The organism is Micromonospora sp. NPDC050417, assembly GCF_044458865.1.
Taxonomy (GTDB): domain Bacteria; phylum Actinomycetota; class Actinomycetes; order Mycobacteriales; family Micromonosporaceae; genus Micromonospora_G.
Map to the genome: position 1 here is coordinate 110,182 of NZ_JBITIH010000018.1, position 56,706 is coordinate 166,887.

54 protein-coding genes and 2 pseudogenes (2 of these 56 cut by a window edge) are annotated in these 56,706 nt (G+C 70.8%); 25 read left to right on the forward strand and 31 right to left on the reverse strand.

What is annotated here, in order from left to right; translation table 11 throughout:
* The 3 genes in view from pucL to uraD are tightly spaced (at most 3 nt apart) and all read right to left on the reverse strand, a layout consistent with a single transcriptional unit that may run on beyond the window.
* Positions 1-659, reverse strand: partial view of a factor-independent urate hydroxylase gene (gene pucL / locus ACIBF5_RS23010; RefSeq protein ID WP_396814814.1) — the 5' portion only. The gene continues 223 nt to the left of window position 1, outside the view; 659 of the gene's 882 nt are visible here — the first part of the coding sequence; it begins with the start codon at positions 657-659; its stop codon lies beyond the left edge, outside the window.
* A 3-nt stretch (positions 660-662) separates the two neighbouring features.
* Positions 663-1,004 (reverse strand): hydroxyisourate hydrolase, encoded by a 342-nt coding sequence (uraH, locus tag ACIBF5_RS23015; protein WP_396814816.1) that lies wholly within the window; start codon positions 1,002-1,004, stop codon positions 663-665.
* Positions 997-1,626: a 2-oxo-4-hydroxy-4-carboxy-5-ureidoimidazoline decarboxylase gene (gene uraD, locus ACIBF5_RS23020; RefSeq protein ID WP_396814818.1), complete on the reverse strand. Its 630-nt coding sequence runs from the start codon at positions 1,624-1,626 to the stop codon at positions 997-999. Before uraD ends, uraH begins: the two co-directional genes overlap by 8 nt.
* A gap of 147 nt (positions 1,627-1,773) precedes the next feature.
* On the opposite strand from uraD, the gene ACIBF5_RS23025 reads away from it, so the two are divergent.
* Positions 1,774-3,336 carry a PucR family transcriptional regulator gene (locus ACIBF5_RS23025; protein ID WP_396814820.1) on the forward strand — a complete coding sequence of 521 codons (1,563 nt, stop codon included), beginning with the start codon at positions 1,774-1,776 and terminating at the stop codon, positions 3,334-3,336.
* A gap of 113 nt (positions 3,337-3,449) precedes the next feature.
* On the opposite strand, the gene ACIBF5_RS23030 is transcribed toward ACIBF5_RS23025, so the two are convergent.
* Together ACIBF5_RS23030 and ACIBF5_RS23035 are read right to left on the reverse strand one after the other, a co-directional pair.
* Positions 3,450-4,580, reverse strand: coding sequence for an XdhC family protein (locus ACIBF5_RS23030; protein WP_396814822.1), 1,131 nt, complete (start codon positions 4,578-4,580; stop codon positions 3,450-3,452).
* Positions 4,581-4,597: 17 nt separating this feature from the next.
* Complete coding sequence (locus ACIBF5_RS23035; RefSeq protein WP_396814824.1) at positions 4,598-5,308, reverse strand: NTP transferase domain-containing protein; 711 nt, start codon at positions 5,306-5,308, stop codon at positions 4,598-4,600.
* Between the two features lie 242 nt (positions 5,309-5,550).
* Between ACIBF5_RS23035 and ACIBF5_RS23040 the strand changes: the two genes are divergently transcribed.
* A complete protein-coding gene (locus ACIBF5_RS23040; protein WP_396814826.1) occupies positions 5,551-6,384 on the forward strand; it encodes a SigB/SigF/SigG family RNA polymerase sigma factor in 834 nt (277 codons plus the stop codon).
* A gap of 112 nt (positions 6,385-6,496) precedes the next feature.
* Here ACIBF5_RS23040 and ACIBF5_RS23045 read toward each other — a convergent pair whose 3' ends face one another.
* The 3 genes from ACIBF5_RS23045 to ACIBF5_RS23055 form a co-directional block, all read right to left on the reverse strand.
* Positions 6,497-7,087 carry a GNAT family N-acetyltransferase gene (locus ACIBF5_RS23045; RefSeq protein WP_396814828.1) on the reverse strand — a complete coding sequence of 197 codons (591 nt, stop codon included), beginning with the start codon at positions 7,085-7,087 and terminating at the stop codon, positions 6,497-6,499.
* Positions 7,084-8,613, reverse strand: coding sequence for an APC family permease (locus tag ACIBF5_RS23050; RefSeq protein ID WP_396814830.1), 1,530 nt, complete (start codon positions 8,611-8,613; stop codon positions 7,084-7,086). The genes ACIBF5_RS23045 and ACIBF5_RS23050 overlap by 4 nt, the downstream gene beginning before the upstream one ends.
* 139 nt (positions 8,614-8,752) lie before the next feature.
* Entirely contained in the window at positions 8,753-9,379 is a 627-nt protein-coding gene (locus ACIBF5_RS23055) for a GPP34 family phosphoprotein (protein ID WP_396814832.1), read from the reverse strand.
* A 170-nt stretch (positions 9,380-9,549) separates the two neighbouring features.
* Between ACIBF5_RS23055 and ACIBF5_RS23060 the strand changes: the two genes are divergently transcribed.
* The 3 genes from ACIBF5_RS23060 (at position 9,550) to hrpB (ending at position 13,263) form a co-directional block, all read left to right on the forward strand.
* Positions 9,550-10,392: a helix-turn-helix domain-containing protein gene (locus ACIBF5_RS23060; RefSeq protein WP_396814834.1), complete on the forward strand. Its 843-nt coding sequence runs from the start codon at positions 9,550-9,552 to the stop codon at positions 10,390-10,392.
* Positions 10,393-10,432: 40 nt separating this feature from the next.
* The gene (locus ACIBF5_RS23065; protein ID WP_396814836.1) at positions 10,433-10,642 is read left to right on the forward strand and encodes a DUF397 domain-containing protein; all 210 of its coding nucleotides are present in this window, start codon (positions 10,433-10,435) and stop codon (positions 10,640-10,642) included.
* 77 nt (positions 10,643-10,719) lie between these two features.
* The gene (gene hrpB / locus ACIBF5_RS23070) at positions 10,720-13,263 is read left to right on the forward strand and encodes an ATP-dependent helicase HrpB (protein WP_396814838.1); all 2,544 of its coding nucleotides are present in this window, start codon (positions 10,720-10,722) and stop codon (positions 13,261-13,263) included.
* 23 nt (positions 13,264-13,286) lie between these two features.
* Here hrpB and ACIBF5_RS23075 read toward each other — a convergent pair whose 3' ends face one another.
* From ACIBF5_RS23075 to ACIBF5_RS23085, 3 genes are all read right to left on the reverse strand, one after another.
* The gene (locus tag ACIBF5_RS23075; protein ID WP_396814840.1) at positions 13,287-14,024 is read right to left on the reverse strand and encodes a PP2C family protein-serine/threonine phosphatase; all 738 of its coding nucleotides are present in this window, start codon (positions 14,022-14,024) and stop codon (positions 13,287-13,289) included.
* Between the two features lie 87 nt (positions 14,025-14,111).
* Positions 14,112-15,143: a hypothetical protein gene (locus ACIBF5_RS23080; RefSeq protein WP_396814842.1), complete on the reverse strand. Its 1,032-nt coding sequence runs from the start codon at positions 15,141-15,143 to the stop codon at positions 14,112-14,114.
* Positions 15,144-15,211: 68 nt separating this feature from the next.
* Positions 15,212-16,219, reverse strand: coding sequence for a transporter substrate-binding domain-containing protein (locus ACIBF5_RS23085; protein ID WP_396814844.1), 1,008 nt, complete (start codon positions 16,217-16,219; stop codon positions 15,212-15,214).
* A 300-nt stretch (positions 16,220-16,519) separates the two neighbouring features.
* On the opposite strand from ACIBF5_RS23085, the gene ACIBF5_RS23090 reads away from it, so the two are divergent.
* From ACIBF5_RS23090 to ACIBF5_RS23100, 3 genes are all read left to right on the forward strand, one after another.
* Entirely contained in the window at positions 16,520-19,582 is a 3,063-nt protein-coding gene (locus tag ACIBF5_RS23090; RefSeq protein WP_396814846.1) for a glycoside hydrolase family 9 protein, read from the forward strand.
* A gap of 258 nt (positions 19,583-19,840) precedes the next feature.
* On the forward strand, positions 19,841-20,779 hold the full coding sequence (locus ACIBF5_RS23095) for a zinc metalloprotease (RefSeq protein ID WP_396814848.1): 939 nt from the start codon (positions 19,841-19,843) through the stop codon (positions 20,777-20,779).
* Positions 20,776-21,111 (forward strand): hypothetical protein, encoded by a 336-nt coding sequence (locus ACIBF5_RS23100; RefSeq protein WP_396814850.1) that lies wholly within the window; start codon positions 20,776-20,778, stop codon positions 21,109-21,111. The genes ACIBF5_RS23095 and ACIBF5_RS23100 overlap by 4 nt, the downstream gene beginning before the upstream one ends.
* 4 nt (positions 21,112-21,115) lie before the next feature.
* On the opposite strand, the gene ACIBF5_RS23105 is transcribed toward ACIBF5_RS23100, so the two are convergent.
* The 4 genes from ACIBF5_RS23105 to ACIBF5_RS23120 all read right to left on the reverse strand — a co-directional run bounded on the left by ACIBF5_RS23105 (position 21,116) and on the right by ACIBF5_RS23120 (position 24,715).
* Complete coding sequence (locus tag ACIBF5_RS23105) at positions 21,116-21,373, reverse strand: UBP-type zinc finger domain-containing protein (RefSeq protein WP_396814852.1); 258 nt, start codon at positions 21,371-21,373, stop codon at positions 21,116-21,118.
* On the reverse strand, positions 21,370-22,941 hold the full coding sequence (locus tag ACIBF5_RS23110; RefSeq protein ID WP_396814854.1) for a Na+/H+ antiporter: 1,572 nt from the start codon (positions 22,939-22,941) through the stop codon (positions 21,370-21,372). Before ACIBF5_RS23110 ends, ACIBF5_RS23105 begins: the two co-directional genes overlap by 4 nt.
* A gap of 77 nt (positions 22,942-23,018) precedes the next feature.
* On the reverse strand, positions 23,019-24,431 hold the full coding sequence (locus ACIBF5_RS23115; RefSeq protein WP_396814856.1) for an NADP-dependent succinic semialdehyde dehydrogenase: 1,413 nt from the start codon (positions 24,429-24,431) through the stop codon (positions 23,019-23,021).
* Positions 24,432-24,445: 14 nt separating this feature from the next.
* A complete protein-coding gene (locus ACIBF5_RS23120) occupies positions 24,446-24,715 on the reverse strand; it encodes a DUF6343 family protein (protein WP_396814858.1) in 270 nt (89 codons plus the stop codon).
* Positions 24,716-24,817: 102 nt separating this feature from the next.
* On the opposite strand from ACIBF5_RS23120, the gene ACIBF5_RS23125 reads away from it, so the two are divergent.
* Positions 24,818-25,243 carry a PPOX class F420-dependent oxidoreductase gene (locus tag ACIBF5_RS23125; protein ID WP_396814860.1) on the forward strand — a complete coding sequence of 142 codons (426 nt, stop codon included), beginning with the start codon at positions 24,818-24,820 and terminating at the stop codon, positions 25,241-25,243.
* 76 nt (positions 25,244-25,319) lie between these two features.
* Positions 25,320-26,192, forward strand: a complete 873-nt coding sequence (locus ACIBF5_RS23130) for a GDSL-type esterase/lipase family protein (protein ID WP_396814862.1) — start codon at positions 25,320-25,322, stop codon at positions 26,190-26,192.
* 8 nt (positions 26,193-26,200) lie between these two features.
* Here ACIBF5_RS23130 and ACIBF5_RS23135 read toward each other — a convergent pair whose 3' ends face one another.
* Together ACIBF5_RS23135 and ACIBF5_RS23140 are read right to left on the reverse strand one after the other, a co-directional pair.
* A complete protein-coding gene (locus ACIBF5_RS23135; protein WP_396814931.1) occupies positions 26,201-26,914 on the reverse strand; it encodes an EcsC family protein in 714 nt (237 codons plus the stop codon).
* A gap of 170 nt (positions 26,915-27,084) precedes the next feature.
* Complete coding sequence (locus ACIBF5_RS23140) at positions 27,085-27,234, reverse strand: hypothetical protein (protein ID WP_170208723.1); 150 nt, start codon at positions 27,232-27,234, stop codon at positions 27,085-27,087.
* A gap of 203 nt (positions 27,235-27,437) precedes the next feature.
* Between ACIBF5_RS23140 and ACIBF5_RS23145 the strand changes: the two genes are divergently transcribed.
* A complete protein-coding gene (locus ACIBF5_RS23145) occupies positions 27,438-28,394 on the forward strand; it encodes a hypothetical protein (protein WP_396814864.1) in 957 nt (318 codons plus the stop codon).
* Here ACIBF5_RS23145 and ACIBF5_RS23150 read toward each other — a convergent pair.
* On the reverse strand, positions 28,375-29,280 hold the full coding sequence (locus ACIBF5_RS23150) for a peptidase M23 (protein WP_396814866.1): 906 nt from the start codon (positions 29,278-29,280) through the stop codon (positions 28,375-28,377). The two genes, ACIBF5_RS23145 and ACIBF5_RS23150, sit on opposite strands and share 20 nt — an antisense overlap.
* Positions 29,281-29,786: 506 nt before the next feature.
* Here ACIBF5_RS23150 and ACIBF5_RS23155 point away from each other — a divergent pair.
* The 4 genes and pseudogenes from ACIBF5_RS23155 to ACIBF5_RS23170 all read left to right on the forward strand — a co-directional run.
* A complete protein-coding gene (locus ACIBF5_RS23155; RefSeq protein ID WP_396814868.1) occupies positions 29,787-30,710 on the forward strand; it encodes a proteasome assembly chaperone family protein in 924 nt (307 codons plus the stop codon).
* Between the two features lie 80 nt (positions 30,711-30,790).
* The gene (locus ACIBF5_RS23160; RefSeq protein ID WP_396814870.1) at positions 30,791-31,603 is read left to right on the forward strand and encodes an exodeoxyribonuclease III; all 813 of its coding nucleotides are present in this window, start codon (positions 30,791-30,793) and stop codon (positions 31,601-31,603) included.
* Between the two features lie 95 nt (positions 31,604-31,698).
* Entirely contained in the window at positions 31,699-33,624 is a 1,926-nt protein-coding gene (locus ACIBF5_RS23165) for a S9 family peptidase (RefSeq protein ID WP_396814872.1), read from the forward strand.
* Positions 33,625-33,654: 30 nt separating this feature from the next.
* Positions 33,655-33,825, forward strand: a pseudogene (locus ACIBF5_RS23170) (NAD(P)-dependent oxidoreductase); the annotation flags it as partial.
* Positions 33,826-33,874: 49 nt separating this feature from the next.
* On the opposite strand, the pseudogene ACIBF5_RS23175 reads toward ACIBF5_RS23170, so the two are convergent.
* Positions 33,875-34,261: pseudogene (locus tag ACIBF5_RS23175) on the reverse strand (hypothetical protein); the annotation flags it as partial.
* Positions 34,262-34,356: 95 nt separating this feature from the next.
* Entirely contained in the window at positions 34,357-34,617 is a 261-nt protein-coding gene (locus ACIBF5_RS23180) for a maleylpyruvate isomerase N-terminal domain-containing protein (protein WP_396814874.1), read from the reverse strand.
* Between the two features lie 165 nt (positions 34,618-34,782).
* Here ACIBF5_RS23180 and ACIBF5_RS23185 point away from each other — a divergent pair, with 165 nt between their 5' ends.
* A complete protein-coding gene (locus ACIBF5_RS23185; protein WP_396814876.1) occupies positions 34,783-35,778 on the forward strand; it encodes a DUF1152 domain-containing protein in 996 nt (331 codons plus the stop codon).
* A gap of 113 nt (positions 35,779-35,891) precedes the next feature.
* Here ACIBF5_RS23185 and ACIBF5_RS23190 read toward each other — a convergent pair whose 3' ends face one another.
* Entirely contained in the window at positions 35,892-36,293 is a 402-nt protein-coding gene (locus tag ACIBF5_RS23190; protein ID WP_396814878.1) for a hypothetical protein, read from the reverse strand.
* Between the two features lie 152 nt (positions 36,294-36,445).
* Here ACIBF5_RS23190 and ACIBF5_RS23195 point away from each other — a divergent pair, with 152 nt between their 5' ends.
* Positions 36,446-36,778 carry an antibiotic biosynthesis monooxygenase family protein gene (locus tag ACIBF5_RS23195; RefSeq protein ID WP_396814880.1) on the forward strand — a complete coding sequence of 111 codons (333 nt, stop codon included), beginning with the start codon at positions 36,446-36,448 and terminating at the stop codon, positions 36,776-36,778.
* Positions 36,779-36,886: 108 nt separating this feature from the next.
* Here ACIBF5_RS23195 and ACIBF5_RS23200 read toward each other — a convergent pair whose 3' ends face one another.
* Together ACIBF5_RS23200 and ACIBF5_RS23205 are read right to left on the reverse strand one after the other, a co-directional pair.
* The gene (locus ACIBF5_RS23200) at positions 36,887-37,489 is read right to left on the reverse strand and encodes a class F sortase (protein ID WP_396814933.1); all 603 of its coding nucleotides are present in this window, start codon (positions 37,487-37,489) and stop codon (positions 36,887-36,889) included.
* A 362-nt stretch (positions 37,490-37,851) separates the two neighbouring features.
* Complete coding sequence (locus ACIBF5_RS23205) at positions 37,852-38,373, reverse strand: hypothetical protein (RefSeq protein ID WP_396814882.1); 522 nt, start codon at positions 38,371-38,373, stop codon at positions 37,852-37,854.
* A 162-nt stretch (positions 38,374-38,535) separates the two neighbouring features.
* Between ACIBF5_RS23205 and trmB the strand changes: the two genes are divergently transcribed.
* Positions 38,536-39,255 (forward strand): tRNA (guanosine(46)-N7)-methyltransferase TrmB, encoded by a 720-nt coding sequence (gene trmB, locus ACIBF5_RS23210; RefSeq protein WP_396814884.1) that lies wholly within the window; start codon positions 38,536-38,538, stop codon positions 39,253-39,255.
* Between the two features lie 115 nt (positions 39,256-39,370).
* A complete protein-coding gene (locus ACIBF5_RS23215; protein ID WP_396814886.1) occupies positions 39,371-41,875 on the forward strand; it encodes a DEAD/DEAH box helicase in 2,505 nt (834 codons plus the stop codon).
* 67 nt (positions 41,876-41,942) lie between these two features.
* Here ACIBF5_RS23215 and ACIBF5_RS23220 read toward each other — a convergent pair whose 3' ends face one another.
* Both ACIBF5_RS23220 and ACIBF5_RS23225 read right to left on the reverse strand, forming a co-directional pair.
* Positions 41,943-42,647 carry a class I SAM-dependent methyltransferase gene (locus ACIBF5_RS23220; RefSeq protein ID WP_396814888.1) on the reverse strand — a complete coding sequence of 235 codons (705 nt, stop codon included), beginning with the start codon at positions 42,645-42,647 and terminating at the stop codon, positions 41,943-41,945.
* Positions 42,648-42,662: 15 nt separating this feature from the next.
* A complete protein-coding gene (locus tag ACIBF5_RS23225) occupies positions 42,663-43,406 on the reverse strand; it encodes an SDR family NAD(P)-dependent oxidoreductase (protein WP_396814890.1) in 744 nt (247 codons plus the stop codon).
* Between the two features lie 755 nt (positions 43,407-44,161).
* On the opposite strand from ACIBF5_RS23225, the gene ACIBF5_RS23230 reads away from it, so the two are divergent.
* The gene (locus tag ACIBF5_RS23230; RefSeq protein WP_396814935.1) at positions 44,162-44,782 is read left to right on the forward strand and encodes a hypothetical protein; all 621 of its coding nucleotides are present in this window, start codon (positions 44,162-44,164) and stop codon (positions 44,780-44,782) included.
* A 146-nt stretch (positions 44,783-44,928) separates the two neighbouring features.
* Positions 44,929-45,555, forward strand: coding sequence for a LysE family translocator (locus ACIBF5_RS23235; RefSeq protein ID WP_396814892.1), 627 nt, complete (start codon positions 44,929-44,931; stop codon positions 45,553-45,555).
* 155 nt (positions 45,556-45,710) lie between these two features.
* Here ACIBF5_RS23235 and ACIBF5_RS23240 read toward each other — a convergent pair whose 3' ends face one another.
* From ACIBF5_RS23240 to ACIBF5_RS23255, 4 genes are all read right to left on the reverse strand, one after another.
* Entirely contained in the window at positions 45,711-46,655 is a 945-nt protein-coding gene (locus tag ACIBF5_RS23240) for an ABC transporter substrate-binding protein (protein WP_396814894.1), read from the reverse strand.
* Positions 46,656-46,747: 92 nt separating this feature from the next.
* The gene (locus ACIBF5_RS23245; RefSeq protein ID WP_396814896.1) at positions 46,748-47,575 is read right to left on the reverse strand and encodes an ABC transporter ATP-binding protein; all 828 of its coding nucleotides are present in this window, start codon (positions 47,573-47,575) and stop codon (positions 46,748-46,750) included.
* The gene (locus ACIBF5_RS23250) at positions 47,575-48,735 is read right to left on the reverse strand and encodes a FecCD family ABC transporter permease (protein WP_396814898.1); all 1,161 of its coding nucleotides are present in this window, start codon (positions 48,733-48,735) and stop codon (positions 47,575-47,577) included. The genes ACIBF5_RS23245 and ACIBF5_RS23250 overlap by 1 nt, the downstream gene beginning before the upstream one ends.
* On the reverse strand, positions 48,732-49,775 hold the full coding sequence (locus ACIBF5_RS23255; RefSeq protein WP_396814900.1) for a FecCD family ABC transporter permease: 1,044 nt from the start codon (positions 49,773-49,775) through the stop codon (positions 48,732-48,734). Before ACIBF5_RS23255 ends, ACIBF5_RS23250 begins: the two co-directional genes overlap by 4 nt.
* Positions 49,776-49,889: 114 nt before the next feature.
* Between ACIBF5_RS23255 and ACIBF5_RS23260 the strand changes: the two genes are divergently transcribed.
* The 4 genes from ACIBF5_RS23260 to ACIBF5_RS23275 all read left to right on the forward strand — a co-directional run bounded on the left by ACIBF5_RS23260 (position 49,890) and on the right by ACIBF5_RS23275 (position 56,066).
* Positions 49,890-50,246: a YciI family protein gene (locus ACIBF5_RS23260; RefSeq protein WP_396814902.1), complete on the forward strand. Its 357-nt coding sequence runs from the start codon at positions 49,890-49,892 to the stop codon at positions 50,244-50,246.
* A 206-nt stretch (positions 50,247-50,452) separates the two neighbouring features.
* Positions 50,453-51,013, forward strand: a complete 561-nt coding sequence (locus tag ACIBF5_RS23265) for a histidine phosphatase family protein (protein WP_396814903.1) — start codon at positions 50,453-50,455, stop codon at positions 51,011-51,013.
* A gap of 121 nt (positions 51,014-51,134) precedes the next feature.
* Positions 51,135-55,367, forward strand: a complete 4,233-nt coding sequence (gene hrpA, locus ACIBF5_RS23270; RefSeq protein WP_396814905.1) for an ATP-dependent RNA helicase HrpA — start codon at positions 51,135-51,137, stop codon at positions 55,365-55,367.
* A gap of 81 nt (positions 55,368-55,448) precedes the next feature.
* Complete coding sequence (locus tag ACIBF5_RS23275) at positions 55,449-56,066, forward strand: hypothetical protein (protein WP_396814907.1); 618 nt, start codon at positions 55,449-55,451, stop codon at positions 56,064-56,066.
* Positions 56,067-56,093: 27 nt separating this feature from the next.
* Here the strand turns inward: ACIBF5_RS23275 and ACIBF5_RS23280 are convergent, their stop codons facing one another.
* Entirely contained in the window at positions 56,094-56,384 is a 291-nt protein-coding gene (locus tag ACIBF5_RS23280) for a DUF1540 domain-containing protein (protein ID WP_396814909.1), read from the reverse strand.
* Between the two features lie 136 nt (positions 56,385-56,520).
* Positions 56,521-56,706 carry part of the coding region annotated (locus ACIBF5_RS23285; protein ID WP_396814911.1) for a LacI family DNA-binding transcriptional regulator on the reverse strand (this coding region is incomplete at its 5' end). 271 nt of the annotated region lie beyond the right edge of the window, so 186 of the 457 annotated nt are shown.

The following is a 56,706-nucleotide window of genomic DNA, read 5'->3' on the forward strand; positions in this document are numbered from 1 at the left end:
TACGTCCCGACGAACGCGTCGACCAGCGCGGACCGCACCCCCGCGTACGAGCCGGCCCAGTCGACACCGGTGTCCCGGTAACGCCACCGCGCGTCGACAGCGGTGGCGAGGATCCGATCGGTGGTCTCCGGCAACGTCGTGTACGGGTCCTTGACGTAGCCGGTGAACTCCGAGTCGGTGGAGTTGAGCAGCACCAGCCCGGTCAACCCGGCCTCCACCTCGACCAGCCCGGCACCGGAGGCGGAGGCGGCGGCGGACTCGGAATCGGGGGCGACGCAGGTGGCGGTGGCGGTGCGGACCTCGCCACCGGATCGCTGGAACGAGTGCGGCCCGAGCCGGTCCCAGCCGTACTCCTCGATATGGACCCTGGCCCGGGTGATCGCCGGCTGGGCGGCGACGAAGTGCCGGGCCAGCAGCAGGGCGAAATCCTCGATCTGGTCGACGCCGTGCGAGCGGGCGAAGGCGTAGACGGTGTTCTTCTGCGAGTCGGTCGGCAGCACCTGGGCGTTGTCACCGGTCAGGTGGGTCGCGGCGAGGTCACCGGCGAGGGTCACGGTCACGTTGAGATCGCACAGATCGTGCCGGCCGCCGTGCCGGAGCACCCGGACCAGGCGTACCTCGGCCTTGCCGTACTGGTTGGCCCCGAGCACGATCGACATCGCTCAGCTCCCTCGGTAGGTGGTGTAGGCGTGCCGGCCGATCAGCAGTGGTACGTGGTACCGCTGGTCCGGGTCGGCCAACTGGAAAGCCACGGTGATCTCCGGGAAGAAGGTGTCGCCGTCGAAGTACGCCTCGACGAAGAAGACGAGCCGGTAGCCGCCGGCCTGGCAGTCGTGCAGCGGAACCCAGTCACACAGCCGTCCGTCGGCGTCGGTACGCCCCTGCGCCACCAGTGACCAGCCGCCGGAGTCGTGGCGTTCGAGGCGCACGTGTACACCGGCCGCCGGCACTCCCCGCCCGGTGTCCAGCACATGGGTGGAGACCCGCGCGAACCGTTCAGTCATGGCCCGGTCCTCCCGCCGCCCGACGCCCACCCGGGTCGACCGCACCCCACGACGGCGGCTCGGCCGGATCGACGCCGCCCGGCGACGGCGGCTCGGCCCGGTCGTCGGTGAGGAGTCGTTCCAGGCGGAGCCGGGCGATCCGCCGCAACTCCCGGTGCACCACCCGCCGTTCGGTCTCGTCGTCGTTGCGCAGCCGTTGCCGGGCGACGGCGAGCAGTTCGGTCTCGGTCCGACCACTGGCGAAGACGAGGAAGAGGTGACCGAAGCGCCGCTCGTACTCCCGGTTCGCGACCGCCAGTTCGGCCCTGGTCCGGGCGTCGGCGTCGGCCACCCCGGCCTGCTCCCGACGGGACCAGGCCGACTCCCGGTCCGCGCCGGCCGGCCGCTCCCCGATGCGCGGATGCGCGGCGAGCGCCAACGCCACGTCGTCCCAGCTCAGCGCCGCCAACGCGGCGTCCGCGACGGCGAGCAGCACACCCAGATCCGGGTACGGACGACGCTCGACCAGAGCCGACGCCCACGCCGGTACGGCGCAGCAGGCGAGCAGGTCCCGTCGCGCCCGATCGGGCGCAACGGTGTTGAAACTGTCCAAGGTGTGGCCGGAAGCGCTGATGGTCGCCACCTCCCAAGGGTTGGGAGAAGTACAACAGCCGGTCAGCGCCGGTTGAACCGGCAACGACACCCAATTCGAAACCAGTGACCCGTATCGTTTCCGTAGCTTCCTCCAAACCCGAGCCATCTCCCCGTGGCGCGACCGGAAGGAACCGCGATGCTGCTACGCGAGGCGCTGCACCGGCCACGGCTGCGGCTCACCCTGTTGACCGGGGCGGAGGCGCTGGAACGACCCGTCAGCCGGGTCTACGTGACCGACCTGCCCGACCCCCGGCGCTACCTCTCCGGCGGCGAGATCGTGCTCACCGGTCTGGTCTGGCGGCGCGACGCCAGCGACTCAGAAACCTTCGTCGCCGCCTGCGCCGAAGCGTCGGTGACCGCGATCGGCGCCGGTGACGCCGTCTTCGGCTCGGTTCCGGACGACCTGGTCGACGCGTGCCGACGGCACCGGATGCCCCTGTTCGAGGTGCCGATCGAGGTGTCGTTCCGGGACATCGTCGACGAGGTGAACCCGTCACTCTGGGCGCAGCGGGCCAGCGGGCTCGCCACCGTACTCGGACGGCACCGGGGTCTGGTGGCCGCGATGGCCGCCGGGGCCCGACTGGTCGACCTGCTCCCGCCGGCCGCCGCCGAACTGGGCGTCGACTGCTGGGTGCTGACACCGACCGGCCGCCTGGTCGCCGGCACCACCGCGCTCGGCCCCACCGACCGGGCCACCCTCGCACACGCCTTCCTCGGCGCCGGACGGCTACCGGCACACGCCACAGTGGACGAGCGTCGGGTGGTCGTCTCCGGCGTACCCGGCCGCCCCGAGCACCGGCTCGCCTCCTGGCTGCTCGCCTGCGCCGCCCCTGGGCGCGACCCGTCCGCACCCCAGGACGGCGGGCTGGCCGACGCGACCGCCGAACTGACGAGTCTGGTGGCGCTGGAACGGTCCCAGGTCGACGAGGCGCTACGGATCGAACGACGGCTCGCCGACCAGCTCGGCGCCGCCCTCACCGGGACCGAACAGGTCGACCTGCGGGGCCGGCTGCTCTCCTGCGGGCTGCCACCGGACGCGACCTTCCTGGTGCTCGCCGTCAACCTGACCGGCCTGCGTACGCCCCCGGAACTGGCCGTCGCCATCTGCGCCGAACTGGTCGAACCAGCCACCGAACGGGTCGCGGTGACCGACGCGGGACTACCCGACACCGTCCTCGCCATCCTCGCCGTCACGCCAGCGCAGGCCCCGTACGCGGTGGAGACGATCCGCGCCGGGGTGGCCGCGTACGCACCCGGGCTGGGCGGTGGACGACTCGCCGTCGGGGTGAGCGGCCCGGCGGCCGGACCAGGTGCCCTCGGCGGCGCGGTCGAGGAGGCCCGGCACGCCCTGCGTACGGCGGTCGCACGGGGTGAACGGACCAGCGTGGTCGGCGCCGACGAACTCGCCTCGCACCTGCTCCTGCTGGCCGGGGTGCCGGCCGACACCCGGCGGGCGTTCCAGCGTCGGCTGCTCGCACCGCTGCTCGCGTACGACCGGACGCACAACGCGAACCTGCTCCGTACGCTCGACTCCTTTCTCGCCTGCGGCGGATCCTGGACGCGCTGCGCCGCCCTGCTGCACCTGCACGTCAACACCTTGCGCTACCGGATCGGCCGAATCGAACAGCTCACCGGGCGGGACCTGTCCCGCTTCGAGGACCGGGTCGACTTCTTCCTCGCCCTCCGCCTCCCCCGGTAAGGAAGGGCCCCTTGTTATCGCTTTTTGTATAACAAGGGGCCCTTCCTAACCGGGGGGCGTGGCAACCGGCGAGGGCGCGGCAACTGGCGGGCGTGGCAACTGGCGAGGCCGCGTCAACCGGTGAGCGGGCGGTGGGGGGTGTGGATGCGACCGGCGGTGTGGGAGAGCGGGGCACCGTTGCCACCCCAGCGGGTGGCGACGATCTCGGCGGCGATGCTGACGGCGGTCTCCTCCGGCGTACGCGCGCCGAGGTCCAGCCCGATCGGGGAGGCGAGCCGGCGCAGTGCCGCCTCCGGCACACCTTCCTCTCGGAGCCGGGCCAGCCGGTCGTCATGGGTACGGCGGGAACCCATCGCGCCGACGTACGCCAGCGGAAGGTCCAGTGCGACCCGGAGCACCGGCACGTCGAACTTCGGATCGTGGGTCAGTACGCAGACCACCGTCCGTTCGTCCAGGTGCCCGGCGCGTGCCTCGGCGGCCAGGTAGCGGTGCGGCCAGTCGACGACCACCTCGTCCGCGTCCGGGAACCGGCGGGCGGTGGCGAAGACGGGGCGGGCGTCGCAGACGGTCACCCGGTAGCCGAGGAACGCACCGACCCGGGCCACCGCCGCGGCGAAGTCGATCGCCCCGAAAACGATCATCCGGGCCGGCGGGGCGTACGCGTTGAGCAGCAGTGTCAGCCCGCTGCCCCGGCGTTCGCCGTCCGTACCGTAGTGCAGCAGGCCGGTACGCCCGGCGGCGAGCAGTCCGCGCCCGTCGTCGCTCGCCGCGTCGTCGAGCCGCCCGGAGCCGAGTGAGCCACTGCGCCGGTCGGGCCAGAGCACCATCCGCCGGCCCACCCGTTCGGGCGGGCCCGCCACGCAGGTGAGCACCGCGACCGGGGTACGCCGGCCGATCGCCTCGGCCACCTCGGCGAGGTCGGGGAAGGTGTCCCGGTCCACCCGTTCGACGAAGACCTCGATGCTGCCGCCGCAGGTCAGGCCGACGGCGTACGCGTCGTCGTCGTGCACCCCGTAGCGCTGCGCCCGGGGCACACCGGCGGCCACCACCTCCTGGCACAGGTCGTAGACGGCGGCCTCGACGCAGCCGCCGGAAACGCTGCCGACCGCGGTGCCGTCCGGGCCGACGAGCATGGTCGCGCCGGGTTGTCGGGGGGCACTGCGCCAGGTGGCGGTGACGGTGGCCATCCCGACCGGGGCGTCCGCGTGCCACCAGCGCATCAGGTCGTCCATCACCTCACGCATGGCACCAGTGTGGCCGCTCAGTCACCGTACGCCGATCTGCTCGTCCGGTCCGCGGACGACCACGGCCGCGCGCCGCCGCCGGCCGTGGCACCGGGCTCCAGCGGCGGGCGTACGCGTGGTGCCCCCGGGAAGCGGGTCAGGTCGGTGGGGGTGTCGAGGTCGGCGTCGTCGGCGATGTCGGCGCAGTCCACCACCTGTAACTGCTGGGCGTGTTCCCGCAGGTAGGCACGGGCACCCACCTCGCCGACCGCGCCATCGGCGACCCCGGCCCAGTGGGTCCGGCCGAGCAGGACGGGGTGGCCGCGCCGGTCCTGGTAACCGGCGACGGCGAGGCTCTCCGGGGTAGCCAGGTCGACCAGGCGGTGGACCGCCTCGGCGGTGATGCCGGGCATGTCGACCAGGAGGACGAGGGCGGCCACCGCCGTGCTGTCGTGCAGGGCGGCGAGGCCGGCGCGGAGCGAGGAGCCGAGTCCGGTGGCCCAGTCGGGGTTGTCGACCGGCACCGCACCGGTGAGGTCCGCCGCGGCTCGCACGGTGGCGGCTCCGGCACCGAGCACGGCGAGTACGGGGGCACAACCGCCGTCGCGCGCGGTCGTGACGGCGCGTTCGACGAGCAGCCGCCCGTCGAGGGGGATCAGTGCCTTGGGGCCGCCGTAGCGCCGCCCGGCGCCGGCGGCGAGGACCAACGCGGCGACCGGCCCCGATGCGTGTGCCCGCTCACATCCCACGCTCAGAAGACTAGCCAGACCCTTTCAGACCTGCCCGATATTACCGTTAAGCATAATATGAGAACTATATACATCATACTTTCGGCTAGCTATTGGCTAGCTAAACAGGTTATGGTGGCTGCACTGAACGGCTCTTAGCGAAACCGAAAGAGCCGAGACCGCACGACCCACAGCAACCGCACGACCGACAGCGAAACGCTGGTACTTGTCTTGTCCGCGGACGAGGTGCAGGGAGGACCACCATGACCGCGCCAACCACCACTGAGCCGGACACCGTCACAGCCGCCGCCGTCAAGACGGCACCGAAGCTCGACCCGAACGCGCTGACCGACTCGGCCACCGACCTGCTGCTGGCGATGGCCGCGCTGCCGGCCCAGCACCCGTCGCGACCGGCGCTGCGTGACCGGGCGATCGAGGCGTGGCTACCGTTGGCCAACCACCTCGCCCACCGCTACGGCGGCCGGGGCGAACCCACCGACGACCTGGCCCAGACCGCCGCCGTCGGACTGATCAAGGCAGTCGACAAGTACGACCCGAGCCGGGGCGTGGACTTCGCCGGCTACGCCATCCCGACCATCATCGGGGAACTCAAGCGCCACTTCCGAGACCGCACCTGGGACGTACGGGTACCCCGACGACTCCAGGAACTGCGGCTCAGCATCTCCGAGGCGAACAGCAGCCTGCTCCAGACCCTCGGCCGCTCCCCGACCGTCGCCGACATCGCGGCACACCTCAAGGTCACCGAGGAAGAGGTCCTCGAAGGGCTGGAGGGCGCGCGGGCGTACAACGCCGTCTCCCTCTCCACCCCGACCGGCGACGGCGAACGCGCCACCGAACTCGGTGACATGCTCGGCGGTGACGACGCCGAGTTTGAACTCGCCGAACTCCGGGTCGCCCTCGGACCGGCGCTCGCCACCCTCGACGAGCGCGAGCAGAAGATCCTCACCCTACGGTTCTACGGCAACCTGACCCAGTCCCAGATCGCCGACCAGATCGGCGTATCCCAGATGCACGTCTCCCGACTGCTCGCCCGTGCGCTGACGAAGCTGCGCGGACAGCTCAGCGAAACCTACTGATACTTGGGGGAGGTTCCGGCGTACGTCGCCGGACGTGAGGGGCCGGGCCACCAGTGGCCCGGCCCCTCACGCTGTCACCGATCGGTCATCCGCCGGCTGCCCGATCGGTGACTCACCCGCCCGCCGGACGCCACATGGGCCAGAACGGGGTGCCGTCCGGCAGCCGGAACGGCTCCGAGGCCCGGTAACCGTGGCGGGCGTAGAGATCCCGGCTGTCGGCGCTGCTCGCGTCCAGGTACGCCGGCAGCCCCTGTTCGTCCAGAAAAGCATGCCGGTGGCGCAGCAACGCCGAACCGACGCCGTTGCCCTGACGTTCCGGACCGACAGCGAGGAAGGCGAGGTGGTGATGGGCCTCCTGCGGATGGTTCGCCTCGAACAGGTCGTCCAGCAGCCGGAACCGCTCCGTCCACTCGCCACACGCGGCGACCAGGCGCTTGTCGTAGTCGGACGGCGGCGGCAGCGGATCGCCGACCGCGGGCAGCCAGACCGCGACCGCCCGACGGTCGGCGGTGGTCTCCACCAGTCCCCACTCAAGTGCGTGCTCGACCAGGATGTGGAAGTCGTCGGAGAGAATCTGGAGCCGGCCCACCGGGTCCGGCACCAGCCACCGGCAGGCGGCGAGCGACTGGAACGCCTCCGCGATCAGCTCACCGAGCACCCGCGCGTCCGCCGTCTCGGCCCGTTCGATCACCGGGGCGGTCACCGCCGTACCTCCGAGGCGACCGGCTGGCGGACGGCGGCGCCCGGCGCGGTCAGCCCGGCCGTCACGCTCTCCGGGCCGAGCCCGATGGTCTCGTAGACCTCCGGTCTGCGGGACCGGAGCAGCAGCGCCCAGAGGACGCCGAGCACCGCGGCGACCGGATAGACCGTGGGCAGCGCCCAACGGAGTACGGAGTCGGGGGCGACGCCGAGCAGGATGGCGAAATTGTCCAGGGCGAAGAAGAGGATGGTCGCCAGAATGACCGTGGCGAGCCCCGGGGCGACCACCCGATGCCAGGCGCTCTCCCCCGCCGGGTTGCGGGCGAAGAAGGCGATCACCGCGACCGACGTGGCGGTGATCAGGAGCAGGACACCGAACCCGCCAGCGGTACCGCCCCAGTAGAAGAGCTGCACCAGGGGGTCCCAGCCGGCGATCGCGTAGACCGCGATGACGACCAGACCGAAGACGCTCTGCGCGATGGACGCCGCCCGTGGCGCTCCGGTACGGGGCGCGGTCCGGCCGAAGATCGCGGGCAGGACCCGCTCCCGGCCGAGCGCGAAGGTGTACCGCGCGGTGGTGTTGTGGAACGAGATCATCGCGGCCAGTACCGAGGTCAGGAAGAGCACCTGCCCGATGCTGACGAAACTGCCACCGAGGTTGCCGTCGGCGAGCACGAAGATGAGCCCGACCTGCTCCGTCCGGGACGCCTCGACGATCTTGTCCGGGCCGGTGGCGACCGTCATCGCCCAGGCGCTGATCGCGTAGAGCCCGGCGATGATCGCCACCGAGAGATAGGTGGCGACCGGTACGGTCCGCTTCGGGTCCTTGCTCTCCTCGCTGAACACCACCGACGACTCGAACCCGGTGAAACCCGTCGCCGCCAGCACCAGGATCGCCCCGACCCCGGGCACGAACAGGTTCCCCGGGGCGAGCGTCTCGAAGCTCATCCGCCCGCCGGCCGGGCTGAGCAGGTCGGCCAGGTCGAAGGCGACGATGATGGCGATCTCGGCGAGCAACAGCACGGCGAGCACCATGCCGTTGATGTCCACCCGCAGCACCCCGAGCCCGGCGACCACCGCCCAGGCGACCAGGGCGATCACCCACCAGCTCGGGTCGTGCAGGCCGAAGAACTGTTCGAGTACGGGGGCCGCCGCCGCGCCGACCGCACCGTAGAGCCCGACCTGGAGCGCGTTGTACGCGATCAGCGCCACCCAGGCGGCGCCGACCCCGGCCGGCCGGCCGATCCCGCGGGTCACGTACGCGTAGAACGCTCCCGCGTTGGCGGTGTGTCGGGCCATCGCGACGTAGCCGACCGAGAAGAGTGCCAGCACGGCACCGATGAGCAGGAAGGCCAGCGGGATCCCGGTCACTCCGGTCACCGCGAACCCGGTGGTGACCACGCCGGCCACCACGGTCAAGGGCGCCGCGGCCGACAGTACGAAGAAGACCACAGAAGGAATGCCGAGCCGGCCACTGGCCAGCGCGGAGGAGACGTTGCTCGGTCTGGGAGGTGCGGAGGGTGGGGCCATCAGTCTGCTCCAGGGGTGAGGAGAACCACGGTGGCCGGACCCCGCCGGCCGGACCGCGCTGGCCGGTCGGATCCGGTTAGGAAGGGCCCCTTCCTATACAGAATGCGATAACAAGGGGCCCTTCCTTACATGCGGCTGGTTAGGGGCGGCCAGCGAGGATGGCGGCGCCCACGGCCGCCTCGGTATGCCGGGCCAGCTCGCTCAGTGGCGGAGGCAGCCCGTCTATCAGTTGGTGGAGCCGTTGCTGCACCCCGGGATCGGTGCCCCAGAGAACCTCGCGCAGCAGGTTCGTCGCGGCGAGCAGGGCGAGCAGCAGCACGTCCTCCGTCGGCAGTGGCTCGGCCCGGCCGAGTGACGCCCGCAACCGGGTGACCGGCCAGGCCGCCGTGTTCATGTCCACCGGCCGGTAGATGACCGTGGTACGCAGCATGCGTCGGGTCTCCTCCCGGCGTACGGTGCCGGCTCGGGCGAGCCGTTCGCCGACCGAGTCGACCGCGCTGTTACCGAGGAACATCAGCCAGGTACGGATCGACCGGTGCCCCGGCTCGCCCACCAACTGGTCCAACACGGTGTGCGCCAGGGCGTCGTCCGGTGGTCGCCGGTCCACCACGGTCACCGTGCCCCCGCCGATCACGATCCGGCGGGCCAGCAACAGTTCGCCAAGGAGCCCGGCGGCGAGCCCCAGTCCGGTCGCGGACGCGTGCAGCCGGGGTCTGCCTTTGGCATCGTCGTGCGCAATCAGGAAGAACTCGTCCGCGAGTAGCACGAATCTCCCCTTTGTCCGGCGCGTGTGGACAGTCCACACGGGAAGGAAGTGTTATTGATCGACGCCCGGGAAAGGATGCACCGCCGCACGGATGCAATGCAACTCCCGGATTCAATCGGTTTCACGACCAGGCACCCGGCCTGCTACTCCGGCCGTGCAAGACTCGCCCGGTGACCGCCAGCCCAACCGTTCGCCGTCGCCGTATCGCCCGGGAACTCCGTCAACTGCGCGAGCGCGGCGGGATGACCCTCGACCAGGCCGCACGCCAACTGGACATGTCCAAGAGCAACCTTTCCAGGATCGAAAACGCACAGATCGGCATCAAGCCACGAGACGTCCGCGCCGCACTGGCGCTCTACCAGGTGACCGGTGAGGCTGCCGAAGCGTTGATCGAAATCGCCCGGGGCGCGCAGCAGCGCGGTTGGTGGCAGAGCTACAGCGACGTACTGCCGGACTGGTTCGAGTTCTACGTCGGGCTGGAGGCCGAGGCCGCCTCGCTGCGGACGTACGAGGCCGAGTCCGTACCGGGACTGCTCCAGACCGAGGAGTACGCCCGGGCCATCTACCTGCTCACCGCCGGCGATGCCGGAGTGGACCGCAAGGTCGACGCACGACTGAAACGCCAGGAGGTGCTGCACCGCGACCCGCCGGTCGGGCTGTCGGTGGTTCTCAACGAGGCGGTACTCCTCCGACCGGTCGGCGGCGCGATGGTGATGGGGCGCCAACTGGCCCACATGGTCAACCTCAGCGAGTTACTTAACGTAACCATCCAGGTACTTCCCTTCTCCGCTGGCGGGCACCCGGCGATGACCACCCCGTACGTCATCCTCGGCTTCGCCGAAGCCGCCGACGCGTCCGTGGTTTACCTGGAAAACCTCACGATGGGGCTGGCTCTGGAGGAAGCCGACCATGTGCTCGGGTATACCCTGCTGCACGAGAAGCTGTGCCGGATGGCGCTCACTCCGGCGGAGTCGAAGACCCGAATCCGGGAGGCTTCTCGTAACTATCTGTGATCGATCCGGTGGCTCATCGGGGGAGAGACGAGGGGTGCCAATGACGGGACTCGACCTGACTCAGGCCACGTGGCGTACGAGCCGCCGCAGCAGCGGCAACGGCAACTGCGTCGAGGTCGCCATCCTCGACGACGCGGTGGCGGTACGGGACACCAAGGACCGCCCGGGTCCGGTGCTGGTGTTCGGCACCGCCGGGTGGAACGCATTCGTCAGCCGAGCCGGGGAAGGCTCGTTCACCCCGTCCGACTGAGCGCCCCGGGCGGCCCGGTCCGCCCCGATCGACCAGCCGCACCGGCTCCAGCCGGGCGCCGGTGCGACACTGGCCCGGTGCTACCCGAGGCCACCACCTTCGACCTACCCGTCCGCCACGTGCTGCCGGCGCTGCTCGCCGCGCTCCACGACGACGGCGCGGCGGTGCTGGTCGCGCCACCGGGTACGGGTAAGACCACCCTGGTGCCGTTGGCCCTGGCCGAGACCCTCGATGGTCGGATCGTGGTCGCCCAGCCGCGCCGGATCGCCGCCCGCGCGGCGGCACGCCGGATGGCCTCACTCCTCGGCGAACAGGTCGGTGCGACGGTCGGCTACGCCGTACGCGGCGAGCGGCGGGTCGGCCCCCGGACCCGGATCGAGGTGGTCACCACCGGGCTGCTGGTGCAGCGACTCCAGCGTGACCCGGAACTGGCCGGGGTATCCGCGGTGCTGCTCGACGAGGCGCACGAGCGTCACCTCGACTCCGATCTCGCGCTCGCCTTCGCGGTCGAGGTACGCGCCACCCTCCGCCCCGAACTGTGGCTGCTGGCGATGTCGGCGACCGCCGAGGCGGAACGGTTGTCCGCCGTACTCGGCACCGCCGGGAGCCGCCCGGCACCGGTGATCGAGGCATCGTCGGCGCTGCACCCGGTCGAGGTGATCTGGGCGCCGCCGACCCGGCCGGTGGATCCGCCGCACGGGCTGCGGGTCGACCCGCGTCTGCTGGACCACGTGGCGGCGACCGTTCGCCGGGCGCTGCACGAGGCCGACGGCGACGTGCTGGTCTTCCTGCCCGGCGCGGGAGAGATCGCCGGAGTCACCAGCCGACTCTCCGGATCACGGGGCCAGGTCGACGTGCTGCCGTTGCACGGCCGCCAGTCGGGCGCGGACCAGGACGCGGCGTTGCGTCCGGGGCCCCGGCGCCGGGTGGTGCTCGCCACCACCGTCGCGGAGACCAGCCTGACCGTGCCCGGCGTACGGGTGGTGGTCGACGCCGGGCTCAGCCGGGTCGCCCGTACCGACCTGGCCCGGGGACTCGGTGCCCTGGTCACCGTCCCGGTCTCGCGGGCGGCGGCGACCCAGCGGGCCGGCCGGGCCGGGCGCGAGGCGCCTGGGCGGGTCTACCGCTGCTGGCTGGAGGCGACCCACGAGCGGTTGCCGGCGCAACCGGAACCGGAGATAGCCACCGCCGATCTGACCGCGTTCGCCCTGCAACTGGCGTGCTGGGGGCAGCCGGACGGGGCCGGGCTCACCCTGCCCGACCCACCACCGGCCGCCGCCATGCAGGTCGCCCGGGCCACCCTCACCGCGCTCGGCGCGGTGGACGAGGACGGACGGGTCACCGGGCGGGGACGGGTGATCGCCTCGGTGGGCGCCCATCCGCGCCTGGCCCGCGCACTGCTGGACGGGACCGACCTGCTCGGCGCGCAGCGGGCGGCCGAGGTGGTGGCGCTCCTCTCCGAGGATTCCGTGGTGGGGCGCGACGACGACCTGGCCGCGGTCTGGCGGCGGCTGCGCGGCGGTACGGACCCGGCCGTCACCGCCCGGTGGCGGGCCGAGGTGAAGCGGCTCCGAGACGCCGCGACCACGGGCGAGAACGGCACCACCAGCAGTGGCTCGGGTGGTGACGGGGCACGGCTCACCGACGACCTCGCCGCCGGGCTGCTGGTCGGACTCGCCTACCCGGAACGGCTGGCCCGGGTACGGCAACGCGGCGGCACCACGTACCTGATGGCGGGCGGGACCGCGGCGGACCTGGCGGCCGGCTCGCCCCTGACCGGCTCGCGCTGGCTCGCGGTCGCGGTCGCGGACCGCGCCCCCGGCCGACGTGGCGCGCAGATCCGCCTCGCCGCGGTGATCGACGAGGCGACCGCCCGGGAGGCGGGTGCGCCGACGCTGCGGCACGACCGGGAGGTGGTCTGGTCCGGTGACGACGTGCTCGCCCGGGACGTGGAGCGGCTCGGCGCGCTGGTCCTGACCGAACGTCCGTTGCTGCGACCGGATCAGGAGCAGCTCACCGCCGCCCTGCTCGACGGTTTGCGCAAGGTCGGGCTCGACCTGCTCAACTGGACCGCCGAGGCGGAGTCGACCCGGCTGCGACTGGCCTTCTGCCGGCACGCGTTCGGCGACGAGTGGCCGCTGGTGGACGACGCGGCGCTGCTCGCCGCCGCGCCACAGTGGCTCGCGCCGGAGTTGGCCGGTGCCCGTCGCCGGGCCGACCTGCATCGGGTCAACGTGGCGTCGGCGCTGCGCCGGCTGGTTCCGTGGGCGCAGGCGGCACGGTTGGACGAGTTGGCGCCCGAACGGTTGACCGTGCCGAGCGGTTCACGGATCCGGGTGGACTACACGGATCCGGCCGCACCCGTACTGGCGGTGAAGTTGCAGGAGACCTTCGGCTGGCCGGACGTGCCCCGACTGGCTGACGGTCGGGTGCCGGTGCGGTTGCACCTGCTTTCCCCGGCGGGCCGGCCGGTGGCGGTGACCAGTGACCTGACGTCGTTCTGGCAGACCGGTTATCCCCGGGTACGCAGCGAGCTGCGCGGTCGGTACCCGCGCCACCCCTGGCCGGACGATCCGCGTACGGCGAAGCCGAGCGGGCGGGTCAAGCCGCCCCGGTCCTGAACGTCCCGAACCCACGCACCCGGTCAGCGGTCCTCTTCTTCGTCGACGACGTCGGCCACCACGACGGTGATGTTGTCCGGCCCGCCGGCCCGCAGTGCCAGGTCGACCAGTCGTTTCGCGCAGGCGTCGCGGTCCGGGTAGGAGTGGAGCGCCTCGGCCAGCGAGTCGGAGCGGACGACGTTGGAGAGTCCGTCGGAGCAGAGCAGCCACCGGTCACCGGCCGCCGGGGCGCCGGTGGCGTACGCGGGATTCGCCGGTTCGCCCTGGAGCGCCTGGGTGACCACTGCCCGCCGTGGGTGGCTGCGTGCCTGCTCCGCGTCGATCACGCCCTGGTCGACCAGTAGCTGCACGAAGGTGTCGTCCCGGGTGACCTGGGTGAACGTCCCGTCGCGGAGCAGGTAGGCCCGGGAGTCGCCGATGTGGGCCAGGGCGAGACCGGTGCCGGCTGCGGAGAAGAGCAGGGCGGTGAGGGTGGTGCCCATGCCCTGCCGGGTCGGTTCGGCCTCGACCGCCGCGCGGATCCGGGCGCTTGCCTCGTCGAGCGCTCCGTGCAGCACAGCCACCAGGTCCTCGTCCCGGGTCGGCTGGTCGAGCGGGGCGATCGTCTCGATCGCGATGCGGCTGGCCAGGTCCCCGGCGGCCATGCCGCCCATGCCGTCGGCGACGGCGACGAGCCAGGAGCCGGTGTGCACGGAATCTTGGTTTCCGCTCCGGATCAGGCCACGATCGGTCACCGCCGCGGCACGCAGCTTGAGGGTCATGGCAGGCAGCCTGCCAGGCGAGGGGGCACCGTGTCTCTAGTAGATCTCCGGGAGAGAACCACAACACCGCAAATTAACCTTGCGTAGTTATCGAGTAACGGATTGGTGGGGTTTGGTCGTGGTTTCGGCCAACCGGCCCGCACACCGCGGATCGGCATCGACGGGCGTACGACGCGGGATCGCCCACTCCAACGCGGTCTCCTCCACGTGCCAGCCCCGCACCCGTACGACGCTGTACGGCACCTGCTCAAGCTCGGGGCAGAGGGTCTGCGACCACACCTGGTCGTTACGGACGAAGCGCACCAGACCCCGCCTGTCCAGCAGGGTGGTGTTGCGGTCGTCCACGGCGATCACCCGACCGATGAGGACCGTGTCCGGCCGGTCTCCCTCGGCCGCCCCGACCGGCAGGAGTTCCACCGCCACGGTTGGCAGGATCGGCGCCCGCAGGAAGATCGCCCCGAGCACGAACGGCGCGGTGAGCGCCGCCGCGATCAGCACCCAACGGGTGAGCGGCGGGGCGACCCGACGTGGGATCGGACCGGTCAGGAAAACGGCGAGCAGCAGCGGTACGCCGAGCAGCGCCACCGTGACCAGCTCATCGGCCCGCGCCGCGTCGACCACCGCCGGCATCAGCCAGAACGCCGCCAGCAACGCCGCGGAGATCGGCAGTACGACGCAGACCAGACGCACCCGGAGCCGGTCATCGGCGTACCGGCGTCGGGTGTGCAACCCCAGGATGGACAGGGTCAACATCAGCAGACTGGGGAGGAACCGGAGCTGCCAGGTGAGCAGGGCCAGGAGTACCGCCGCCATGACGACCCAGTCGGGTATCCGCACGGTGGTGCGGGCCAGCAGGGAACGTTCCGGGTCGAACCGGTCCGGGGCGCTGACCCAGAGCAGGTTGCCGAGTGCGGCCACCACCAGGACGGCGAGCGGCAGCACCCAGACCAGCGTGATGAGCAACGCGCTGAGCAGGCCGAGCGGGCTGACGTACTGGACCAGGAGCAGCATCGTGGCGAGGTCCTGCCGGCTCAGGTGCCAGAGCCGTAACACCAGCAGGAGCAACGGAAACGCCGGAACGACGGTGAGCAGCCAGTGCTGGGCCTGGCGGGCGCTCACCGGACGGTCGTCGACACCACCCGTGGCCGGGCCGCCGGCATGGCTCGTGGCCGGATCGCCGGCATCGCCTACGGCCGGGCCGCCGGCACCGTCCGCGCTCCGATCGCCGCCGTCTCCCAGGGCCACCGCCGTACCTCCACCTTCTCCACCGTCGGCTGCCGGTCGACCGCGACCTGTTGGGGCAGGTTGACCGGTTGCTCCGGACGCAGGTGCTTGTCGTACGCGTCCTCCCACCGGTGATCCTGCGGATCGTTGCGCGAGTCGAACAGCGAGAGGTTCACCAGGTCCCGCAGGGCCTCGTTGTCGCCGGTGTTGACGCCGTACTTCTCGGACGGGTCCAGTCCGATGTCGTGGTGCGCGAGCTGCTCCGGATGCTGGGCGACAAAGCCGGCCAGGATGGCCGCGTCGGTGGTGACCGCCTCCACGTCCCCCTTGAGCAGCGCGTCGACGCACTCGCTGATCCGTTTCTTGCTGACCAGCTCGACCCCGGCGCGGGCGGCGGGCGACTCGGAGGTGGCCGTGGAGAGGCTGCACACCCGCTTGCCCCGGAGATCGACCAGGGTGTCGACCGGCCCGGCGTAGTCCCGGCGGGTGATGACCGACTGCTCGGTGGTCAGGTACGGCGCGGAGAAACTGACGCCGGTGAGTTGTTCCCGTTCCTCGGTGATGCTGTACGTGGCGATGACCAGGTCGACCGTGACGAACTGTCCCTCGTCCGTACGCGCCTGCATCTTGGCCCGGTCCTCGCTCTCGATGGCGAGGAAACGTACGTCGTCGCGGCGGAAGCCGAGGTCGGCGGCGATCATCAAGGCGATGTCGATGTCGAACCCGGAGAAGGTGCCGGTGTCCCGGTCGAGCAGGGCGATGCCGGGCTGGTCGTCCTTGACGCCGATCAGCAGTTGTCGCTTGCCGATCACACCCGCGTCGCGGAGCAGGTCCTGCTCCGACGGCGGACCGGTGAGCACCACGGTGACGAGGATCGCCGCCACGGCCACCACGATGCTCAGGAGCACGGCCACCAGCCGTACGCCACGGGCCACCGACGCACGCCGGGCACCCGCATCCGCCTCGGTCACCCTGTCCCCCGATCATCATGGCCGGAACCATCCATTTTGGCCCATCGGCCGGCGCCCGGACAGCCGTCGCGCCTCGCGTCCGCTGTCGGCTAGCCGATCGTGCCACCGATGACGGCAGGGCGCGTCAACCGAAGGGGCAGCCCGATACATTCAGGACCACTGATTGACAGCCCGGAAACGGCCTGGCAACATCGCTGCTGTACTGGGAGCGCTCCCAGTCATGCTTCTCGATGCTCTTGCCGCGGGACCGGCCGAGTCGGCGTCACCGCGGGCACGCACCCCCCACCGGAAGGAAGCCCCGTGACCCGACCCCGACGCCACCGGCGGGCCGTCGCACTCCTCGCCGTGGCCGCCGTCGCCGTCAGCCTCACCGGACTGACCCCGAGCCCGGCACAGGCCGCGCCCACCGAACACATCGTCAACGGCACCTTCGACAGCGGCACCGCCCCCTGGTGGGCAACCGACAACCTCAGCCTCGCGGTGGTCGACGGCCGGCTCTGCGCCCAGGTCCCCGGCGGGCTGGCCAACCCCTGGGACGCCAGCCTCGGACACAACGGCATCCCGCTGATCGACGGCGCCGGCTACACGCTCACGCTGCGCGCCTCGACCAGCGCCGAGGTCACCGTGAAAGCCAACGTGCAGCTCAACGAGGCGCCGTACACCACAGTGCTGGCCCGGGACCTGTCGCTGCACCCCGCCAGCCAGAACCTCTCCTACGAGTTCACCGGCACCCTCGACGCCACCGACGGCACCCTCACCTTCCAACTCGGCGGCAGCGCCCAGCCGTACACCTTCTGCCTCGACGACGTCTCGTTGACCAGCGACGGCTCCACCGACCCACCGGACGACCCGGCCGGACCGGAACAGCTCGCCAACGGAGACTTCGCCAACGGCGCCGACGGCTGGTACTCGTACGGCACCACCAGCACCGGCGTACAGGACGGGCGGCTCTGCTCGGTCGTTCCCGGCGGGCTCACCAACCCCTGGGACGCCGGGGTGGGGCAGAACGACGTGCCACTGATCGCCGGGTCCACGTACACCCTCGCCTTCGACGCCTCGGCCACGCCCGGCGCCACGGTCCGCGCGGCGGTGCAGCTCGGCGCGGAACCGTACACCTCGTTCTTCGCGGCGGACCTGCCACTCGGCGCGGACCCGCAGCGCATCACCCGAACCTTCACCGCCACCGCCGACACCGAACTGGCCCAGGTCGCCTTCCAGGTCGGTGGCAACAGCACCGGTTACACCCTCTGCCTGGACAACGTCTCCCTGCGCGGCGGCGAGGAGGAACCGCCGTACGTCCCGGAGACCGGCCCCCGGGTACGGGTGAACCAGATCGGCTACCTGCCGGGCGGCCCGAAGAACGCCACCATCGTCAGCCCGGCGACCGACCCGCTGCCCTGGCAGCTCAGATCCGCCACCGGCGCGGTGGTCGCCCAGGGGCTCGCCACCCCGCGCGGAACCGACGCCGCCTCCGGGCAACGGGTCCAGAGTGTCGACTTCTCCGCCTACCGGACCGTCGGCACCGGCTACACCCTGGTCTCCGACGGCGAAACCAGCCACCCGTTCGACATCTCCGGTGACATCTACCAGCGGCTCCGCTCCGACTCGCTCCAGTTCTTCTACATCCAGCGCAGCGGCATCGCCATCGACGGCGGCCTGGTCGGCGCGGAGTACGCCCGCCCCGCCGGTCACCTCGGCGTGGCCCCGAACCGGGGCGACACCGACGTGCCCTGCCAGCCCGGCGTCTGCGACTACCGACTCGACGCCCGGGGCGGCTGGTACGACGCGGGCGACCACGGCAAGTACGTGGTCAACGGCGGCATCGCCACCTACCAGCTCCTGAACGCCTTCGAACGGACCAAGACCGCACCCACCGCCGGACTCGGCGCCGGACTCGGCGACAACACCCTGCGGGTGCCCGAGCGCGGCAACGGGGTGCCCGACATCCTCGACGAGGCCCGCTGGGAGCTGGAGTTCCTGCTCCGGATGCAGGTGCCGGCGGGCAAGCCGAAGGCCGGCATGGCCCACCACAAGCTGCACGACCAGAACTGGACCGGGCTGCCGCTCGCCCCCGAGGACGACCCGCAGTTGCGGGAACTCCACCCGCCGTCGACCGCCGCGACGCTCAACCTGGCCGCGACCGCCGCCCAGTGCGCCCGGCTCTACGCCCCGTACGACCCGGCGTTCGCCACCCGGTGCGGCACCGCCGCCCGGACCGCGTACGCGGCGGCGAAGGCCAACCCCGCCGTCTACGCCAGTCCGACGGACGGCAACGGCGGTGGGGCGTACAGCGACGGTGACGTCAGCGACGAGTTCTACTGGGCCGCCGCCGAGTTGTACCTGAGCACCGGTGAGTCGGCCTACCTGGCCGACCTGACCGCCTCACCGCACCACACCGGCAACGTCTTCGACCCGAACGGTTTCGGTTGGGGCAGCACCGCCGCCCTCGGCCGGCTCGACCTGGCGACCGTGCCGAGCGGTCTGGCGCCGCAGGAGCGGGACCGGATCCGGGCCTCGGTGGTCGGCGCCGCCGACGGTTATCTCACCACCCTCGCCGGCCAGGCGTACGGGCTGCCGATGCCGGGCGGGCCGGGCAGCTACTTCTGGGGCGCCAACAGCAACATCATCAACAACGCGGTGGTGCTCGCCACGGCGTACGACCTGACCCGGAACGCCCGTTACCGCGACGGCGCGGTGCAGGGGATGGATTACATCTTCGGCCGCAACGCGCTGAACCAGTCGTACGTGACCGGCTGGGGCGAGCAGGCGTCCCGCAACCAGCACAGCCGGCTCTTCGGCAACCAGTACGACCCGTCCTCGCCGAACCCGCCGGCCGGCTCGATCGCCGGTGGCGCCAACGCCGGCCTGGACGACCCGTTCGCGGCGAACCTGCTGGCCGGCTGCGCCCCGATGTTCTGCTACGTCGACGACATCGCCTCGTACGCGACCAACGAGGTGGCGATCAACTGGAACTCGGCGCTCGCCTGGATCGCCTCGTGGCTCGCCGACCAGGGTGCCGCCACCGCACCCCCGGCATCGAACTGCCGGGTCGGTTACGTCAACTACGGCGCCTGGCACGGTGGCGGTGGTTTCACCGCGCAGGTCACCATCACCAACACCGGCACCACGGCGATCAACGGCTGGACGGCCAGTTTCGCCTTCACCGGAGACCAGCGGCTGCGTGAGGCGTGGATGGCCCGGGTCAGCCAGTCCGGGGCGACCGTCACGGCACGGAACGAGACCTACAACGGTCGGATCGCTCCCGGCGGTACGGCCACCTTCGGCCTGAACGCCACCACCCCGACCGGTGGCGCCAACCCGGCTCCCGGCCTGTTCACGGTCAACGGGGTGGCCTGCACCTGAGCGGCGGGGCCTTCGGCGTAGGGCCCGGCCCCACCGTGGCCGACCGCCATCATCGGCGAGATGGCGGTCGGCCACCACCAAAGCAGCGAGCGGCGATCCCACCTCGCCACATCCAGCCGAGACGACGCTGAGCCGGACGACATCCAGCCGAGACGACGCTGAGCCGGACGACATCCAGCCGGAACGACATCCAGCCGGGACGGCGGAAACGGACGGGAATCGGTACCCGGAAACCGGTAACGGGTCCACACTCGGGACATGACGGTGACGAGGGACGGGGCGGTGCTGCGGAACTGGTGCGGGACCATGCCGGTACACCGCCGGCTGCTGGACACCCGGGAGGAGTACGCCAGCACCGCCGCCGAGATCGAGAACTTCACCTTCCACCAGTGCCGGCGCGGGCGTTCCCGACTCGACCAGGTGGTACGGATCCCGGTGGTGGCGCACGTGCTCTGGCGCGACGAGACACAGAACGTCGACGACGAGCAGATCCACAGTCAGATTGCCGTACTCAACGCCGACTTCCGCCGGCTCAACGAGGACATCTCCGCCGTACCCGAGGTGTGGCGGGCGGTGGCTGCCGACGCCCGGGTGGAGTTCTTTCTCGCCGAAACCGACCCGGCCGGCGCACCGACCAGCGGCATCACCCGTACCCGGACCGAGGTGGCCGCGTTCTCCTCGGAGGACGACGCGGTCAAGGCGGTCGCGACCGGCGGCGCCGACCCGTGGCCGGCCGACCGGTACCTGAACATGTGGGTCTGCCAACTGGCCGGCGGGGTGCTCGGCTACGCCCAGTTCCCCGGCGGTCCGGCGGCGACCGACGGGATCGTACTGCTGCACTCCGCGTTCGGCACCAACGGCACCGCCGTCGCGCCCTTCGACGGCGGCCGGACCTGCACCCACGAGGTCGGCCACTGGCTCAACCTGCGGCACATCTGGGGCGACGACGGGGACGGTTGCGGGGGCGACGACTTCGTCGCCGACACCCCGAACCAGGCCGGGCCGAACTACGGCCGGCCCACTTTTCCGACCGTGAGCTGCGAAAACGGGCCCGATGGGGACATGTTCATGAACTTTATGGATTACACCGACGACGATGCCATGGTGATGTTCACCGCCGGACAGGCCGCGCGCATGGCCGCCGCCCTGGCCGGTCCACGGGCCGCCCTGGCCGCCGGCGCCACCCTGACCCGATGAGCGGACCAGGGCCCGAGCAGCCGCCGGAGGCGCTCTTCCGCCGCTGGGTGCACGTACGCGAAGAGGACGACGCGGGGGTACGGGTCTACCGTCCCGCCGACCGGCCGCTCCCCCCGGCCCGGGGCCGGGACGGGATCGAGTTCCGGCCGGACGGCACCTTTGTCGACTACCAGCCGGGGCCCGCCGACGCACCGGGTCGCCGACCCGGCGAGTGGCGTACGGACGCCGACGACCGGTTACGGCTGACCGGACCGGCCGGGCGGGGCAGCACCCTCTTCCACCTGGTCGCGGTCGACGAGGATGTGCTGCGGTTGCGGCCCCTGCGCGAGTGAGCCCTCAGCCGACCTGCTCGTCGGTGTAGCACCAACGCCAGGACTCGCCGGGCTGGAACGACTGGATCACCGGGTGGGTGGTGCTGTGGAAGTGGGCGGTGGCGTGCCGGCGCGGTGACGAGTCGCAGCAGCTCACCCGGCCACAGCTCAGGCAGAGCCGCAGGTGCACCCAGTCGTCGTGACCGCTCTCCAGACAGTCCTGGCACCCGTCGGTGCTCTGCGGTTCCGGTTGATTGGCTCCTGCCAGATGTTCGCAGCTCATCGCTGTCCCTCCCGCCGCAACAACGACTCTTCCAGATCCAGATCCCGGTACGCCCGCACGAGCACCTCCTCGGTGATCCGCCCCTCGTCACGGGCGACCCGGAACACCTCGCGCTCGGCGTCGATCATCTCCTGCCGCAGCCGACCGTACGCCTGCGACGGGGTCTCCCGCGCGTCGCCCCCCAGCCGCTCCCAGGCACTGTTGGCACGCTCCTCGACCACCAGGCGGAGCCGTTCCACCACGGCCGGTGGGGCGCCGTCGGCCGCCGCCTCCAGCCGTTCCCGGGCGGCCCGGCCCGCCTGCTGCTGGACCGCCGCCTCGTCGAGCGCGTCCTTGACCGGGTCGTCGGGCGAGAGCCGCAGCCGCCGGGCCACCATCGGCAGGGTGGCGCCCTGGAGCCCCAGGGTCACCACGATCACCGCGAAGGCGAGCCAGACGAAGAGGTCGCGGGGGTACGCCAGGCCGTCACCGGGTATCGGCAGCGCGAGCGCCGCGCCCAGGGTGACCACGCCCCGCATACCGGCCCAGGAGATGATCGCCGAGACCCGCGCCGGCAGTGCCGTACCCCGCTCGCGGACCCGTGGCACCAGCCGCACGAGCAGGCTGGCCGGGAAGATCCAGAGGAACCGGGTAACGAAGACGGTGGCGAGTACGGCGGCGGTGACCAGCAGCATCGTGCCGATCTCGGTGTCCAGCCGGGTCAGCAGGTCCCGCAGTTGGAGCCCGACCAGCAGGAAGACCAGTCCCTCCAGCAGGAACGTGACCAGTCGCCAGAACGCCATCGTCTGCAACCGGGAGCCGGCGGAGAGCAGCACCGGCAACTTGTGTCCGAGTGCCAGCCCGACCACCACCACGGCCACCACTCCGGAGGCGTGCAACTCCTCCGCGGCGAAGACCACCACGAAGGGGGTGAGCAGCGACAGCGTGTTGTCGAGCAGCGGGTCCTTGATCCTCTTGTGCAGGAAGCCGATGACGACCGCACCGACCACGCCGACCAGCAGCCCGCCGCCGGCCGTGATCAGCACCTGGCCCGCGACACCCCAGGCGTCGAGCCCGCTGCCGACCGCCGCGAGGGTGGCCACCCGCAGCAGCACCAGCGCGGTCGCGTCGTTGACCAGGCTTTCACCCTCCAGAATGGTCACCACCCGGCGAGGTAGACCGATCCGGCGCGCGACCGCGGTGGCGGCGACCGCGTCCGGCGGCGCGACCACCGCGCCGAAGGCGAGGCAGATCGCCAACGGTACGTCCGGCAGCACCGCGTGCACGACGAAGCCGACCAGAACCGCGGTGAAGAGAACCAGGCCGACGGCGAGCAGCAGGATCGGCCGGAGGTTGTACCTGAACGCCGGCACGGAGGTCTGGATCGCGGCGACGTACAGCAGCGGGGGCAGGATGCCGACCAGCACCAGTTCGGGGTCCAGTCGCACCAGCGGGAAACCGGGTACGAACGAGAGCACCACCCCGACGACAAGCAGCACAATCGGCGCGAGCAGGCCGAATCGGCGCGCCAGGGCGGCGCCCAGCGTCGCGATCGCCAGGAACAGCACGACCTCGAAGAGTGGCTCCATGCGGCACAGCCTAGGGGCGCCCGTTTCCGGCCCGAACGCGTGCGCCCCGGGGCGCGGCCGGAGCCGCAGTCGGCCCGCTACTCGCTGTGTGAGCCGGCGCCGCCGGTCGCCAGGCCCTCGCCCATCCAGACGGTCTTGGTGTTGCAGAACTCCCGGATGCCGTACGCGGAGAGTTCCCGACCGTACCCGGAGTTCTTCACCCCACCGAAGGGCAGTTCGGGGTAGGAGGTGGTCATCCCGTTGATGAAGACACTGCCGGCGTCGAGGTCGGTGGCGAACCGCTCCTGCTCGTCCGCGTCCCGGGTCCAGGCGTTCGAGCCGAGGCCGAAGTTGGTGCCGTTCGCCAGCTCGATCGCCTGCTCGTACGAGTCGACCCGGAACAGGCCGGCGACCGGGCCGAACACCTCCTCGGACCAGATCCGCATGGTCGGGTTGAGGTCGGTGATGACGGTCGGCGGGTAGTACCACCCGGCGCCGTCCGGACGCTGCCCACCGCAGAGCACCCGGGCACCCTTGCGGACCGCGTCGTCGACCTGCTCCTCGATGTCGATCCGTCCCTGCTCGGTGGCGAGCGGGCCGATGTCGGTCGCCGGGTCCATCGGGTCGCCCACCGTCAGCGCGTCCATCCGGGATGCGAACGCCTCGGCGAAGGCGTCGAAGACGTCGGTGTGGACGATGAAGCGTTTGGCGGCGATGCAGGACTGGCCGTTGTTCTGGCAGCGGGCGGTGGTGGCGACCTCGGCGGCCCGTTCGATGTCGGCCGAGGGCATCACCACGAACGGGTCGCTGCCGCCCAGTTCCAGTACCGTCTTCTTGATTTCCTGACCGGCGATCCGGGCCACCGCCCGGCCAGCCCGCTCGCTGCCGGTGAGGGTGGCGGCGCGGACCCGTGGGTCGGCCAGCACCCGTTCGACCACCTCGGCGCCGACCAGCAGGCTCTGGAACGCGCCAACCGGAAAGCCCGCCCGAGCGAACAGTTCGCCCAGGTAGAGCGCACTCTGCGGGACGTTGGACGCGTGCTTGAGCAGGCCGACGTTGCCGGCCATCAGGGCCGGGGCGGCGAACCGCACCACCTGCCAGAGCGGAAAGTTCCACGGCATCACCGCCAGCACCGCACCGAGCGGTTGGTAGCGGGTGAAGGCCCGGGTGGCGCCGACCGCCTTCGCGTCGGCCGGCTCGTCGGCGAGGAAGCCCTCGGCCTGGGTGGCGTAGAAGCGGCAGGCGGCGGCGCACTTGGCGACCTCGGCGCGAGCCGAGACGAAGGTCTTGCCCATCTCGATGGTCATCAGGCGGGCGAGTTCGTCGCATTCGCGTAGCAGCAGGTCGGCGGCGGCGTTCATCCAGCGGGCACGCTCGGCGAAGGTGGTGCGGCGCAGCGTACGGAACGCCTCGTCGGCCCGGCCGATCGCCGCGTCGACCTGTTCCGGCGACATCGGGTCGTAGGTCTTGAGCACCTGTCCGGTGGCCGGATTGATGGTGGCGATCGACATGTCGTACCCCTTGCTTACTCGAAGAGCGAGTGGTGCGTACCGGGTGGTTCCTCGCGGCGGCGGGCGGCCCGCCGGCGCATGATGATCACCAGGTCGACGACGGCCACGGCGGCGAGCACGAAGAGGATCACCGCGGGCATCCAGTGCCCGGTGAGCGCCACCAGCACCCCCAGTCCCACGGAGATCACCAGCCCGAACGAGGCTAGTACCAGCCGGAGGTTGAGCGCACTGTACGGGTGCCCTACCGTCCCTTTCGCCCTGGAGGGCTGTGATTTTCCGGCCATCTGGTCGAACTACCCGACTGTTGAGCCGGCTAACCTGCCGCGCCCGCCCCCGACACCGCCGTTCCGGTTGCCCCACGCCTCCGGCCGGGGTAAAACAAGATCATGACGATCAATGCAGTGATTCCAGAAACCCATCTCGACCTCCTCGAACGCCCGCTTTTCAGCCATCTCTCCACGATCCGCCCGGACGGTTCGCCACAGAGCAGCGTGATGTGGTTCGTCTGGGACGGCGAGCGCATCCGGATGACCCACACCAGCGGGCGGCAGAAGTTCCGCAACCTGCGGCACGAGCCCCGGGTCGCGCTCTCCATCTCCGACCCGCAGGACGAATACCGTTTCCTGGAGGTCCGTGGTGTCGTGGAGAGCATCGACCCCGACGACGAGAAGGGCTCGTTCTACCGGTCCCTCCAGGAGCGGTACGACAACATCTACCCGATCACCGATGCCGACGTACGGGTCGTCATCACGATCCGGCCGACGGCGTTCGTATCGGTGACCGGTGGCGCGATCCAGGAGCGCGCCCGCTGACCGACCTGTTCCGCGTGGGACGGCATCAGCGTAGAGTTACCGCACCCGTGCATTCCGCTGAGAAACGGGGGGACGAGTGCCTCGTCGCTGGACCACCACCGCTGTCGTCGCCGTGCTGGCGCTCGCCGCCCTTGCCTGTGAGAGCGGCGGTGGCGGGATCGGACAACCCAGTGGGGCACCACCCCGGCCCTCCTCCTCCGCCCGCCCGGACCTCCCCTCCGCGATGGCCGCCCTCGGCGACTCGATCACCACCGGCTTCGGCACCTGCATCGTGCTGAGCAACTGCCAGCGCAACTCCTGGTCAACCGGGGACGGTCTACGGGTCGACAGCCACTACCGGCGGCTACTGGAGGCCAACCCGGCGGTCCGGGGCAACGGGCACAACCACGCCTCGGCCGGCGCCCGCGTGCGGCAACTCACGGATCAGGCCACGGCCGCGGTGGCCGACGGGGCGGACTACGTCACGGTGTTGATCGGGGCGAACGACGCCTGCCGGAGCCGGATCGAGGAGATGACCGAGGTGACCGCCTTCCGGGCCGAGCTCGACCGTGCCCTGGGTGTGCTCAAGAAGGGTCGACCGAAGGCGCGGGTACTGGTGGTCAGCATCCCCGACCTGTACCGACTCTGGGAGATTGGCCACCCGGAGGCGGAGGTGGTCCGGGCCTGGAACCGGGGAATCTGCCCCGCCCTGTTGGCGAACCCGACGTCGACCGCCGACGCCGACGCCGACCGGCGGTCGATCTTCCGCGCGCGGATCGACGCGTACAACAAGGAACTCGCCGCCGCGTGCCGGGCGTACGGATCCCGTTGTCGGCACGACGGCGGCGCGGTGCACCGGGTGCGGTTCAGCGTGGACATGCTGAACCGGCTGGACTACTTCCACCCGGATGTGGACGGCCAGGGCAAGCTCGCCGAGGTCACCTGGGGCTCGTCCGGCTTCACCGGATGACGCAGCGGCTAACGCTGCTGGGGGGCGGTGGTCACGCGTTGCCCGTACAGGGCCGTCGTCCGGCGAGCCAGGTCGGTGGTGGCGGACGAGTTCGCCCAGGTGCCGAGGATGATCGCCGCACCCGGCACGATCTTGGCAAAGACCCGCTTCGCGGCCCGTACACCGGCCATCTTCGCCAGCCGCACGCTCAGCCGTAGGACCGCCTGGCGCAGCGGAGTCTGGGACCCCCGGAAGAGCGCCTCGGCCCGTTCCCGCCCGGCGGCTACACCGAGCGCGAGCCGTGCCGCCTCGGCCGCCTTGTGCACCTTCTGGAGCACGAGCAGATCGGTGGCGCGGTCGGGATGCTGCGGGTCGAGCCCGTACGCGGCGGCGATGTGTAGCACCATCCGGGCCTGGGTCCAGGCGAGCACCCCGACGTCGATCACCGCACCGGGCAGGCCGGCGGCCCCGGAGACCGCGCCGGAGAGGCGGGCACGGGCGACGAACTTCTTCGTCGCGAGCTGGGCCAGGCCGTCACGGTCGAGGTCGGGGTGGGCGGCACGGCTGGACTCGGCCCACTCCCGGGCCTCGGGGCCGAGCCGGCGGACCGCCTCCAGTGCCAGGTGTTCCGGCGCGTACTGCGGGTCGGCGCGCATCCGGTCCCAGAGTCCGGCCGGTGGTGCCGCGGTCGGCTCCTGCGCGGGGTCACTTCCCGAGCGCGGGTCGAGGTTGTCGCGGATCATCGCCGCGGCGCTGTGGGCGTCGGCCGGGGTGGCTGCGGTGGGCCGGGTACCGGCCTGGTCTGGGTCGGTCACGGGACACTCCGGAGTGGTCGCGGGCGGACGTCGGTGGGAGGGGCGGCCCGAGCGGCTGGTTCGATGCCCGGCGCCTGGTTCGGTGTTCGACGGCCCGGTCAGCGGCGCCGGCCGTTGAACCGGGACAGGAGTTGGCGCAACCGCTGCTGGTTGCTCGGCTTGGCCAGCTCGCGCCGGCCACGGTCGACCAACTGCCGCCCCCGGGGGGACTGAAGGAAGGCTCTGACCCGCCGCACCAGTGATGACATCGTGTACCCCTCTCGTCGTCCCTCAGTTGTACCCACCCTGGTCGAGCGGCACACCGGATCGACCGGCAACTCCCTCCACAGTGGTCAACTTGATCAAATATTGTTGATCATCCGAGCGGGGCGTACGGCCGCCCTGGCGACGATCCGACTGCGGTAGCGTCCTTCGGCGTTGAAAAGTCGGAAGGCGTACGGAAGGAACAACTTTGGCCGGCACAGGTGACGAGAGCCCCGTACCACTGCGGATAGGTGGGTGGCTTCCGCCAACCGGACGTCGACCGGTACGACCCGAGGACGCGGCGGCAACAGCGCTGCTTCCGGTGGTACGGGCCACCGATCCCGAGCCGCAGGGCGCGACCGACCATGAGCCGTCCCGCCCCGGGCGGCGGCGGCGGCCGGGTGGCCGACGCCGCCGGGTCACCGTGCTGGTCGCGGTCGCGACCGTGGCGACCGCGGTCGGCGTACCAGTGCTCGCCAGTCAGGGCGCGGACCCGGCAGGCCAGGAGCAGCAGGTCCAACCGGCGTCGCCGGAGCTGCCCCGACCCACGGACCCACGCCTGGAGCCGCCGGCGACGACCGCGGCGACCGGCTCGACCAGCGCCGGCGCGGCGAGCCGTGGCACCTCGCGGTCCGCGACCCCACCGCCGAGCAGCCCGGCGACCTCCGCACCGACGGTCACCGGGGCGCCGGACGCACCGCCGCCGAAGCAGCCCGACCTGGTCAACCAACCCCACCAACTGCCGGTGCCGCCGCCACCGCCGCCGGTCTTCGCCACCTCCGTGGAGGCTGAGGGGCCGGCGGCGGATCGTCGGGGGCGGACCAGGGCCCGGTCGGTCGCTGGCGCCTCGGGCGGCGCGGTCGTGACCGGAATCGGCGGCGGCTCCGGCAACACGGTCCGGTTCACCGAACTCGTCGTACCGAAAGCCGGCCGCTACACCGTCACCCTCTACTACGTCGGCGACGAGCGCCGGTCCGGCACGCTGACGGTCAACGGAACCCCGACGACGGTCTCCTTCGCCGACACCGGTTCCGACGACGGTCCGGTCGGCGCCGTCTCGGTCGAACTGTCGCTGCGGGCCGGCGCCAACTCCGTCGAAATCGGCAACCGCCGGGACCGGGTGGCGGACCTCGACCGGATCGTCGTCACTGGTTCGGCGGGATGATCGCGTCGACCACCTCGGTCGCCGCGCCCTCGTGCTGGGCGTAGTAGCCCGGGAACGCCGAAACCTGCACGGCCTGCGCCGCGTCGGTCAGTGCCATCTGCTGCCAGCCGGGAATCTGACGCAGTGCGTTGAAGAACTGCGCGGTGGCGTACGCCGGGTCCATCAGCTTGTCGACCGGGCCCCAACCGCTGCTCGTACGCTGCTGGAACAGGCCGACGGAGTCGTGGTCCCAACCGGTGCCCTGGTGCGGGTGGTTCAGTGACTCGGGCAGGGCGTCGTTGGCCAGGTTCAGCAGGTTGCTCTCCTGCATCGCGGTGGCCACCCCGATGATCAGGGCGCGCCGAGGCATGCCCATGTCGTGGCCGGTACGCACGATCGCCTTGGCGTTGTCCATCTGCACCCCGCTCAGCCCGGCCACCGGGCCCGGGTCGACCGGCGGGGCGGGTGGCGCCGACTGCTTGGCCGCTGGTGCGGGGGCTGGTACGTCCGGGTTCGCGCTCGCTTCGGGGCTCGGCTCGGTGCGCTTCTCCGACCGGGAGGCGGCCTGTTCGGCCTGGGCCCGCTCGACGAGCGCCGCCGTGGCGGGCGCACGTTCGGCGGGGGTGTTCCCGGTGGCGATCCGCCCCTGGGTGAAGGCGAGCAGGCCGAGCGCACAGAGCAACCCGACCGCGACCGTACGCGGCACCGGGCGAATCCGGCCCAGTGAACGCCATCGCCCGGTGAGTCGGGCCCAGTCGTCGGAGAACCGTCGTCGGGCCATCCAGGTCCCGGCCTCGGAGATCCAGCGCTGGGCCCAGTTCGCCGGCTCGATGGAGACCGCCTCGTCCGTTCGGTCAGTGGTGCCTGCGGCGTCGTCCTTGGTGTCAGGTCTGTCGTCGTCACGCATCCGACGAGGCTAGGCAGGGAAAATCGCCACTACGGAGGGTGATGGCGTGGCTCTCACCACACTTGGACCTCGACCAACAGGGCAGCGTACGACAGGCGTGGGCGTGACGCCCCAACCCACGCAAGGCCGGCATACCAGACATATTCCTGTACGCGAATGATTCGGGCATTTACCTCCGAACCGGCTCGCACAGAGAGCGCACCACGCGCACCTCCCCCGAACAGGTGAGATGCCCTGGGACAAACAGCTCGCCACTGATCAACCATTACGCCATACCGCCTGACCGGTGCCGGTGGTCCCGGCGTGGCCGACCCGGCTCCCGCACTCCCCCAACCCCTGACCGGAGCGGTCGGGGTCCCGGCGCGCCTGCCTAGAGCACTCGATCGCGAGGCATGCTCAAGGGGGGTGACGGAGTCGAAGAACGGAATGCACCAAGATGGCGGGAGCGTTGCGTACACCGAGGTGACGTCTGTCGTAGGCGCACCCCGTTGAGGAGGTCCTGACCGGTGCTCGATCCGCACGAGCTGTACCAGCTCACCGACGACCTGCCCGAGCTGGGTCAGCCGGTGTTGATCCAGGCGCTGACCGGCTTCGTCGACGCCGGCAACGCGACCCGGCTGGCCCGGGAGCAGCTCCTGTCGACGCTGGAAGGTCGGCCGATCGCCACCTTCGACATCGACCAGCTACTCGACTACCGCTCCCGTCGCCCTACGATGATCTTCGTCGAGGACCACTGGGAGTCGTACGAGGAGCCCAAGCTCGAACTGCACCTGCTGCACGACGACGCGGAGACGCCGTTCCTGCTGCTCACCGGCCCCGAACCAGACCTCCAGTGGGAACGGTTCACCAGCGCGGTGATCGCCCTCACCAGCCGACTGGGCGTACGCCTGACGGTGGGACTGAACTCGATCCCGATGGCCGTACCGCACACCCGGCCGACCGGAGTCACCGCCCACGCCACCCGGCCCGAGCTGATCACCGGACACGAGCCCTGGCTACAGCGGGTGCAGGTGCCGGCCGGCGTCGGACACCTGCTCGAATACCGGCTCGGCCAGGTCGGCCGCGACGCGGTCGGCTTCGCCGTACACGTGCCGCACTACGTCTCGCAGTCGGAGTACCCGGCCGCCGCGGAGCTGCTGCTCAGCTCCATCTCGCGCTCGACCGGGCTGCTGCTGCCGACCGAAGGGCTGCGTAACGCCGCCGAACTGGTCCGCACCGACATCGACCGGCAGGTGGCCCAGACCGACGAGGCCGGCGCACTGGTGCACGCCCTGGAGGAGCAGTACGACGCCTTCACCCGTGGACGCGGTGCGCCGAACCTGCTTTCCGCCGAACCCGGATCGCTGCCCACCGCCGACGAACTCGGCGCCGAACTGGAACGGTTCCTCGCCGAGCAGCAGGGCCGCCCCGGCGACACCCCCGGCACCTGACCTCGACACCCGGCCGGCGGCGACCCCCACCACCGGCCGGGTGCCCAGCACACCGGTCCGGAATGCGGCAGGCTGTGCACATGCGCCTGGCTACCTGGAACGTCAACTCAGTCAAGGCCCGACTCCCCCGGTTGCTCGCCTGGCTCGACGACACCCGCCCCGACGTCGTCTGCCTTCAGGAGACGAAGTGCCCCGACGGCGCCTTCCCGGTGGCCGAGGTCGGCGAACTCGGATACGTGGCGGCCAGCCACAGCAACGGCCGGTGGAACGGTGTGGCAATCCTCTCCCGGGTCGGCCTCGACGACGTGGTGGTCGGGTTCCCCGGTGAACCCGGCTTCCCCGAACCCGAGGCCCGCTCCCTCGCCGCCACCTGCGCCGGCGTACGAGTCTGGTCGATCTACGTGCCGAACGGGCGCACCCCGGACTCGCCGCACTACACGTACAAGCTCTCCTGGCTGGCGGCACTCCGCGACGCCCTCGCCGACGAACTGCGCCCGGACCGGCCGTTGACGGTCTGCGGGGACTACAACGTCGCACCCACCGACGCCGACGTGTGGGACCCGACGCTCTTCGTCGGCTCGACCCACGTCACCCCGGCCGAGCGGCAGGCCCTGGCCGAGCTACGCGCACTCGGCCTACACGACGTGGTCCCCACCCCGATGAAGGGGCCGCACCCGTACACCTATTGGGACTACCGGGCCGGGATGTTCCACCAGAACAAGGGCATGCGGATCGACCTGGTGTACGCCACCGACGAGTTCGCCGAGAGCGTCTCCTCGGCGTACGTGGACCGTGAAGCCCGCAAGGGGACCGGCCCGTCCGACCACGCCCCGATCGTGGTCGACACCGAACCAGCGGCGACCGGCACCGGGCCGGCCGTCGCGGTGGTCTGAGACGCCACGGGGCGCCCCTGCACCCGTGATGCGCCGGCGGGCCTGGAAGGCGCTGCGGCCATGCTGCTGCGAAGGCGTTTCGATACTGTGCCTCGGTGACCCGTACACAGCTCACCGCCGAGTTGGTGGTCGACGGTCGTGTTCCGCAGGCGTTGGCGCTGTCGCCGGACGGCAGGTGGGTCGCGTACGTGGTCGCACCGGTCGGGCAGGCCGGTGAGCACCCCGTCAGCGAACTCTGGGTCGCCGCCACCGACGGAACCGGGTCGCCACGACGACTGACCTCGGGTGAGGCACGCGATTCGGCGCCGCGCTGGGCAGCGGACTCGCTGCTGGTCTATTTCCTCTCCGACCGGGTCGAGCGTGGCACGGCACAAGTACACCGGGTCGGGCTCGTCGATGGCGTGGTGGAGAGGGTCACGTCCTGGTCGAGCGGGGTGTCAGGTCACCTCCCGCTCACCGATCCCGACCTGGTCGTCGTGATCGCCGCCGATGAGCCGTCCGCAGAGGACGAACGTCGGTCCAGGGAGCGCGACGACGCTCGGGTGTGGGGCGAACGCGTACGCCCGGACCGACTGCGGCTGCTCGACGTACGGAGCCGGGAGGTCCGTACACCGGACGCGTTCGGCGATCGCCATGTCGTCGAGGTGGCCCAACGGCCCGACGACGGGACCCTGGCGGTCCTCACCTGGTCGACCCCCGACGTGGACCCGGGCCTGGTGGAGCCCGGTCTCCATCTGCTCGACCCGGACAGCGGCAGGACACGGGACCTCGGCCGCGCCGCAGCGGACGCCTCGTCACTCGCCTGGTGGTCCGCCGACGACGGCTGGCACCTGGCATACGTCGCGAAGACCCCGCCGGCTCTGGTGGGCGGACACGCGGTCCTCGACGTCGCCGTACCAGTGAGCGGACCGGCGGGCGAGCACCGAAACCTGACCGCCGGCACGACCAGTTGCCCGAGCGACCTGGTCCAGGTCGACACCGGTCCGCCGCTGGTCCTGGTCGCCGACGGCCTCGATACCGCGATCCACCGGCTCGATCCGGCCGGACCCAACCTCGTCGAGGTGTCCCGAATCGACGGCCTCGCGACGTCGTTGACCACGAACCGGCACGGTGACGCCGTCGCGGCGGTGGTCAGCACGTCCTACGAGCCCGGAAACGTCCACGCCGGCCCCACCTGCGGGCCGCTGACAAGGGTGACCGACCTCAGGCCCGAACTCCGCGACATCCGGTGGGGTGTCCAGCAACGCCTGTCGTACGAGGCATCCGACGGGCTGGCCCTCGACGGCCTGCTGATCCTGCCCGCCGGCCGGTCCCACGAGGACGGGCCCTTCCCACTGGTGACACTGGTCCACGGTGGCCCGTACCACCGGCACGCCGACCGGCTCGCCCTCGGCTTGGACCCGTGCGGCCAGTGGCTGGCGACCGCGGGCTACGCCGTGTTCCTGCCCAACCCGCGCGGCGGCAAAGGGCACGGCCACGACTTCGCGGTACGCGTCGCCGGTGCGGTCGGCCTCGACGAGTGGACCGACATCTGCGCCGGAATCGACCTGCTCGTCGCCGACGGCGTCGCCGACCCCGACCGGCTGGGCATCGGCGGCTGGAGCCACGGCGGGTTCATGGCCGCATGGGCGGTCGGTCAGACCAACCGGTTCAAGGCCGCCATGATGGGAGCCGGAATCAGCGACTGGGGAATGCTCGCGGCAACCGGAGAAGAGGGGCCGTTCGAGTCCGCCCTCGGCGGCAGCAGCGGCTGGGAAGGAACAGGACCACACCCCCACGACCGGCTCAGCCCGATCTCGTACGCCTCCAAGATCCGTACGCCGGTGCTGATCCTGCACAGCGAGAACGACACGAACGTTCCGGTATCACAGGCGGAGTTCTTCCACCGCGCGCTACGCAGGTTCGGAGTCGAGCACACGTACGTCGTGTATCCCCGAGAGAACCACTCGATCCGCGAACGCAACCACCTACTCGACGTGCTCCGCCGTACCCGTGCCTGGTTCGACCAGTGGCTCGGCTGACCCCGACGCAGTGACCGAGCTTGGCGACCCGGCCTGGTGAACAAAGATTTCCTGGACAGGATGGCCGACGGCGCCCTGCTGGTGAACGTGTCACGGGGGGTGGTGGACATCGAGGCGCTGCTCGCCGAGCTCGACGCGGGCCGGCTGCACGCTGCCCTGGACGTGACCGAACCCGAGCCGCTGCCCGCCGACCACCCGCTGGCCAATCCTGCTTCTTGCTGAAGCGGAGAGTCCAATGGCTGGTGTACGGCCGCAACATACGCAGCCGTGGCTCATGGAACGCCAGAGCGACAAAGGCTCGCAGCCGGGCACCCAATGGATCCGCGCAGTGGTTCTCGTACAACCACAGCCAGCTCGACTCCCGGCGATCGCCGCGTTCTCGTGCCTCGGCGAGGGCCACCGAGCCCAGGAACGGCCACACTGCCGCGACCTGCCCCGGCCGGGCCCCGGACAGCCACAGCCGGGCCGCGCCGGCCGCTGCCGTCAGATCTGCGGCATTCCCCTGCAAGAGAGTGGACCGGCAAGCGCGGAGCGCGAGATAAGACCTCCGCTCCCACGGGCTGAGCAGCAGCTCCGCGCACAACTCGCCGTTCTCTACAGTCGCGGTGCGATGAGCGTTTCGCTCTCCCGTGGGCATGCCCGAGGCGGTATTTCCTTCCGGTCGAACTCGGCCTGCCAGGCAAGGTGCGCGTCGCCTACCGCAACAACTCGGCTGACCAGGCCAGCAGGGCCTCACGCTCCCGGGGCGCAGCAGGGATGCCTTCCCAAATGGACTTGGCGGTGGCGGCAGGCCCTGCGGTGATGGTGGCGGCCCAGGAGCCCCGCGCCCAGGTGCTGCACCAGATCGAAGGGTGTCCACTCTGGGCAGTTCCGCACCTGCACGTCGAGGCTGGGCTCGGAGGCGACCGCAGCGCGGAAGGCGATCAATCGTTCGTCGATCAGCCGCAACAGATCGGGGAACTCCAGAATTTTCGCCACTCGGGCTTTTATCACCGTACTCGGCAGCCTGGCAGCGATTTCACAGCCGACCGGCGGGTGTCGCAGCCACGGCGGCTGACCCCGGCCATGCTAACTGATCCACTCGATCAGGCTGCCACGACCGGCTGCGTCTACGACGTCGGGGCGAGGTGGGTTGCCTCGATAGCTGATCATTGACCGGTGATAAGCCCTGCCGCACCGCCTGTGGAACCGGATACGTTCTCGTTGGCCACCCCACCGCTGTTTGCCGCTCTGGCTCCGGCCCGGAGCATCCTGATCGCCGGTGCTGGCGGCGGGTTCGACGTGTACGCGGGCTTGCCGCTAGCCCTCGCGCTGTGGAACAGCGGCGTGCAGGTGCATCTGGCGAACCTGTCCTTTTCGGAACTTGAGCTGATGGACCGTGATTCGTGGGTGGCAGAGCACGTCGCCGTGGTTTCGCCGGACTCGACCAGCACGGACTGGTACTTCCCGGAGCGCACACTCGCCCGGTGGCTGGCGGCTCGTGAGTTGCCGTCGACGGTGTACGCCTTTCCCCCGCTCGGTGTCCAGCCGTTACGGGACGCCTACCGTTACCTGATAGAACGGCTGGACATCGATGCGGTGGTGCTGGTCGACGGTGGCACCGACATCCTGCTGCGGGGCGACGAAAGCCACCTGGGCACGCCGGTGGAGGACATCACGAGCCTCGCCGCCGTGGCAGGCCTTGACGCGCCGGTGAAACTGGTCACCTGTCTCGGCTTCGGTATCGACGCCTATGACGGTGTCAACCATGTCGAGGTGCTGGAGAACCTCGCCGCACTCGACCGCGACAGCGGCTACCTCGGCGCGCTGTCCATACCTGGTGCGAGCCGGGAGGCGGTGCTGTACCGCGACGCCGTCGCCGACGCCCAGGCCTCCACCCCCGACCGGCCGAGCATCGTCCAAGGACAGGTCGCCGCCGCCACCAGCGGCGCGTTCGGAGACGTCCGGTTCACCCGGCGCACCGCCGCCGGCGACCTGTTCGTCAACCCGCTGATGGCGATCTACTTCACCGTCGACCTCGACAAACTCGCCGCCCGCTGTCTGTACCTCGACCGCATCGAGAACACCGTCGGCAGGCGACAGGTCACCACGCGCATCCAAGCGTTCCGCGACGAACTCCTCAGCGCACGCATCCCCCGCGCGTTTCCCCACTGAACGCCCGGACGGTGGCTCGATCCAGACGCACGGGTGGCGACGTCAAGACGTTCAGCGATTGAGTGCGGTGGTGGCGTGAGGCAAGCACCATTACAGGCGGTTGATCCACCCACCTAAGCGATGCCGCGCGACGCTATCTCGCCGACCGGCAGCCGACGGATCGCCCTGCCGGACTCGGTCTCCACCAGCGTCAGCGCACCAACCCAACTCGTATCGTCCGGGTACTCCCAACTGAGCGGATCTGCCAGCACCACCGCCAGCTCAGCCCTTGGCACAGGGTCGCCGTGCGCCAACCCTTCCCGACCGTCATCGGCAATCCAGCGTACGTAGCGGCGCATCTCCATCCAGCCGTTGTCCACCAGCCTCAGCAGAACGGAGGCGAGCTCGGACAACGACGGCTCCGGCTGGGCACGGTCGAGGTCGCCGAACACACCGGGCAACAAGTCCATCTCGAACGCGTTGATGAGAAACGCCTGCTCGACGTGCGTCAGGCCCTGCCACCGAGGAAGGCTCACAAAACGATCATCACATGGTGCACGGAACCCAGCCGACGAGCCATGCCGGACAGCCGTCGCTCGACCAGACTGGTCATCAGCACGCGTCACGGTGGGCGGACACGCCGTGGGGCCGTACGGCCGGTCCGGGGGGCCCGGCCTAGGCTGGTGCCATGGCAGTCGTGAAGATCAACGCGATCGAGGTCCCTCCGGGCGCTGGCGAGGAACTGGAGCGGCGCTTCGCCGCCCGTAAGGGAGCGGTGGACAACCAGCCGGGCTTCCTCGGCTTCGAGTTGCTCCGCCCGGTGGGCGGGGAGACCCGCTACTTCGTCTACACGAAGTGGGAGAGCGAGGAGGCGTACCAGGCGTGGGCCAGTGGTCCGGCGCGCGAGGCACACGGGCGGGGAGGCACCCCCTCCGGGGAGCAGCCCAAACCGGTCTCCACCGGCGCGAACCTGCTGGAGTTCGAGGTCGTGCCACTCACCGCCCCATCCTCGTCGAACTAGATCGACAAGTTGGGGGGCGTGGCGCCTGCTTGGCGAGGGGGCGCCACGTCTCGGGGGCGAGGGTCGGTGCTGGCGAACGCCGGGACGCTGCCGGACCGGTAATGGCCGTCAGGGGTCGCGGGTGTCGACCAGCGAGGCGAAAGCGACCACGTTGTCCGCGTACCCGATGCTGCCGCCGACCCACTCGCCACCGCAGGTGATCAGGCGGAGCCCGGGGCGCTCGTACGAGCCGTAGAGACGTTCCTCCGGGAGCTTCGCCTTGTCGAAGTGCTCGACCGAGTTGACCTCGAAGATGGCGACCGACCGGTCCTCCCGGGTCACCTCGATCCGCGCACCGGGCCGGAGTTTGACCAGGTCGTGGAAGACCGACGGACCATCCCGGGTGTCCGCGTGCCCGACGATGATCGCCGGCCCGAACTGTCCCGGGGTCGGTCCCCGGTCGTACCAGCCGGTCTCGTTGTGCTTCTCCAGCGGCGGTACGGCGATCGAACCGTCGTCGGCGAGCCCGACCTGGTGCACCGGCGCCCGTACCCTGATCGAGTCGATCTCGACCCGGATCGGTCGGCTCGGCTCCATCACCGGGAAGTCGTGCGGCGGGGGCCGGTCGGCGCCGCTGGCCAGGGTGCCCCAGAGGCTGCTGCCGGAATGGCCGAGTCCCGCGCCGGTGGCGAAGACTCCGAGGATCACGAGCAGGACCGCGAGCGGCCCGATCCAGCGGCGGCGGCCACGGGGAGTCTGGCGGCCGGGGCGGGGCGTGGGTGCTGGCGGGTACCTCCTCGGTTCCGGCCAGAGCCAACGCAGCGGTGACGTCCCACGGGCCCGGTCCGGGCGTGCCCGCGCACCGGTGCCGCCCGCAGGACGGCGCCTGTCGCCGGTCGGCGTCGAGTGGGGCGTGCTCCGCTCCGGACCCGGCCATTCCGGCGAACCAGGCGGACCGGGCGGGAAGAGTGGTCTGGACGTCGGGCGCGAAGTCGGCCTGGACGCAGTCGGGGCGGGGCGTCTCGGGCCGGGAGTGGGTCGGGATGCCCCGTCGGAGCGGCCGGCGGAGGACGGGCGGGCCATCGGCGTGCCGGTCAGGACGCGTGCCGGCCACCGGCCGGCGTCGGACCGTTGCGACGGCGCAGCGCGATCAGCCCGAGTACGGCGCCGACCAGCGTGACCGCGACCCCACCGCCGAGCAACAGGTCACCGACGTCCGGGCCGGCCGAACCGCCGAAGCCGGTCGCCGGGCCGTGCTTGGGTCGGCCGGACGCCACCACGTTCAACTGGGTCGTGGCGTTGCGGCCGTCCCGGCAGTTGAGTTTCACCCGGTACCGGCCTGAATCGGTACGCTCCGGCACCAGTGCCGCCGCGGTCAACAGACCATTCTGCGGCTGGACGGTGACGGTGCCGAAAGCGGCCGACTCGACCGTCGCCGGCTCGGTGTTGTCGCTGCAACTGGCCTCGATGCCGACGACCCGCCCGGCCTCGACGGTGCTCGGGCTGAGCTGGACGTAGATGTCCCCGGCCCACGCCGCAGACGGGACGAGGAGAACACCGGAGACCGCGACAAGGACGGCGAGCAGGACGCCAGTGCGTCGACCCGAAGACCTCATGACCCCTCCCGGCACCCTCGGGCAGCACCGGGCGGGCGTCACCTGGCCTGCCGTACGAAAGGAATTCTCTCATTCAGTGACGCCGAGCACACGCGTTCGACTCAGCCGATCGCGTAGGCTCACGTTCCTGTGACCTCCACCGACCAATTCCGGACCGATGCCATGTCCGCACGTCACCCCACCGGGATCCGCACCTTCCATCCCCGCCGGGGCCGACTCAGCGGACGGCATCTCGACGCGCTGGACCGCCTCTGGCCGAGCTACGGGCTGGTCGTCCCGGACTCGCCCGAGAGACCGGACTCCCCCGAGACACCGGACTCGCCCGAGACGCGGGTGGAACTGGCCACCCTGTTCGGTCGCCGGGCCCCGGTGGTGCTGGAGATCGGCTCCGGAATGGGCGACGCCACCGTGGCGATGGCCGCCGCCGACTCTGGCCGAGACTATCTCGCGGTCGAGGTGCACACTCCGGGAATCGCCAACCTGCTCGCGGTCACCGAGCGCCGGGAACTGACCAACGTACGGGTCGCCCGGGGTGACGCGCTCGAACTGCTCCGGTGCCTGCCCGAGGAGAGCCTCGACGCGATCCACGTCTTCTTCCCGGACCCGTGGCCGAAGGCCCGGCACCACAAGCGCCGACTGATCCAGCCCAGCCACGTCGAACTGCTCCGCTCCCGGCTGACGCCGGGTGGGGTGCTGCACTGTGCCACCGACTGGTCCGAGTACGCCCAGCAGATGCTTGAGACGCTCACCGACGACCCGCTGCTGGTCAACACGGTTGCGGGGTACGCTCCTCGACCCGAACACCGGCCGGTGACGAAGTTTGAACGGCGTGCTCTCGCCGCCGGCCGCCCCATCCACGACCTGATTTTCCGCCGCCGCTGACCGGGTGCCGCCGCTGATCCTGTGCCGCCGCTGACCGGGTGCCCCGGCGGCCGGACCGGGTTGCCCGTACCTCGGATTGGCGTTGGCGGCATGATCCAGGCACGATTGACCGGCCATGACGCTCACCGATCAGCTGCCGGGCAGCGCCGACCCAGACCTGCTCTTCGACGCCTTCGCCAACTGGGCCAAGGATCAGGGGCTCACCCTCTACCCCCACCAGGAAGAGGCGCTGATCGAGATCGTCTCGGGCGCCAACGTCATCCTGAGCACCCCCACCGGCTCGGGTAAGAGCCTGGTGGCGACCGGCGCGCACTTCGCCGCCCTCGCCGACGACCGGGTCAGCTTCTACACCGCCCCGATCAAGGCCCTGGTGTCGGAGAAGTTCTTCGCCCTCTGCGACATCTTCGGCGCCGAGAACGTGGGAATGCTGACCGGTGACGCGAGCGTCAACGAGGACGCCCCGATCATCTGCTGCACCGCGGAGATCCTGGCGAACATCGCGCTGCGCGACGGCGACCAGGCCGACGTCGGCCTGGTGATCATGGACGAGTTCCACTTCTACGCCGAACCCGACCGGGGCTGGGCATGGCAGGTGCCGCTGATCGAACTGCCGCAGGCGCAGTTCGTGCTGATGTCGGCCACGCTGGGCGATGTCAGCCGGTTCACCGATGACCTGACCCGACGTACCGGGCGCGCCACCGCCGTCGTGAAGAACGCCGAACGGCCGGTGCCACTGCTCTTCTCGTACGTGACCACGCCGCTGCACGAGACGCTCGAAGAGCTGCTCACCACCCACCAGGCACCGGTCTACGTCGTGCACTTCACCCAGGCCGCCGCGCTGGAACGCGCCCAGTCGCTGATGAGCATCAACGTCTCCACCCGGGCCGAGAAGGACGCCATCGCCGCCGCGATCGGCAACTTCCGCTTCACCGCCGGCTTCGGGCGTACGCTCTCCCGGCTGGTCCGACACGGCATCGGCGTACACCACGCCGGCATGCTGCCGAAGTACCGCCGCCTGGTGGAGACACTCGCCCAGGCCGGTCTGCTCAAGGTCATCTGCGGTACGGACACGCTCGGCGTCGGGATCAACGTACCGATCCGGACCGTGCTCTTCACCGCCCTGTCGAAGTACGACGGCGTACGCACCCGGCTACTCAAGGCGCGCGAGTTCCACCAGATCGCCGGACGGGCCGGGCGGGCCGGATTCGACACCATCGGCCGGGTCGTGGTGCAGGCTCCCGAGCACGTGATCGAGAACGAGAAGGCCCTGGCCAAGGCGGGCGACGACCCGAAGAAGCGACGCAAGGTCGTCCGCAAGAAGCCACCGGAGGGCTCGATCGGCTGGGGCCAGCCGACGTACGAGCGGTTGATCGAGGCCGAGCCGGAGACCCTCACCTCCAGCTTCATGGTCAGCCACTCGATGCTGCTCAACGTGATCAGCCGCCCCGGTGACGCGTTCGCCGCGATGCGGCACCTGCTCACCGACAACCACGAGGACCGGGCCGCCCAGCGCAAGCACATCCACCGGGCGATCGCGATCTACCGGGCGCTGCTCGCCGGTGGCGTGGTCGAGCAGCTCGACGAGCCGGACGCGTCCGGGCGACGGGTCCGACTCACCGTCGACCTCCAGTTCGACTTCGCGCTCAACCAGCCGCTGTCGCCGTTCGCGCTGGCCGCGATCGAGCTGCTGGACACGGAGTCGCCAACGTACCCGCTGGACGCGCTCTCGGTCATCGAGTCCACGCTGGACGACCCGCGCCAGATCCTCTCCGCCCAGCAGTTCAAGGCGCGCGGCGAGGCGGTCGCGCAGATGAAGGCCGACGGCATCGAGTACGAAGCCCGGATGGAGTTGCTCAACGAGGTCACCCACCCGAAGCCCCTGGTCGAACTGCTCGACGCCGCGTACGAGATGTACCGGCAGGGCCACCCGTGGGTCGCCGATCACCAGCTCGCACCGAAGTCCGTGGTCCGCGACATGTACGAGCGCGCGATGACCTTCGTCGAGTACGTCTCCTTCTACGGGCTGTCCCGCTCCGAAGGGCTGGTGCTGCGCTACCTGGCGGACGCGTACAAGGCGGTCAAGCAGACCGTGCCCGAGGACGCCAAGACCGAGGAGTTGGTGGACCTCATCGAGTGGTTGGGCGAGTTGGTCCGCCAGGTCGACTCCAGCCTCATCGACGAGTGGGAACGGCTGCGCAACCCGACCGAGGAGGGCGCCGAGGCGGTGATCGACCTGCGTCCGCCAGCGGTCACCGGCAACCTGCGCGCGTTCCGGGTACTGGTCCGCAACGCGATGTTCCGGCGGGTGGAACTGGCCGCACTGCGCCGCTACGACGAGTTGGGCGAGCTGGACGCCGAGAATGGTGGCTGGAACGCCGACGACTGGGCGGACGCGCTGGAGCCGTACTTCGAGTCGTACGACGACATCGGCACCGGTCCCGAGGCCCGGGGTCCGGCGCTGCTGATGATCGACCAGCAGCGGGACCGTTGGACCGTCCGGCAGATCTTCGACGACCCGAACGGCGACCACGACTGGGGAATCAGCGCGGAGGTCGACCTGGCCGCCTCGGACGAGGCGGGCGCGGCGGTCATCCGGGTCACCGAGGTGGGCCCGCACTAGCCGCTCTGGGCCGCCGGGGCTGGCAGGGGCGCGGCAGGGCCGCCCCTGCCACCGCCGGGCACGCCGTTCAGAACGGGTGGAACTCCTCGAACGGCGGCTCGACCGTCTGGGCGGGCAGTCTCACCGCCCTGCACCGAGGCACGGACTCGGCGGCGGGGTCGCCGCCGAGGGTCCGCAGGGTTCCGTCGGCGAAGGCGTCCGGAAGCACTGTCCAGCCGAGGTTGCGCTCGTAGTAACGCACCGCGGTCCGCACCGACGGCGTCCAGTCGTCGTCGAGCACGACCAGGCCACCCGGCCGGACGATCTTGCGGAGGTAGTAGAGATCGACGAAGACCTCGTGGAACCGGTGGCTGCCGTCCACGAAAGCCGCGTCGGCGACCAGGCCCTCGGTGACAAGTTCCGCCAGCGCGATCGACGAGGGAGCGGCCACGAGGCTGGTGATCGAGTCCAGCCCGGCAGAGCGGAGCAGGTCCCAGCCGACATTGGCGAAAGCCTGCTGCTGGAACGGGTCGATCACGACGTGTCGTGGGTGCGGTGAGCCGACGGTCAGCAGGGCTTCCCCGACGGCAAGGGCAGAGCTGCCGTACGCGAGCCCGACCTCCACGACCGTCCGGACGCCTTCCGAGACCAACAGGTCGCGAAGCAGGTCGCAGTCCCGTTCGGGCAGGCTGACCATCTCGAAGTCCCGCTCGGGGCCCCGCGTCCACGCCGGTCCCTCTCGTACGAGCCGGCTGCGTGTGGCGCGGACTCGCGTCGTCCGTACATCCGTCATGTGACCAGTGTGCCGTCAGGTGCCCTCGGGGTCGGGCCCGTTGACTGCTCGTCCGCCGTCAACCGGAAGGACGACGCCGTTGATGAATCCCGCAGCGGGCGACAGCAGGAAGGCGACGGTCTCCGCGACCTCGATCGGGGTGCCGACCCTGCCCAGCGGGTGCAGGACCGCCATCTGGAGGCCCACCTCGGGATGCTCGACCCGGTACTGCTCGAACCGCGCGGTGGTGATCGAGCCGAGCGCGACCGCATTGGTGCGGATCCCGGCGGGCCCATGGTCGACCGCCACCGCGCGGGTCAGCCCCTCGACCGCTGCCTTCGCGGTGGCGTAGGGCAGGGCACCACGGACGGGGCGCTGGGCCTGGTGGGAGGAGACGTTGACGATGGCACCGGCCCGCTGATGTAGCAGGAAGTGGTTGACCGCGGTGTGGCAGCCGGTCAGAGCCAGGGCCAGGTTCGCGGTGATGAGGTCCAGGATCTGGGCCGCCGAGGCACCACCGAGCCCGGCGTCACGGAAGATCGCGGCGTTGTTGACCCATCCGATAAGCGGTCCGGCGGCCTCTGCGGTCACGGCCGCTCGTCGCGCCGCGTCCGGCTCGCGGGCGTCGCCGGTGACCAGCATGGTCCGTTCGTGCTCCCAGTCGAGCTGGCCGGTGACGTCAAGGACGACGACGTACCCGTCGTCTGCCAGGCGTTCGGTAATGGCCCGACCGACGCCCTGGGCGCCGCCGGTCACCACAAAAGACGGTCGAGTGTGCATGGCAGCACGGCCTCCTGCTGGCTGCTCAGGTTCGAGCGGTGTTCTCCCCCGTGGCAATGCCCAGTACTCGACACCGTACCGAAACCAGGAGCCACCCACATCCGAGCGGTGCCACCGCTGGCTCCATGGCACCTTCCGTGGTCAGCACGCTTCCGAGCCTCGATCGGCGACGATGGATGGCATGGCTCGGCGGATGAAAACGAAGACGTGCAACGACCGACCCGGGGAGGCAGGGTGACTCAGCGCTCGCAGCACCAGCGGGGCCGGTGCCCCGTCTGTAAACGCCTCGTAGCCCTCACCGCTGACGGAAGAGTTGCGCGGCACAACGGCACCATTCGCGCCTACGCCCCGCCCGAGGAGTGCTCCGGGGGTGGACAGCGAGCGGAAGCCACGGGGCAATGAGCAACAGCGCGGCCCCGTGTAGATACCAAGTCAATCCGGACGGGTGCGGTGCGAACTACAGCCGGGCGGTGCCAAGTTCGTCCGGACGGGACAGGGTGACTCGCAAGCTGTTCCGGACGGCTCGCAAGATCACTCGCAGACGTACCCGGGAGCTCGCAAAGTTCGCTCGGACGCGACAGCCGGTACGTCCGTTTTCGGCTGGGCACAGAGCCGCCGATCGATTAGAATGGGTGTACTAATCCGGCTCCTGACCTGGGAGGACAGCCGTGACTGCGCCCGCGTCCAGCACGTCGCTCGCCACCACCGCGCCCGCCGCCGCCACCCAGCCCGCCGCCCCTGCAACGACCGCTCCCGTGCTGCCCTACGCCACCCTGCTCGCCTTCTCCCGCTACGTCGACCGGACCGGGCCTGCGAAGGCGAACTTCGTCGGCGGGCTGCGCAAGCAGCGGGCCAGCCGCTCCGGCTTCAACCCGCACGGCCAGTTCGTCAAGGCGCTCAAGGCCGACCTGGCGTTCCACACCGGGGGCACCCACCTCCGCCAGGTGCCCGACCTGGTCAAGCCCCGCTGGCGCCCCCTCTACCAGACCCTGGTTCCGGGCGCGCTGAGCTACCTTGAGTCACTCGGCGACCCGCGCTCGATCGACCTGGCGCAGACCCACGACGCGCTCGCGATGCTCGGCGGGTTACCGGTGAAGATCAACCCGCAGTTCGGACTGCGGCACGCCGACGGCCACGCGGAGGCGGTCCGGTTGCACTTCGACGAGGCACCGCCGAGCGACGAACTGGTGCTCGCCACGCTGCACCTGATGGCCCGGCACATGGAGCAGGTGCTGCCGCACGCCGAACCGGTCCTGGTCGACCTGCGCCGGGGCGTCACCCACCGCCGCGATCCGGCCGTCCGCGCCGACCAGGTCGAGCGTTGGCTCGCCGGTGAGGCCGCCGCGTTCAGCACCATCTGGTCCACCGCCTCCTGACCCCTCCCCCACCATCTGATCGCCCTCCGGCATCACCCGCCGAGAAAGTGGCCCTCCGCCGCCGGAGGGCCACTTTCTTGCAGTTGGCCCCGCGTCGGAAATCACACCACCCCTGCGTTGTTACGGAGAGTTCCTACAGTGACTGTGTGATCAATACCTTGGCGGTGTTTCTCGGAACCTGCCTGCTGCTCGCCATGGTTCCCGGTCCGGGAGCGGCCGTGATCTTCCGCCAGGCGGTCGGGGACGGCCGCCGGTCCGCCTTCATGACGATGCTCGGCAACGAGACCGCCCTGGTGATCTGGGGGATCGCCGCCGCCTGCGGACTGACCGCTCTCGTCACCGCCTCACAGTTGGCGTACGACACGATGCGGATCGTCGGCGCGGGCGTACTCATCTGGCTCGGCGTCCAGGCGTTCCGCTCCGTACGACGGGGAGAGTCCACCTTCGCCCCGCCCACCGGCCCCGCCCCGGGCCGGTCGAGCGGCTGGCGGTCCTACCGCACCGGACTGATCGCCAACCTGACCAACCCCAAGGCCGCCGTGTTCGCCATGTCGTTCCTGCCGCAGTTCGTACCCGGTGGGCTGCCCGTACTGCCGACCGTGGTCCTGTTGGCAGTGCTCTGGGCGGTGATGGACGCGCTCTGGTTCAGCGGGGTCATCTGGTTCATCGGTCGGGCGAGGAGTCTCTTCGACCGTTCCGTGGTCCGTCGCCGGCTGACCCAGTTCTCCGGAGCCGTACTCATCGCCCTCGGCCTGCGACTCGTCACCGAGTAGACCGTCCCGGCGCACACCGCGCCCGGAGCGCCGGAACACATCAGCACGCCGGCAGGAACGCCGGAAACACCTCCGCGCCACGGCCGACGATGGTCGTCGTGGCCGTGGCGCGGAGAGTTGCCGAAACGCACCCCCGGCGGGGTGCGGCGCGGCGATCAGGCGGCGATCAGGTACTTCTGCACGTCGTCCAGGATCTTGCCGGCCGCGGTGACTCCGATGCCGGTCATCCAGGTCTCGTCCTCGACGGTGTACGCCTTGCCGGCCTTCACCGCGGAGAGGTTCTTCCAGAGGTTGCCGGCGGTCACCTGGGCCTGCTGCGCGACGGCCTTCTCGCCGAACGCGCAGACGAAGATGACGTCGCCGTCGACCTCGCCCATCCGCTCCGGGCTGACCTTGTCGAACCGCTTGTCGTCCTTGTCGGCCAGGAGCTGCCGCTCGGGACGGCCGAGGCCGACGTCACCCATCACGATGCCGGAGAACGACTCCGGGCCGTACACCCGGATCTCGGTTGCCCGGAACCGGACGATCGAGATCTTCTTCGCCGCCGGGTCACCGATCTTGGTGCCGACCTCCTTGGCCCGCGTCTCGTAGCCGGCCAGCAGGTCCTTGGCCTCCTGCGCCTTGCCAAGGGCCTCACCGTCGAGGAGGAAGTTGTCCTTCCAGGTGATGCCCACCTTCTCCGTGAAGACGGTCGGGGCGATCGCGCTCAGCTCGTCGTAGAACTTCTCCTGGCGGAACTTGCTGCCCATGATCAGGTCGGGCTTGAGCGCGGTGATCGCCTCAAGGTCGGGCTCGGTGAGCAGGCCGACGGTCTTGATCGAGGAGACCTTGTCACCGAGGTACGTCGGCAGCCCCTCGGACTCACCGGCGGTGGCGGCACCGACGGGCACGATGCCCAGCGACAGCGCGCTGTCGATCTTGTCGGTGTCGAGGACCACGACCCGCTGCGGGTGGACCGGGACCTGGGTGGTGCCCATCGCGTGCACGACCGGGTGCGTCTGTGCCTCGTCGGTACCGGCCACCGGGTCGCTCTTGGCGCATCCGGTCAGGCCGACACCGAGGGCGACGACCGCGGCGAGGGTAGCGGCGGAACGGCGCATGGAAGTTCCTTTCAAATCGATTCAGGGAGATCGTGCGACATCAGTGCGTACGGAGTTGACGGTCAGGGAACAGGCGCTCACGCGCCCTGCGGTCAGGCCGGGGCGGCGATCGCCGGGGCGGCGGTCGCGGTAGCGGCCAGGGACGGTGTGGTGAGCGCGGGTACGACCAGCGGCGCCCCGCTCACCGGGCACGGCACGACCACGCAGTCGAGCCCGAAGACCTCACGGACCAGCTCCGCCGTGAGGATCTCCCGTGGCGCGCCGGCGGCGACGACCGCACCGGCCCGCATCGCGACCAGGTGGTCGGCGTACCGGGCGGCCTGGTTGAGGTCGTGCAGAACCGCGACCACGGTCCGCCCGCGCTCGACCCGGAGCTGGTGCAGCAGGTCCAGTACCTCCACCTGGTGGGCCAGGTCGAGGAAGGTGGTCGGCTCGTCGAGCAACAGCGCCTCGGTCTGCTGGGCCAGCGTCATCGCGATCCAGACCCGCTGCCGCTGACCACCGGAGAGGGTGTCCACCGGCCGGTCGGCCAGCTCGTCGACCGCGGCCAGGCGCATCGCCTCGCGTACCGCCTCGGCGTCCTGCGTCGACCACTGGCGCCACCAGCTCTGGTGCGGTTGCCGGCCCCGGCCGACCAGGTCGGCGACGGTGACCCCCTCCGGCACGAGTGGGCTCTGCGGCAGCACGCCGAGCCGCCGGGCCACCTCCCGGGTCGGCAGGTCACGGATCGCGGCGCCGTCCAGCAGGACGGTGCCGGCGCGCGGGGTGAGCAGCCGGGCCATGGTGCGCAGCAGGGTGGACTTGCCGCACGCGTTCGGCCCGACGATGACGGTGAAGGCGTTGGCGGGCAGGTCGAGATCGAGCCGGTCGAGCACGGTCCGCTCGTCGTACCCGGCGACGAGTTCACGGGTGGAGAGCATCAGGGATTCCTCCGGCGGCCACGAACGAGCAGGAAGAGCAGGTACGGCCCGCCGATGGCGGCGGTGAGTACGCCCGCGGGCAGTTGCGTCGGGGCGAACAGTCGCCGGCCGGCGAGGTCGGCGAGGACCACCAGCAGGGCCCCGACGAGGGCGGCGCAGAGCAGTGGGGGCCGCTCGGAGCGGACCAGCCGCCGGGCCACCTGCGGGGCGACCAGGGCGACGAAGTCCACCGCCCCGACCTGCGCGGTCACCATCGCGGCGACCAGAACCCCGACGCCGGCCAGGCCGACCCGCCGGGCGGTGGGGCGCAGCCCGAGCCCTCGGGCGGTGTCGTCGTCCAGCGCGCTGCTGTGCAGTGCCCAGCCGGCCCAGAGCAGCGCCGGCAGCAGCACCAGCAGCGTGAGCGCGATCCACCCTGCCTCGGTCCAGCCCTTTCCGGCGAGGGTGCCGACCAGCCAGATCTGCGCCCGCTGCCCGTCGATCGGGTCCGCCGAGAGCATGACCACCTCGGTCACCGCGCGCAGCGCGATGGCGACCGCGACGCCGGCCAGGACGAAGCGTTGTGCGGCCAGCCCGTGCCGGGCGCCGAGGACGAAGACCGCCGCCGCCGCGAGCAGTCCACCGACGAGCGCGGACGGGGCGAGGATCGCGGCCGAGGCACCGGTGGTCAGTGCGACGGTGGCGACCAGACCGGCGCCCTGGGTGATGCCGATGACGTCGGGACTGGCGAGCGGGTTACGGGCGACGCTCTGGATCAGGGTGCCGGCGATGCCGAAGGCCGCTCCGACGGCCACCGCGAGCACCACCCGGGGCAGCCGGAGCTTGTTCACCACCAGGTCGTACGGCGTACCGGCGCCGTCCGGTGCGCCGAGGTTGCGCAGCGAGTGCAGCACGTCGACCGGGGCGACGTAGGGCGTACCGAGGGAGAGGCTCAGCACCATCGCCCCGGCGAGCAGGATCAGGAGCACGGCCGCGACCAGGATGGAACGCCGCCGGACGAGCAGGCGGATCCGGCCGGCGTGCAGCAGGAGGCGGCCGGGCAACAGGAGGGGGTCGATGGCATGGAGCCGGGCGGAACCGGGCCGGACTGGCCCGGGGGTGCCGGTGGCGGTAGCCGTGGGGTCGCCGCCGGAGGTCGTCGGGGTGGTGCGGGCGCTCATGCGGTCACCACCCGGGCGCGACGGACCAGGAAGGCGAGCAGGGGCGCGCCGAGCAGCGCGGTGATGATGCCGGCGGGAACCTCGCCGGGCGTGATCAGCCGGCCGACGATGTCCGCGCCGAGCAGCAGCGCGGGCCCGAGCAGCACGGAGACCGCGAGCGTCCAGCGTTGGTCGGCGCCGACCAGGGCGCGGGCCAGGTGCGGCACGGCGAGCCCGACGAAGGCGATCGGCCCGGCGGCGGCGACACCGGCACCGGTGAGAAGTACGGCCGCCGCTCCCCCACCGATCCGGATCAGCCCGACCCGGTTACCCAGCCCTCGGGCGACATCGTCGCCGAGGGCGAGCGCGTCGAGGCCCCGGGCGACCATCGCGGCGAGCAGCAGGCCAACGAGGACGAACGGGGCGACCTGGGCGGGAATGCCCGCGCCCCGGCCGGTGAGCCCGCCGACCACCCAGAACCGGTACTCCTCGAAGGTGTACGAGTCGACGGTGAGCAGGCCGATCGTGACCGCCCCGAAGCTGGCATCCATGGCGGCGCCGATGAGGGCGAGGGTGACCGGGCTGGCGCCTTCGCGGGTGCGGCTGGCGATGCCGAACACGAGCACCCCGGCGAGCAGGGCGCCGAGGATGCCGAACCAGACGTACCCGGTCAGGGTGGTGACACCGAAGGCGGCGATGGCGGTGACGACGCCGAGCGAGGCGCCGGCGCTGACGCCGAGGATGCGGGGCTCGGCGAGCGGGTTGCGGGTGAGGGCCTGGAGCAGCACGCCCGCGACGGCCAGCGCCGCGCCGACGACGAGCCCGAGGAGCGTACGCGGCACCCGCAGGTCGTTGACGATGGTGCTGGCCTCGCCGCCGTCCGGGGCGACCAGCGCGTGCCACACCTGCGCGGGCGCGAGAGGCTTGCTGCCGAGCGCCAGGCTGGCGAGGAGCAGCAGGCCGAGCAGGACCAGTGCGCCGACGACGACCGTGAGCCGGGACAGCCCGGACCGGCCGGACGGGGTCGCCGCCGCCCTCGGTGGTGTCACGACATCGTGCACCTGCTCTCACCTCCCTGCTTAGGATCGCCTTACCTTAGGATCTGACCCGCTCTCGGCCTAGTAAGAGATGACCGATCTCACCGTCAGGGCCCCCGGTGCACCTAGCCTGGAGAGATGGAGCTCGAACACCACACCGTCGCCCTGGTGCGCCGCCCGGCACAGCCGCCGGAACTGCCGGCCGCCGCCGTGGACCGCCTGTGGGCGGCCCACCTCGCGCATCAGGCGGGTCTGGTCGAGCAGGGTCACGTCATCGCGGCCGGGCCACTGGTCCGCCCGGACCGTACGAACGAGGGTGAACTCTGCGTGTTCGTAACCGCACCAGAGGTTGCCGTCCGGCTCTACGACAACGATCCGGCGGTGAGCGCGGGTCTCCTCTCGGTCGAGGTGGCAACCTGGGCCGTCCCGGCGGGAAATGTTCGTTTCGAGGGCGTGTCGCTACCGCCGTCGTTGCTTGACCCCGGCCCGGCTTGACCCCAGCCCGACCTGACCCCGATCCGCACCGGCTACCTGGTCTTCTCCGAATCCCCCTGCTGACCGCCGACCACCCGACTCCGCACCACGGGCGGACGGGCGACGACACGGCACCGCCGGCGCCCGTCCGCCGGCACCCTCCACCGCCGGCTGCCTGATCGGCGGAGCGCCGCGCACCGCGCCCCACGGTCCGGCAGGCTGGCCGCATGGGGGTCGACATCATCTACGGCACGCACCCGATCACCACCGACGACGAGGCCGGCCTGGCGACCGGCTGGCTGCCCGGCGAGCTTTCCGCGTACGGCCGGCGGTGCGCCCGGGAACTCGGCGAACGCCACCGGGGCAACCGGCTCTCCGCGATCTTCTGCTCCGACCTGTTCCGGGCGGTGGAGACCGTGCAACTGGCCTTCGGCGCGTACCGGATCCCGATCCACCGGGACACCCGACTGCGCGAGTGTGACTTCGGCGACCTCAACGGCGCGCCACTGACCGAGATCGCCGCGCGCCGACCCCGGCACCTCGACAAGCCGTTCCCGAACGGGCAGAGCTTCCGGCAGGTGGTCGATCAGACGGCCGGCTTCCTGGTCGACCTGGCCGCCGCGTGGGACGGGCACCGCGTGCTGCTGGTCGCCCATCCGACCACCGGCTGGGCGCTGGAACACCTGCTCAACGGCCAGGTGCTGACGGAAGTGATGGCGACGGAGACGGACTGGCGGCAGGAGCGCTCGTACGCCCTCCCCTCCGGCTGGCCGGACGCCGCCGCCTGAGCCGACGACCCGCCGGCCCGGGTCGGCAGGAGCGCTCCGGGCCCGCCCAGCGGGGCTCGTGCGGGAACCGGCGGATAACCCCGGGCGCTTCCCCGCGGGGCTGCCTATCCTTGGCGACGATATGCAAACACCATCCGCCCCCGCGCTGCCCGATCCGATCCGCGAGGCGCAGGCCCGCCTGCCCGAACTGATCTTCCGTGACCAGCGCCGGATCCAGCGCCGGCTCGACGGCGTCCGCAAGATCCGTGACCCCCGCAAGCGCGAGCAGGCCGCCGAGGAGATCACCGCCGACCTGACGGCGGCACAGGAGCGGCTGGCCCGGCGCCGTGCCGGTGTACCGGTGATCACCTACCCGGCTGGTCTGCCGGTGAGCGAGAAGCGGGACGACATCGCGGCGGCGATTCGGGACCACCAGGTGGTGATCGTCGCGGGTGAGACCGGCTCCGGCAAGACCACCCAGTTGCCGAAGATCTGTCTGGAGCTGGGGCGCGGCGTACAGGGGCTGATCGGGCACACCCAGCCCCGGCGGCTCGCCGCCCGTACGGTCGCCGACCGGATCGCGGAGGAACTCGGCACCGAACTCGGCGGCGCGGTCGGCTACAAGGTGCGCTTCACCGACCAGGTCGGTGACCAGACCCTGATCAAGCTGATGACCGACGGCATCCTGCTCGCCGAACTCCAGCAGGACCGGATGCTGCACCAGTACGACACGCTGATCATCGACGAGGCGCACGAGCGCAGCCTCAACATCGACTTCATCCTCGGTTATCTCCGGCAGCTACTGCCCCGCCGCCCCGACCTCAAGGTGATCATTACCTCGGCCACCATCGACCCGCACCGCTTCGCCCGGCACTTCGGCGGGCTGGCGGCGGGAGTGATCGGCGAACCGGCCCCCGAGCCGGAGGCAAACGGGACCGCCGAACTGGAGGCAAACGGGACGGCCACACCCGACGGTGGGCCGGAACGGGTCGCCGGCCCGCCGGTGGTGGAGGTCTCCGGGCGCACCTACCCGGTCGAGGTCCGCTACCGGCCACTGGTCGAGGTCGCCGACGAGACCGAGGAGACCGACGACGGCGACAACGTACGGGACCAGATCCAGGCGATCGGCGACGCGGTCGAGGAACTCGCCGCCGAGGGGCCGGGCGACATCCTGGTCTTCCTCAGCGGCGAGCGGGAGATCCGCGACACCGCCGACGCGCTCTCCCGACTCGTCCAGCAGAAACCAAGGCTGCGCGGCACCGAGATCCTGCCGCTCTACGCCCGGCTCTCCACCGCCGAACAGCACCGGGTCTTCCAGTCACACGCCAACCGGCGGGTCGTGCTCGCCACGAACGTGGCCGAGACCTCACTGACCGTCCCCGGCATCAAGTACGTGATCGACCCCGGTACGGCCAGGATCTCCCGCTACAGCCACCGGCTCAAGGTCCAACGGCTGCCGATCGAACCGGTCTCGCAAGCCTCGGCGAACCAGCGCAAGGGCCGCTGCGGGCGTACCTCGGACGGTATCTGCATCCGGCTCTACGACGAGTCGGACTTCCTCAGCCGGCCCGAGTTCACCGAGCCGGAGATCCTCCGGACGAACCTCGCCTCGGTCATCCTCCAGATGACCTCGATCGGGCTCGGCGACATCGCCGCGTTCCCGTTCATCGACCCACCGGACCGGCGCAACATCGCCGACGGCGTCAACCTGCTGCACGAACTGGGTGCGCTCGATCCGACCCAGACCGACCTGAACCGCCGGCTCACCCCACTCGGCCGCAAGCTGGCCCAGCTACCGGTCGACCCGCGCCTGGCCCGAATGGTGCTGGAGGGCGAGACCAACGGCTGCGCCAGCGATGTCATGGTCATCGCTGCCGCGCTCTCCATCCAGGACCCGCGCGAACGGCCGGTCGAGAAGCAGGCCCAGGCAGACCAGGCACACGCACGGTTCGCCGACCCGGAGTCGGACTTCATCACCCTGCTCAACCTCTGGCGTTACCTGCGCGAACAGCAGACTGAACTCTCGTCGAGCGCGTTCCGTCGGATGTGCAAGGCCGAGTTCCTCAACTACCTACGGGTACGCGAGTGGCAGGACATCTTCAGCCAACTCCGGCAGGTGGCCCGTACCCTCGACGGCGGCAACCCGCGCGGACAGCGCCCGACCCGCGGCCGACCCGAGCGTCGCGCCGACGCACCGGGCCGCCCGGCCGCCGTGGAAGCGCCGACCCCGGACGTGGCGCCCACGCCGGACGTGGCGCCGGTGGCCGACGGTGAGCCGGCGGTGGATGCCCGGCGGATCCACCAGTCGTTGCTGGCCGGGCTCCTCTCCCACGTCGGGGTCAAGGACCTGCAAGGCTCGGCCAAGGGGTCGTCGTCGCGCGGCGGCGGGCGCGGCAGCGAGTTTCTCGGTGCCCGGGGCGCCAAGTTCGCGATCTTCCCCGGCTCCGCCCTGTCCCGCCGTCCTCCGCTCTGGGTGATGGCGGCGGAACTGGTGGAGACCTCCCGGCTCTGGGGCCGGGTGGTGGCGAAGGTGGAGCCGGAGTGGGTCGAGGCGCTCGCCGGGCACCTGGTGAAGCGCACCTACAGCGAACCGCACTGGGAGAAGCGGCAGGCCGCCGTGGTCGCCCAGGAGAAGGTCACCCTGTACGGCATCCCGCTGGTCACCAATCGCAAGGTCAACTTCGGCCGGATCGACCCGGAGCTGTCCCGGGAACTCTTCATCCGACACGCCCTGGTGGAGGGCGACTGGCAAACCCCGCACCGGTTCTTCCACGCCAACCGGGAACTCCTCGACGAGGTCGAGGAGTTGGAGAACCGGGTACGGCGGCGGGACATCCTGGTCGACGACGAGACCCTGTTCGACTTCTACCAGCAGCGCATCCCGGCCGAGGTCGTCTCCGGGCGGCACTTCGACACCTGGTGGAAGCGAACCCGGCGGGACCAGCCGGACCTGCTCACCTTCGACCGGACGATGCTGATCAACGCCGGTCGCGGCGGGGTCGCGGAGTCCGACTACCCGGACTCGTGGCATTCCGAAGGGCTGGCACTGCCACTCACGTACCGGTTCGAACCGGGGACGAACACCGACGGCGTGACCGTCGACATCCCCCTGCCGATGCTGAACCAGGTGCCGGCGGAAAGCTTCGACTGGCAGGTGCCGGGGCTGCGGGAGGAGGTGGTGATCGCACTGATCCGGTCACTACCGAAGGCCGTACGCCGCAACTTCGTACCGGTGCCCGACTACGCGCGGGCCGTACTCGCCAACGTCACACCCGGCCCGGAACCGCTGATCGACGCCCTCACCCGGGAGCTGCGCCGGATGACCGGGGTGACCGTGCCCCGCGAGTCGTGGGATCTGGACAAGCTCCCGGCCCACCTACGGCTCAACTTCCGGGTGCTGGACGAGGAGAACAAGCCGGTCGCGCAGGGACGGGACCTGACCGCGCTGCAACGTCAGCTCAAGACCGAGGTACGCCAGACGGTGGCCGCCGCCGCCCCCGAGCTGGAACGGCACGGGCTGCGGGAGTGGAGCATCGACGCCCTGCCCCGCACCCTGGAACGGGTCCGGGGTGGTTACCGGGTCACCGCCTACCCGGCCCTGGTCGACGAGGGCGAGAGCGTCGGCGTACGGGTCTTCGAGTCCGAATCGGAGCAGCAGCAGGCGATGTGGGCGGGGACCCGCAAACTGTTGCGGCTCACCGTCGCCTCGCCGGTGAAGTTCCTCCAGGGTCGACTGAGCAACGAGGCGAAGCTGGCGCTCAGCCGCAACCCGCACCGCAACGTGATCGACCTGCTGGACGACGCGGCGGGTGCCGCCATCGACAAGCTGATCGCCGATGCCGGTGGGCCGGCCTGGGACGCCGACGGCTTCGCCGCGCTGCGGGACCATGTCCGGGCGCACCTGGTCGACACGGTGGTCGAGGTGGTCGCCCGGGTACAGCGGGTGCTGAGCGCGGCGTACGCCGTGGAGCAGCGGTTGGGGCGTACCACCAGTCTGACCCTGGTGGCCGCGCTCGCCGACATCCGGGCACAGCTCTCCGCGTTGGTGCACCGGGGCTTTGTCACCGAGACCGGGTACGCCCGCCTCGCCGACGTACCCCGCTACCTGACCGCGATCGAGCGGCGGCTGGACCGGCTGCCGCAGGACCCGGCCCGGGACCGGACCCAGTTGGCCCGGATCGTCCAGGTGCAACAGGAGTACGACCAGATGCTGGCGAACCTCCCTCCGGCCCGTCGCGGCGACGACGCGGTACGGCAGATCCGGTGGCTGATCGAGGAGTTGCGGGTCAACATCTTCGCCCAGGCGCTCGGCACCCCGTACCCGGTCTCGGAACAGCGGATCTACCGGGCGATGGACCTGGCCGAGGGACGCTGAGGGTTTACCGACATCCGATCGCTACCGAACGGTGACGCTGGTGGTTGATGCTCAAGGCCATCGGACCCCCGGGAGGCGGCCATGGCTCTGCTTCGGACGCTGCTGAGTCCACTGCTGTTCGGCCTGGTGGGGCTGACCTTCCTGCTGCCGTTCGCGACGGTGACGGTCCAGGCCGATCGGGTGAGGCTCGACCAGACCTGGTCCGGCCTGGACCTTCTCGGCGGCGCCCGGGGCGAGTACCGGCTGGCTTTCGACGACTACGACGGAACGCGGGTCGTGCTGCGCGGCGAGGAGTTCGGGCGGCTGGAGGCGGCTCCGCTGCCGGACCCCGACGAGGGCCTGTTCGTGCCCCGCCAACCCGCCCTGATGGTCGCCTTGGTCGGCATCCTGGTCGGGGTGCTGGGCGGGCTGGTCGGCCGCCCCGAAACCCGGCGACTGATCTCCTCCGTCGCCGCGACCGGCACGATCGGGGCGCTGACGATCGGCCTGCTGCTCGTCTCACGACGATTGGCGGGGCAGTACGACGACCACCCGCCGTACCTCAGCTTTCCGCCGGGCTCCGGCTACTGGTGGGCGGCCGGGCTGCTGGTCGCGCTGAGTCTGGGAAACGCGGTCGCACCGTACCTGCGGGGTCGACGGCGGCAGGCGATCGAGCCGGAGGAGGCGGTGTCGCCCACGTCGGGTGAGCCGGGCGCCTGACGCGTGGTCGACGCCCGGACACCGAACTCAGGCCAGTTGGAAGGTCTGGCAGTCGGCGGCGTCGAGGCCAGGCGCGACGGTGATCGCCGAGGCGTGGCACTCCAGCCCCTGGTTGTACCGGCACTCCGAACGTTTGCAGGCGCCCACCTGCGCGGTCACCTCCTCGATTCCGCCCTTGCGCGCGGTGCCGATGAACGTGTCGCACTGGGAGTTGCCGACGCCGATGGTGATGGCAAAGGCACGGCATCCGTCATGGTTGTAGCCGCAGTCGGTGACGGTGCAGTCCCGTACGCGCGGCATTTCCAGCATCTGGGTCATGTGCTTCTCCCCCCTCTTTTCTTCCACCGTGGTGGTACCCGGACCGGCGTTGCTGATTCCTCGGCTGTCACCCGGATAAATTCGCCCCAGCCAATAAGGATTGCCTTTCCTTCGCCCGCTGAACCCACCCCCTCCGTCAGACGACGACACGGGACGCCACGGTGGCGCTCTGCCGCCGGATGAGTTCCGCCGGCACCTGTTCGACCTGATGCACACCCGGTGTCTGGAGGGCGAGGGTCATGGCGCGGGCGCCCATTTCGGCGAGGGGGAGGCGGACGGTGGTGAGGGTGGGGGTGACGTCGCGGGCGATGGGCATGTCGTC

Bases quoted from the DNA above. Each gene is read 5' to 3' on its own strand.
- ACIBF5_RS23100 (WP_396814850.1), top strand. From the start codon at position 20,776: ATGAGCGGACCAGGGCCCGAGCAGCCGCCGGAGGCGCTCTTCCGCCGC.
- uraH (WP_396814816.1), bottom strand. From the start codon at position 1,004: ATGACTGAACGGTTCGCGCGGGTCTCCACCCATGTGCTGGACACCGGG.
- ACIBF5_RS23110 (WP_396814854.1), bottom strand. From the start codon at position 22,941: ATGGAGCCACTCTTCGAGGTCGTGCTGTTCCTGGCGATCGCGACGCTG.
- ACIBF5_RS23050 (WP_396814830.1), bottom strand. From the start codon at position 8,613: ATGGCCCCACCCTCCGCACCTCCCAGACCGAGCAACGTCTCCTCCGCG.
- ACIBF5_RS23025 (WP_396814820.1), top strand. From the start codon at position 1,774: ATGCTGCTACGCGAGGCGCTGCACCGGCCACGGCTGCGGCTCACCCTG.
- ACIBF5_RS23095 (WP_396814848.1), top strand. From the start codon at position 19,841: ATGACGGTGACGAGGGACGGGGCGGTGCTGCGGAACTGGTGCGGGACC.
- ACIBF5_RS23030 (WP_396814822.1), bottom strand. From the start codon at position 4,580: ATGCGTGAGGTGATGGACGACCTGATGCGCTGGTGGCACGCGGACGCC.
- ACIBF5_RS23160 (WP_396814870.1), top strand. From the start codon at position 30,791: ATGCGCCTGGCTACCTGGAACGTCAACTCAGTCAAGGCCCGACTCCCC.
- ACIBF5_RS23065 (WP_396814836.1), top strand. From the start codon at position 10,433: ATGACGGGACTCGACCTGACTCAGGCCACGTGGCGTACGAGCCGCCGC.
- ACIBF5_RS23265 (WP_396814903.1), top strand. From the start codon at position 50,453: ATGGGGGTCGACATCATCTACGGCACGCACCCGATCACCACCGACGAC.
- ACIBF5_RS23140 (WP_170208723.1), bottom strand. From the start codon at position 27,234: ATGTCATCACTGGTGCGGCGGGTCAGAGCCTTCCTTCAGTCCCCCCGG.
- ACIBF5_RS23150 (WP_396814866.1), bottom strand. From the start codon at position 29,280: ATGCGTGACGACGACAGACCTGACACCAAGGACGACGCCGCAGGCACC.
- ACIBF5_RS23250 (WP_396814898.1), bottom strand. From the start codon at position 48,735: ATGAGCGCCCGCACCACCCCGACGACCTCCGGCGGCGACCCCACGGCT.
- trmB (WP_396814884.1), top strand. From the start codon at position 38,536: ATGTCCGCACGTCACCCCACCGGGATCCGCACCTTCCATCCCCGCCGG.
- ACIBF5_RS23260 (WP_396814902.1), top strand. From the start codon at position 49,890: ATGGAGCTCGAACACCACACCGTCGCCCTGGTGCGCCGCCCGGCACAG.
- ACIBF5_RS23205 (WP_396814882.1), bottom strand. From the start codon at position 38,373: ATGAGGTCTTCGGGTCGACGCACTGGCGTCCTGCTCGCCGTCCTTGTC.
- ACIBF5_RS23215 (WP_396814886.1), top strand. From the start codon at position 39,371: ATGACGCTCACCGATCAGCTGCCGGGCAGCGCCGACCCAGACCTGCTC.
- ACIBF5_RS23220 (WP_396814888.1), bottom strand. From the start codon at position 42,647: ATGACGGATGTACGGACGACGCGAGTCCGCGCCACACGCAGCCGGCTC.
- ACIBF5_RS23225 (WP_396814890.1), bottom strand. From the start codon at position 43,406: ATGCACACTCGACCGTCTTTTGTGGTGACCGGCGGCGCCCAGGGCGTC.
- ACIBF5_RS23135 (WP_396814931.1), bottom strand. From the start codon at position 26,914: ATGATCCGCGACAACCTCGACCCGCGCTCGGGAAGTGACCCCGCGCAG.
- ACIBF5_RS23195 (WP_396814880.1), top strand. From the start codon at position 36,446: ATGGCAGTCGTGAAGATCAACGCGATCGAGGTCCCTCCGGGCGCTGGC.
- hrpA (WP_396814905.1), top strand. From the start codon at position 51,135: ATGCAAACACCATCCGCCCCCGCGCTGCCCGATCCGATCCGCGAGGCG.
- ACIBF5_RS23105 (WP_396814852.1), bottom strand. From the start codon at position 21,373: ATGAGCTGCGAACATCTGGCAGGAGCCAATCAACCGGAACCGCAGAGC.
- ACIBF5_RS23275 (WP_396814907.1), top strand. From the start codon at position 55,449: ATGGCTCTGCTTCGGACGCTGCTGAGTCCACTGCTGTTCGGCCTGGTG.
- ACIBF5_RS23240 (WP_396814894.1), bottom strand. From the start codon at position 46,655: ATGCGCCGTTCCGCCGCTACCCTCGCCGCGGTCGTCGCCCTCGGTGTC.
- ACIBF5_RS23075 (WP_396814840.1), bottom strand. From the start codon at position 14,024: ATGACCCTCAAGCTGCGTGCCGCGGCGGTGACCGATCGTGGCCTGATC.
- ACIBF5_RS23120 (WP_396814858.1), bottom strand. From the start codon at position 24,715: ATGGCCGGAAAATCACAGCCCTCCAGGGCGAAAGGGACGGTAGGGCAC.
- ACIBF5_RS23115 (WP_396814856.1), bottom strand. From the start codon at position 24,431: ATGTCGATCGCCACCATCAATCCGGCCACCGGACAGGTGCTCAAGACC.
- ACIBF5_RS23040 (WP_396814826.1), top strand. From the start codon at position 5,551: ATGACCGCGCCAACCACCACTGAGCCGGACACCGTCACAGCCGCCGCC.
- ACIBF5_RS23280 (WP_396814909.1), bottom strand. From the start codon at position 56,384: ATGACCCAGATGCTGGAAATGCCGCGCGTACGGGACTGCACCGTCACC.
- ACIBF5_RS23125 (WP_396814860.1), top strand. From the start codon at position 24,818: ATGACGATCAATGCAGTGATTCCAGAAACCCATCTCGACCTCCTCGAA.
- ACIBF5_RS23245 (WP_396814896.1), bottom strand. From the start codon at position 47,575: ATGCTCTCCACCCGTGAACTCGTCGCCGGGTACGACGAGCGGACCGTG.